Here is a 56335-nt window from a genome sequence, read left to right as displayed (position 1 = left end):
ACGAGTTCGCCTTCACCGCGGGCCAGTACCTGACGCTGCGCCAGGGCGACGAACGCCGCTCGTACTCGATCTGCGCCCCCACCGGCGCCGCCCCGCGCATCGGCGTGCGGCGCGTGGACGGCGGCCAGTTCTCGACGTGGCTGGTCGACCGCGTGGCTCCAGGCGACGTCCTCGAAGTCCTGCCGCCACTCGGCAAGTTCACGCCCACCGGCTCCGGCACCCACCACGGCCTGGTCGTCGCGGGCTCGGGCATCACCCCGGCCCTGTCGATCGCCGCCACGGTCCTCGCGACCGGCGCGCGCGTGACGTTGTTGTACGGCAACCGAAGCACCAACACGGTGATGTTCGCCGACGAGCTAGCCGACCTGAAGGACCGCTACCCGGCGACGTTCCAGCTGATCCACGTCCTGTCCCGCGAACCGCGCGACGTGGAGCTCTTCACCGGCCGCCTGACCGCCACGAAGCTGACGGCCCTGTTCGGCAGCGTCGTGCCGTTCGACGCCATCGACGAGTGGTGGCTGTGCGGCCCCTACGAGATGGTGCAGGACGCCACAGCCGTGCTGCGCGATCGCGGCGTTGCTCCAGACCGCGTGCACCACGAGCTCTTCTACGTCGACGAGCCGCCGCCCCCGCCACGTCGTGCGGAGGCCGTCATCGACGCTGCCGCGTCGGTCACGGTCGTGCTGGACGGCAAGTCGACCACCCTGCCGTTGCCTGCTGGGGAACCGATCCTGGACGCGGCCCAGCGGGTCCGCGCCGATTTGCCGTTCGCTTGCAAGGGCGGGGTGTGCGGTACGTGCCGGGCGCTGGTCACCGACGGTGCCGTCGAGATGCGGCGCAACTACGCGCTGGACGCGTCGGAGGTGGCGGCGGGGTTCGTGCTCACCTGCCAGGCGCTGCCGACCAGTGAGAGCGTGACTGTCGACTTCGACGCCTGAGCGGCTCGCGCTTCGCTGAGATACACAACCCGTGATCTCAGACAACACCACGAACGGCCGATGAACGTGGCACGATCGCAAGCATGGTGGTCGTCCGTTCAGCCCTCTGGGGTGCCCTGATCGGCACCCTGCTCATGGGCGCCCTCACCACGGTCATCGACGTGTCCACGCCGAGCGAGACCCAGTCGTCGGTCTTCATCACCTTCATCGCGATCGGCTTCGTCTCCTTCCTGTTCGGCGGCATCCCGGGGGCCGTCATCGGGACGGTCGTGGGCGTCATCCGCAACTCGGTCCAGCGGCCGCGCCACGTGCCGCCGCCGATGTACCACCCGCCGGTCCCGCAGCAGCCCTTCGACATGTGGTCCGACCTGGCCGAACGGTGCGCCGAGTCGACGCGCCGGGTGGCGGCGGCGGTGCGGACGGTGCCGAACTCGCCCGCCAAGGAGTGGCTGGAGCGGATCAGCGAGAAGCTCGTCACTGAGCTTGACGACGTGCGCGGCATCGCGCAGCTCGGGCGGGCGCTGGGGGCCGTGGACCGGCAGCACCCCGTGTACCAGCGGCTGCTCAAGGCCACGCACGACTTCCACCAGTTCGAGAACGAGGTGGGGCGGGTGGCGTTGCAGATGTTCGACCACCCCGAGCTGGACGAGGCGCGCACGCACCTCGAGGTGCTGGAGAAGCAGCTCCCTCAGCTGTCGACCTGAAGCGCCGACTGCCACCAGCTCAGCACCTCGTCGGCCGCGTCGGGCGCGGCCACCAGGAGTCCGTCCACGGGTAGTTGGGCGCCCTCGCCGCGTCTGTCGAGCACGACCGCACCCGACTCCACGGCCAGTGACACCGCACCGGCGACGTCCCACTCGTGGTAGCCGTGCAGCACGGCGGCGGCCACGTGTCCCAGTGCCACTTGTGCGACGGCCAGGCATTTTGAGCCGAGGACGCGCACGCCCGTGCCTGCTATCGCTGCCGTGGAGATGAACTCGCCCATGCCCGGCCACGGGCCTGTGCGCGTCATCTCGGTGCACACGACCAGAGAGTCGCCTTGTCGTTCGGCCAGGCGGACCGGGGTGCCGTTCGCGCGCATGCCACGGCCTCGGGCGGCGGCGTAGATCTGCGAGCGGTACGGGTCGGCGACCACGCCGACGACCGGGCCCCAGCGGTCCACCAGCGCGAGGCTGTAGGCGCACCACGGCATGCCCGCCGTGTAGTTCGCGGTGCCGTCGACCGGGTCGACGACCCAGCGGAACTCGGAGTCGCCGGTCACGTCGTCGGAGTTCTCGCAGAACACCGGTATCGAGGGGAACTCGGCGGTGAGCACGCGCCGGGTGTGGCGTTCCAGGGTGCGGTCGGTGTCGGTCACCCAGTCGAACGGCGACTCGTCGGAGTCGGGACGCACGCCGCGGCCGGCGGTGGCCATGATGACGTCCGAGGCGTCGTTCGCCAGGCGACCGGCCACTTCCAGCGCGACGGACACCAGTCCGGGGTCAACCGGGTGCGCGGGGCGGGACGACAAGACGGTCATGCTGGCCTAGTTTCACCGCGTCGTGTGTCCGGAAACCGAAGCGCAGGTGACGAATCGACGATCACCTGGCCACGACGTGAGGTGTTCCGTCCACGTCAAATCCCGCGTCACGCGGACTTCATGCGGGCAGCTCAAGGTATGCCTGTGCGAGTAGCGATCGTGACCGAGAGCTTCCTGCCTCAGGTGAACGGCGTCACCAACTCCGTGCTCAGAGTGCTGGAGCACCTGCGCCGGGGCGGCCACCAGGCGCTCGTCGTCGCGCCCGGCGCCGGCGCTGACGAACACCACGGCACGCCCGTCGTCAGAGTCCCCACCGTCGACGTGCCGCTGGTGACGAGCCTCCCCATCGGTGTGCCGGGCCCGAGAGTGCTGCACGCGCTCTCCGACTTCCGGCCCGACGTCGTGCACCTCGCCTCACCGTTCGTGCTCGGCGCCTACGGCCTCAGAGCCGCGCGCAAGCTCGACGTGCCCACGGTCGCGGTCTACCAGACCGACGTCGCCGGGTTCGCGGGCAACTACGGCCTCGGCCTCACCAAGCGCGCCGCGTGGAGGTGGACCAAGCGCCTGCACACGCTCGCCGACCGCACGCTCGCCCCGTCGAGCTCGGCGGTGGAGGCGCTGGAAGAGCACGGCGTGCCCCGCGTGCACCGCTGGGGCCGTGGCGTCGACATCGATCTCTTCCACCCGCGTCCCAGGAGCAACGACGAGCTGACCATCGGCTACGTCGGCCGCCTGGCCCCGGAGAAGCAGGTACAGCGGCTGCGCGAACTGCACGACCTGCCGGGCGTGAAGCTCCGCATCGTCGGCGACGGGCCGGACCGCGAGCAGCTCGAGAAGGACATGCCGGACGCCGAGTTCCTGGGCTTCCGCACCGGCAACGAGCTCGCCGAGGCCTACGCGTCGCTCGACGTCTTCATCCACACCGGCCCGCACGAGACGTTCTGCCAGGCCGTCCAGGAAGCACTGGCGACCGGCCTGCCGGTCCTCGCGCCGAACGCCGGCGGCCCCCGTGACCTGGTCGACCACGGCCGCACCGGGTACCTGTTCGAGGCGGACATCGCCCAGTACGTCGACCTGCTGCGCGACCCGCTGCGGCGCAGGCGCTTCGGCCTGGCCGCCCGCAAGTCGGTGCTCACCCGCACCTGGCCGGCGGTCTGCGACCAGCTGATGGGGCACTACGCGGCAGTCATGGGACTCACCCACCAGGCGGCCGCTTGAGGATCGTCCAGCTCGCCAACTTCTACGGCCCGAAGTCCGGCGGCCTCCGCACGGCACTGCACCACCTCGGCACCGGCTACGCGCAGCTGGGCCACGAGGTGGTGCTGGTCGTGCCGGGTCCTGCCCACGCGGACGAGGAACTGCCCGGCGGCGTCCGGCGCGTCACCCTGCCCGCGCTCAAGATCCCGTACACGGGCGGCTACCGCGTGGTCGACCCGTGGCGGGTGAAGTCGCTGATGGACGACCTGAGGCCAGACCGGCTGGAGGTCTCCGACCGCCTGACCCTGCGGGGCATGGGCGCCTGGGCGAGCGAGCGCGGCATCCCGAACGTGGTCATCTCCCACGAACGCCTGGACCGCCTGCTCCAGTTCGTGCTCCCTCCCGCACCCGCCGAACGAGGCGCGGACTGGGCGAACCGCCGCATGGCCGCCTCCTACGACACGGTCGTCTGCACGACGGGTTTCGCCCGCGAGGAGTTCGACCGGATCGGCGCCACGAACGTCACGCAGGTCCCGCTCGGCGTCGACCTCGCCACGTTCACCCCGAGCAGGCACTCCGCGGATCTCCGCCACGACCTGTTGCGGGGCAAGCAGAACCTGCTGATCCACTGTGGACGCCTGTCGCCGGAGAAGCACGTCGAACGCTCCGTCGACACCCTCGCCGAACTCCACGAGCAGGGCCACTCCGCCCGTCTGGTGATCGCGGGCGACGGCCCCAGGCGGGCGTCCCTGGAGAAGCGCGCGGCAGGCCTGCCGGTGACGTTCCTGGGCTTCGTCAAGTCACGTCTGGACGTGGCATCCCTCCTGGCCTCGGCGGACCTCTCCCTGGCACCGGGCCCGCACGAGACGTTCGGCCTGGCCGCCCTCGAAGCCCTGGCCAGCGGCACCCCGGTCGTGGTCAGCCAGAGCAGCGCGCTGAAGGAGATCGTCCAACCGTCCTGCGGCGCGGCCGTCGACGACCACGCGGAAGCCTTCGCGTCGGCGGCCAGGCACCTCCTGGCGTCGGGCTCCCGGGAGGCCGCACGGGCCCGCGCCGAGGAGTACCCGTGGCACGCGGCGGTGACCGGCATGCTCACGGCCCTGAAGGTGCCCTGAAGAAGATCTCAGCGCACCTGACTTAGTCTCTAGTCATGTCGCGAGCCGGCCTGGACAAGAACCCCCGCGAGGTAGCCGAGATGTTCGACGGCGTGGCCGAGGGCTACGACCGCACGAACTCGGTCATGACGCTGGGCTTCGACCGCCGCTGGCGGGAGTGGAGCCGCCGCGTGCTCGACGCGCGCCCCGGCGAGAAGGTCCTCGACCTGGCCGCGGGCACCGCCGTCTCCACCGTCGAGTACGCCGCCTCTGGCGCCTGGTGCGTGGCGGCGGACTTCTCCGTGGGCATGCTCGCCTCGGGTTCGCACCGCCGGGTCCCGAAGGTCGCGGCGGACGCGCTCCGCCTGCCTTTCAAGGACGACTCGTTCGACGCGGTCACGGTCTCCTTCGGCATCCGCAACTTCAACGACACGGTCGTCGCGCTGCGTGAGATGGCCCGCGTCACGAAGCCGGGCGGCCGCATGGTCATCTGCGAGGTCTCGACCCCGGTCTTCAGGCCGTTCCGCTTCGTCTACATGCGGTACCTGCTCAAGCTCCTGCCCCTCATCGCGAAGTTCGTGTCCTCGAACCCGGTCGCGTACTCCTACCTGGCCGAATCCATGGCGTCGTGGCCGGACCAGCGCACCCTGGGCGAGCTCATCTCGCAGGCGGGCTGGGAGGACGTGGCCTGGTTCAACCTGACCGGCGGCATGGTCGCGCTGCACCGCGCCACCAAGCCGAAGCCGAAGGCCGCCGAGCCCGCCGAGGCCTGAGGCGCCCAAGACCCTCAGCAACGTCCGGTTAGAGTCAGAAACAGAAGCTGCAACCGGTACACGCAGGGAGTCTGGATGAGCAGGCGCGGGATCAACGAGGACGCCGACGTCATCGTCGTGGGCGCTGGACCGGCGGGCTCGACCGCGGCCACCTACCTCGCCAGGGCGGGCCTCGACGTCCTCCTCCTGGAGAAGAGCACCTTCCCGCGGGAGAAGGTCTGCGGCGACGGCCTGACCCCGCGAGGCGTCAAGCAGCTCATCGACCTGGGCATCGACACCCGCGAGAGCAACGGCTGGCTGCACAACAAGGGCCTGCGCGTGGTCGGTGGCGGCGTCACGATGGAGCTCGACTGGCCGGACCTGGCCACGTTCCCGAACTACGGCGTCGTGCGGCCGCGCATGGACTTCGACGAGATGCTCGCGAACGCCGCGAAGGCTGCCGGCGCGCGCATGCACGAGCACACGACGGTCACCAAGGCCATCGTCGAGAACGGCCGCGTGGTCGGCGTCGAGGCCAAGCAGGGGCCGGAGAAGAACCCGGTCACCTACAGGGCCCCGATCGTCGTCGGCTGCGACGGCGTGTCAGCGAGGCTCGCCCTCAGCATCGGCCTGCAGAAGGACGACGCGAAGCCGATGGGCGTGGCGGTCCGCCGCTACTACAACAGCCCGCGCACCAAGGACGACTACCTCGAAAGCCACCTGGAGCTGTGGGCGCCGGACGGCCAGCTCCTGCCGGGCTACGGCTGGATCTTCGGCATGGGCGACGGCAGCGTGAACGTCGGTCTGGGCATCCTCAGCACGTCGAAGGCCTACGGCACCACCGACTACCGCCAGCTCCTGCGCAGCTGGCTGGACGGCACGCCGGAGGAGTGGGGCTTCCGCGAGGAGAACGCGACCAGCCGCATCGGCGGCGCCGCGCTGCCCATGGGCCTCAACCGCAAGCCGCACTACCGCGCGGGCATGGTCCTCGTCGGCGACGCCGGCGGCATGGTCAACCCGTTCAACGGCGAGGGCATCGGCTACGCCATGGAGTCGGCGAAGATCGCGTCCGAGAGCATCGTCCAGGCGCTTGCGCGGACCGGCGTCAACCGTGAACGGGCGCTGCACGGCTACCCCGTCCGGATCGAAGAGGCGCTCGGCAGTTACTACCGGCTCGGGAACGTCTTCTCGAAGCTCATCGGTAACCCGGCGATCATGCGGACCGCAACGAAGTACGGAATGCCGCGCAAACGCCTGATGAAACTCGTGCTCAAGCTGCTCGCGGGCCTCTACGACCCCAAGGACGGCGACGCAATGGACAAGCTGATCGTGGCCGCCACGAAGCTCGCTCCGACCGCGTAAATTACTCCGAATAGGTGACGGCACCGGCTCAATACGAGCCGGTGCCGTTTCGTTTGTGTCCGTCAAGTTAAAGCCCCAGGTCAGACCCTGTGACGTAGGTCATTTACAGGCGTTCTACACTGGCGGACGACCTTGTGAATCACTTCACAACAGTGTGAACAAGCTTGTGAAGTGTTTCACAAGCGTTTGTTAGGTTCGCCTAACAAACGAGTCGGAGAACAACACCCTTAGGGTGCGGTCGACCGCGAGGAAAGGACGACGGAGCGTGCTTGACCCTTACCTCCCCCTCGTATTGATGTTCGCGCTCGCCGGGGCGTTCGCACTGTTCTCGGTGACCGCAGCGCCGTACATCGGACCCCGCCGCTACAACAAGGCGAAGCTCGACGCGTACGAGTGCGGCATCGAGCCGAGCCCGCAGCCGGTGGTCGGTGGTGGGCGCATGCCCGTCGCCTACTACCTGACGGCGATGCTGTTCATCCTGTTCGACATCGAAATGGTCTTCCTCTACCCGTTCGCCGTAGCGGCCGACAAGCTCGGCCTGTTCGGGCTGGTGGAGATCGTCCTGTTCGTCGCCACGGTCGGCTTCGCGTACGTCTACGTGTGGCGTCGCGGCGGCCTCGACTGGAACTGAGGAAGTCATGGGTCTCGAGGAGAAGCTCCCGAACGGCATCCTGCTGGTCAGCGTCGAGAAGCTGGTCAACTGGACCCGCAAGTCCTCGCTCTGGCCTGCCACCTTCGGCCTGGCCTGCTGCGCCATCGAGATGATGACGACGGGTGCGCCGCGCTACGACCTGGCCCGCTTCGGCATGGAGGTCTTCCGGGCCTCACCGCGCCAGGCGGACCTGATGATCGTGGCCGGCCGCGTCACCAACAAGATGGCGCCGGTCCTGCGGCAGATCTACGACCAGATGCCCGAGCCGCGCTGGGTGCTGGCCATGGGCGTGTGCGCCAGCAGTGGCGGCATGTTCAACAACTACGCGGTGGTGCAGGGCGTCGACCACGTCGTGCCCGTCGACATGTACCTGCCGGGCTGCCCGCCGCGGCCGGAGATGCTGATGGACGCGATCCTCAAGATCCACGCCAAGATCATGGACGAGCCGCTCAACGCCGTGCGCGCCAAGGCGCTCGCCGACTCGGGCTACCGCACCGATCTCATCCCGTCGTCCGAGCGTTTTGCGAGGAAGAAGTGACCGAGCCAGGGGGAGAGCACTCCAGCGTCAACCGCGCGGGAGAGGACCTCGAGAAGACCAACCCGACTGAGGCCAGGGCGAAGGCTCCGATCCTCGCGGGCAAGGAGCGCAAGGGCCTGTTCGGCGTCACCGGCTCCGGTGACACGTCCGGCTTCGGTGGCCTGCGCCTGCCCGCCCACGTGGCCGCTCCGTCCGAGCGCCCGTACGGCGGCTGGTTCGACGAGGTCGCGGACGAGCTGTTCGCCGCCATCGGCGACAAGGACCTGCCCGCCGACACGGTGCAGCAGGTGACGGTCGACCGCGGTGAGATCACCTTCTACCTCCGCCCGGACACGCTGCTGGAGGTCGCGCGGATCTTCCGCGACACCCCGTCGCTGCGCTTCGAGCTCTGCAGCTCGGTGTCCGGTGTGGACTACGGCGCCGACGTGCCGCAGCGCCTGCACTCGGTCACCCACCTCACGTCGATGACGTACCGCCGCCGCGTGCGGCTGGAAGTCGCCGTCGACGTCGAGCACCCGCACGTGCCGAGCCTCGTCGAGGTCTACCCGACGGCGGACTGGCAGGAGCGCGAGACCTGGGACATGTTCGGGATCGTCTACGACGGCCACCCCGGACTGACCCGCATCCTCATGCCGGACGACTGGGACGGCCACCCGCAGCGCAAGGACTACCCGCTGGGCGGCATTCCGGTCGAGTACAAGGGCGCGGAGATTCCTCCGCCGGACCAGAGGCGGTCGTACTCATGACCGAGCGGCTTTCGGACGTCACCACCGGGACGAACACCAGCGCGACCGGTAGCGACAGCACGGACGACGTCACCACCCGCACCAGCGTCGACACCGATGTCGCGGAGTCGCGCCGGACGACCGAGGGCACCGTCTACACGGTGACCGGCGGCGACTGGGACGAGGTGCTCGCGGACGCCGTCCACGACGAGCGCATCGTCATGAACCTCGGCCCGCAGCACCCCTCGACGCACGGCGTGCTCCGCCTGGTCCTGGAGCTGGAGGGCGAGACGGTCACGCACGCGCGCAGCGTCATCGGCTACCTGCACACGGGCATCGAGAAGAACCTCGAGTACCGGAACTGGGTCCAGGGCGTCACCTTCATCACGCGCACCGACTACCTCGCGCCGCTGCACCACGAAGCCGCGTACTGCATGAGCGTCGAGAAGCTGCTCGGCATCACGGTGCCGGACAAGGCGCAGGCCGTCCGCGTGCTGCTGATGGAGCTCAACCGGATCAGCTCGCACCTCGTCGCGCTCGCCACCGGCGGCATGGAGCTCGGTGCCCTCACCGGCATGACCGCGGGCTTCCGCGAGCGCGAAGAGGTCCTGCACCTGCTGGAGCACCTCACCGGTCTGCGGATGAACCACGCGTTCATCCGTCCCGGCGGTCTCGCGCAGGACCTGCCGGACGACGCGGTCGAGAAGATCACCTCGTTCGTCAAGATCATGGAAAAGCGGCTGCCGGACTACGACAAGCTGCTCACCGGTCAGCCGATCTGGCGCAACCGCCTCGCGGGCGTGGGCTACCTGCCCGTCGATGCGTGCCTCGCGCTCGGCATCACCGGCCCGATCCTGCGGTCCGCGGGCCTCGCCTGGGACCTGCGCAAGATCGAGCCGTACAGCGGTTACGAGAACTACAACTTCGACGTGCCGACCTCGAACGCGGCGGACTGCTTCGGGCGGTACCTGCTGCGGCTCGAGGAGATCCACCAGTCGCTCAAGATCGTCAAGCAGGTCGTGAAGAGCCTGCCGACCGGTCCGGTGATGGTCGAGGACGCGAAGGTCGCGTGGCCCGCGCAGCTCACGATCGGCAGCGACGGCATGGGCAACTCGCTCGAGCACGTCCGCAAGATCATGGGCCAGTCCATGGAGTCCCTCATCCACCACTTCAAGCTGGTGACCGAGGGCTTCAAGGTTCCGGCGGGCCAGGTGTACGTGCCCGTCGAGTCGCCGCGCGGCGAGCTGGGCTACCACGTCGTCTCCGACGGCGGCACCCGCCCGATGCGCGTGCACCTGCGCGAACCGAGCTTCGTGAACCTCCAGTCGATGCCCGCGATGTGCGAGGGCGGCATGGTCGCCGACGTGATCGCGTCCGTCGCCTCGATCGACCCGGTGATGGGTGGTTGTGACCGATGACCCAGGCTCCAGAACAGACCTTCGACCAGTCCACCGTGGACAGGGCGCAGGCGATCATCGCCCGCTACCCGCAGTCTCGCAGCGCACTGCTGCCGATGCTGCACCTCGTGCAGTCGGTGGAGGGCCACGTCTCACAGGAGGGCATCCGGTTCTGCGCCGGGCAGCTCGACCTGACCGAGGCCGAGGTCAGCGCGGTCGCGACGTTCTACACGATGTACAAGCGCCGCCCGTGCGGTGAGCACCTCGTGAGCGTCTGCACCAACACGCTGTGCGCGGCACTGGGCGGCGACGCCATCTACAAGTCCCTCAAGGACCACCTCGGTGTGGGCCACGAGGAGACCGCGGGCGAGCCGGGCACGCCGGGTTCGATCACGCTGGAGCACGCCGAGTGCCTCGCCGCGTGCGACCTCGGGCCGGTGCTCCAGGTCAACTACGAGTTCTACGACAACCAGACGCCGGAGAAGGCGCTGGGACTCGTGAAGGCGTTGCAGTCGGGGGAGAAGCCCGCCCCGACGCGCGGCGCCCCGCTCACCGACTTCAAGCAGGCCGAGCTCCAGCTCGCCGGGTTCTTCGAGGGTCGCGACGCCGACCTCGACGGCCCGTCGGCGGCGCCGGAGACGCTCGCCGGTGCGCAGATCGCCAAGGACCGAGGCTGGGACGCGCCCGCGATGCCGTCGAACGCCGAATTCCCTGCCCTGCCGGAAAAGAAGTAGGGGACCATGGTTGACCCGCTGACTCCTGTTCTCACCAAGCGCTGGACCGAGCCCAGGTCCTGGACCATCGAGACCTACGAGCGCACCGACGGCTACACCGCCCTGCCCAAGGCGCTGAAGGCCCACCCGGACCAGCTCATCCAGCAGTGCAAGGACTCCGGACTGCGCGGCCGCGGCGGCGCGGGGTTCCCCACCGGCATGAAGTGGGGCTTCATCCCGCAGGGCGACGGCAAGCCGCACTACCTCGTCATCAACGCCGACGAGGGCGAGCCGGGCACCTGCAAGGACATCCCGCTGATGATGGCGGACCCGCACTCGCTGATCGAGGGCGTGATCATCACGTCGTACGCGATCCGCGCGAACTTCGCGGCGATCTACGTCCGCGGTGAGGTCCTGCACTGCATCCGCCGCCTCAACGCGGCGGTGCGCGAGGCGTACGCCAAGGGCTACCTGGGCAAGAACATCCTCGGCAGCGGGTTCGACCTCGACGTCGTGATCCACGCCGGCGCCGGCGCGTACATCTGCGGCGAGGAGACGGCGCTGCTCGACTCGCTGGAGGGCCGTCGCGGCCAGCCGCGGCTCAAGCCCCCGTTCCCCGCGACCTCCGGTCTCTACGCGTCGCCCACCGTGGTGAACAACGTAGAGACCATCGCGTCGGTTCCCTTCATCGTCAACGGTGGCGCTGACTGGTTCCGCGAGATGGGTCGCGACCGGTCGCCCGGTCCGAAGATCTACTCGCTGTCCGGCCACGTCACGAGGCCCGGCCAGTACGAGGCGCCGATGGGCACCACGCTCCGGCAGCTGCTGGAGATGGCCGGCGGCATGAAGGACGGCATCCCGATCAAGTTCTGGACGCCGGGCGGCTCGTCCACCCCGCTGTTCACGGCGGAGCACCTCGACGTGCCGCTGGACTTCGAGGGCGCCGCCGAGGCCGGTTCGATGCTGGGCACCACCGCCCTGCAGATCTTCAACGAGACCGTGTCCGTGCCGTGGGCCGTCATGAAGTGGACGGAGTTCTACAAGCACGAGTCGTGCGGCAAGTGCACGCCGTGCCGCGAGGGCACGTACTGGCTCGTGCAGATCCTGCAGCGGATGGTGGCGGGCAACGGCACGGCGAGCGACATCGACACGTTGCTCGACGTCTGCGACAACATCCTCGGCCGTTCCTTCTGCGCGCTGGGTGACGGTGCCGTCAGCCCGATCACCAGTGGCATCAAGTACTTCAAGGACGAGTTCCTCGCCCTGTGCGACCAGAACTCCAAGGTCCTGGCTGGAGCGAACGCATGACCATCGCGCCTGACAAGCCCACCGAAGCCGAGGTTGTCGTACCCGAGGGTCACGTCAAGCTCGTCATCGACGGCGAAACCGTTGTCGCGCCCAAGGGTGAGCTGCTCATCCGCACGGCGGAGCGCCTCGGCACGGTCATCCCGCGCTTCTGCGACCACCCGCTGCTGGAGCCCGCGGGCGCCTGCCGCCAGTGCCTCGTCGAGGTCGAGATGGGCGGCCGGCCGATGCCGAAGCCGCAGGCCTCCTGCACGATGACGGTCGCGGACGGCATGGTCGTGAAGACCCAGCTGACCTCGCCGGTCGCGGACAAGGCCCAGCAGGGTGTGATGGAGCTGCTGCTCATCAACCACCCGCTGGACTGCCCGATCTGCGACAAGGGCGGTGAGTGCCCGCTGCAGAACCAGGCGATCGCCCACGGCCGCAGCGACTCCCGCTTCCACGAGCACAAGCGGACGTTCCCGAAGCCGATCAACATCTCCACGCAGGTGTTGCTCGACCGCGAGCGTTGCGTGCTCTGCCAGCGCTGCACGCGGTTCTCCGCGCAGATCGCCGGCGACCCGTTCATCGAGCTGCTCGAACGCGGTGCGCACCAGCAGATCGGCATCGCCGAGGAGAAGCCCTTCCAGAGCTACTTCTCCGGCAACACCATCCAGATCTGCCCGGTCGGTGCTCTCACCAGCGCCGCGTACCGCTTCCGCGCCCGGCCGTTCGACCTCGTGTCGGCGCCCGGCGTGTGCGAGCACTGCTCCTCCGGTTGTGCCGAGCGCACCGACTACCGGCGGGGCAAGGTGCAGCGCAAGCTCGCCGGCGACGACCCGCAGGTCAACGAGGAGTGGATCTGCGACAAGGGCCGGTTCGCCTTCCGCTACGCCACGACCGGTGACCGCATCAAGCGGCCTCTGATCCGTGACAAGGAGAGCGGCGAGCTGCGCGAGTCGTCCTGGACCGAGGCGCTGCAGGTCGCGGCGGCCGGTCTGACGGCGGCCCGCGACGCGAAGGGCGTCGGTGTCCTCCCCGGAGGCCGGCTGACCGTCGAGGACGCCTACGCGTACTCGAAGTTCGCCCGGATCGCGTTGCACACCAACGACATCGACTTCCGCGCCCGGCCGCACAGCGCCGAGGAGCTGGAGTTCCTGTCCGGCACCGCGGTGTTCACCAACCCGGACAACGGCGTCACCTTCCAGGGCATCGAGAAGGCACCGGCCGCGCTGCTGGTCGCGTTCGAGCCGGAGGAAGAGGCGCCGATCGTCTTCCTGCGCCTGCGCAAGGCCGCCCGCAAGGGCACGAAGGTCTTCCACCTCGGCCAGTTCACGACCCCGGCCGTGGAGAAGACGTTCGGCACGCTGCTCGCCTGCGTGCCCGGTGCCGAGGCGAACGCCATCAACGCGTTGCCGGAGCACGCCTCCGACGTCGTCGAGCTGCTGTCCAAGCCCGGCGCGGTGATCCTGGTCGGCGAACGTGCCGCCGTGATCCCCGGCGCGTTCACCGCGGTCGCCCGGCTGGCCGAGCGCACGGGTGCCCAGGTCGCGTGGATTCCCCGCCGTGCCGGTGAGCGCGGCGCGCTCGCGGTCGGTGCCACGCCGAACCTGCTGCCCGGCGGTCGCCACGTCGCGAACGCCGCCGCCCGCACCGAGGTCGAGCGCACCTGGGGCGTCGAGGAGGGCTCGCTGCCCGCGACGCCCGGCCGCGACACCACGGGCATCCTCGAAGCCGCCGCGAGCGGTCAGCTGTCCGGCCTGGTGGTCGGTGGCGTCGACCCGTTCGACCTGCCCGACCCGCGGCTCGCGGAGAAGGCGTTGGCGGGGGCCGGTTTCATCGTGAGCCTCGAACTGCGGCCGAGCGGGGTCACCGCGTACGCCGACGTCGTGCTCCCGATCGCCCCCGCGGTCGAGAAGGCAGGCAGCTACCTCAACTGGGAGGGCCGCCACCGCGTGTTCGGCACCACCCTCGAAGGCACGGGCGCGCTGCCGGACTGCCGCGTGCTCGACACCCTCGCGGTGGAGATGGACGCGGACCTGTTCACGCAGACGCCCGCGGCCTCGGCCTCCGACCTGGCCCGCCTCGGCGAAGGCGCACCGAGCGGTTCGTCGCTCAACGTCGCCGCGCCGCTGGTGTCCCCGGCCGGTCCCGGCAAGGCCGTGCTCGCCACGTGGCACCGCCTGATCGGCAACGGCTCGCTGCAGGTCGACGAGCCGAACCTGGCCGGTACGGCCCGCCCGGTCGTCGCGAAGGTCGCCGAGGCCACCGCGCGGCAGTTCGGGCTGACCTCCGGCGGTCAGGTCACCGTGTCCACCGACCGCGGCGCGATCACGCTCCCGGTCGAGACCGACGACCTGCCCGAGGGCGTCATCTGGCTGCCCACCAACTCGGGTGACGTGACCGTGCGCCGCACGCTCGGCGCGGGCCACGGTTCGATCGTCTCCGTCAGCGGAGGGAAGTCATGACCCAGCACGTCCACGCAGCGGAGATCGGCGAGACCGCCAAGCTCCTCGCGGACGACCCGTTCTGGCTGATCCTGGTGAAGGTCGTCGCGATCTTCGCGTTCCTCGTGGTCATGACCCTGTTCATGATCAACTGGGAGCGCAAGGTCGTGGCGCGGATGCAGCAGCGTCCCGGCCCCAACCGCGTCGGCCCGAACGGCTGGCTCCAGTCGCTCGCGGACGGTCTGAAGCTCGCGTTCAAGGAGGACATCCGCCCCGTCCTCGCGGACAAGTGGGTCTTCTTCCTCGCCCCGGTGATCTCCTGCATCCCCGCGTTCCTCGCGTTCTCGGTGATCCCGCTCGCGGGTGAGGTCAACCTGTTCGGCGAGCAGACCGCGCTGCAGCTCGTCGACCTGCCGGTCGGCGTGCTCGTGGTGCTGGCCTGCTCCTCGATCGGCGTCTACGGCATCGTGCTGGCCGGCTGGTCGTCCGGCTCGCCGTACCCGCTGCTCGCCGCGCTGCGCTCGGCCGCGCAGGTGATCTCCTACGAGATCGCGATGGGCCTGTCGATCGTCGCGGTGATCATGTTCACCGGCTCGATGTCGACCGGTGACATCGTCGGAGCGCAGGCGACCACGGTGCTCGGGTTCGCACCCGGCTGGTTCGGCTTCCTGCTGTTCCCCAGCTTCGCGATCTACGTCGTGTCGATGGTCGGTGAGACCAACCGCGCCCCGTTCGACCTCCCCGAGGCCGAGTCGGAGCTCGTCGGTGGTTTCCACACGGAGTACAGCTCGCTGAAGTTCGCGCTGTTCTTCCTCGCCGAGTACGTGAACATGGTGACCGTCTCGGCGCTCGCGACCACGCTCTTCCTCGGCGGCTACCACGCCCCGTGGAGCGGCGAGTTCATGAACACCGGCTGGTGGGGCCTGCTCTGGTTCATCATCAAGACGCTGGGCTTCCTGTTCATCTTCATCTGGCTGCGCGGCACGCTTCCCCGCACGCGCTACGACCAGTTCATGAAGCTGGGCTGGAAGGTGCTGGTCCCGACCAGCCTCGTCTGGATCATGGCCGTCGCGGTCATCCGCACCGGCGCGATCCAGCAGCTCTCCACGGCCCAGCGCCTCATCGCGCTCGGTGTGGTCGTCGGTCTCGTGCTGCTGGTCTCGTTCCTGCTGCCGGACAAGAAGGTCCAGGACACCAAGGGCGTTCCGCTCGCGGGTTCGGGCTTCCCCGTCCCGCCGCTCGACCTCGCGGTCCCCAAGTCAGTGCCCAAGCGCAAGGTCAAGGTCGCCAACATCCCCGCGGACAAGGCAGCCGTCACCACCGGTAAGGAGGCTGAGTAGGGATGTTCGAGTCCCTGAAAGGCTTCGGCGTCACCTTCGGCACCATGTTCAAGAAGGTGGTGACGGAGGAGTACCCCGAGGTCAAGAAGGTGACCGCGCCGCGGTTCCACGGCCGTCACCAGCTGAACCGGCACCCGGACGGCCTGGAGAAGTGCGTCGGCTGCGAGCTGTGCGCGTGGGCCTGCCCCGCGGACGCGATCTTCGTCGAGGGCGGCGACAACACCGACGAGGCGCGTTACTCGCCCGGTGAGCGCTTCGGCGCCGACTACCAGATCAACTACCTGCGCTGCATCGGCTGCGGCCTGTGCATCGAGGCGTGCCCGACCCGTTCGCTCACGATGACGAACGAGTACGAGCTCGCCGACGACAACCGCCAGGACCTGATCTTCACGAAGGAGGACCTGCTCGCCCCGCTGCTGCCCGGCATGGAGCAGCCGCCGCACCCGATGCGGCTGGGCGACAACGAGCAGGACTACTACGTGAACGGCCCGCGCCTGGCCAAGGAGGCTCAGCAGTGAGCCTCCTGACGTTCCTCGCCCAGCAGCAGCCGGAACCGGTGCAGCGCGTGGTCGACACCGTCACCACCGGTGAGGCGATCTCGTTCTGGATCCTCGGCCCGCTGGCACTGGCCGGCGCGCTCGGCATGCTGTTCGCGCGCAACGCCGTGCACTCCGCGCTGTGGCTCGTGCTGACGATGCTCAGCCTCGGTGTGCTGTACATGATCCAGCAAGCGCCGTTCCTCGGCTTCGTGCAGATCATCGTCTACACCGGCGCGATCATGATGCTGTTCCTGTTCGTGCTGATGATGGTCGGCCGCGACAGTTCGGACTCGGTCGTCGAGGTCATCCGCGGCCAGCGACTCGCGGCCGCGCTGCTCGGCATCGGGTTCGCCGTGCTGCTGGTCGGTTCGGTCGGCCGCGCGCTGACCGGCGTCGACGCCCGCGGCCTCGCCGAGGTGAACACCACCAACGGCGGCAACGTCGGCAACATCGGCTCGAAGCTCTTCACGGAGTACCTGTTCGCGTTCGAGCTCACGTCGGCCCTGCTGATCACCGCCGCCCTCGGCGCGATGATCCTGGCCTTCGTCGGCCGCGACGGGAAGCCCGCCAAGAAGACGCAGAAGGAACTCGTCGAGGAGCGCTTCCAGGACGGCAAGCGGGTCGGCTCGCTGCCCGGCCCCGGCGTCTTCGCCACCGCCAACTCGGTGGCCACCCCCGCACTGCTGCCCGACGGCACGGTCGCGGAGGAGTCGCTGTTCGACGTCATCGAGGCGACCGACAGGTCCAAGCTCTCGGACGACGTCGCCGAGGTGGCCGGCACCGCGCACGAGCCCGACGCGCACGCGCTCAAGGGAAGTGAGTCGTGACCCCCACGTACTACCTGTTGCTGTCGGCACTGCTGTTCAGCATCGGCGCCGTCGGCGTCCTGGTGCGCCGCAACGCCATCGTGGTCTTCATGTGCGTCGAGCTCATGCTCAACGCGGTCAACCTGAGCCTCGTGACGTTCGCGCGGATCAACGGCTCGCTCGACGGTCAGGTGATGGCGTTCTTCGTGATGGTCGTCGCCGCGGCGGAGGTCGTCGTCGGCCTCGCGATCATCATGTCCATCTTCCGGACGCGTCGCTCGGCCTCGGTCGACGACTCGAACCTGCTGAAGTACTGAGGGGTCACCGGTGACGGAACCTGTTGTCGCCAGCGGGGTCGCGAGCTTCGCCTGGTTGTTGCTCGCGCTGCCCGCTCTCGGTGCGGCGGTGCTGTTGGTCAGCGGCAAGCGCGCCGACAAGTGGGGCCACCTGCTCGGCAGCGCCACCCTGCTGGCGTCGTTCGCGTACGCGCTCGCGCTGTTCTTCTCCACGCTCGGTGTCTCGAACCCCGAGGAGCGGGTGCAGAACCTGCACCTGTGGGACTGGATCGACGTCAACGCGCTGACCGTCGAGTTCGGACTGCGGCTCGACCCGCTGTCGCTGACGTTCGTGCTGCTGATCACCGGTGTGGGCTCGCTGATCCACATCTACTCGATCGGCTACATGGCGCACGAGGAAGGCAGGCGGAAGTTCTTCGCCTACCTGAACCTCTTCGTCTCGGCGATGCTCCTGCTGGTGCTGGGCAACGGTTTCGTGACCCTGTACTTCGGCTGGGAGGGCGTCGGTCTCGCCTCGTACCTGCTGATCGGCTGGTACCAGTACAAGCCGGAAGCGGCGTCGGCGGCCAAGAAGGCCTTCCTGATGAACCGCGTCGGTGACCTGGGCCTCGCCATCGCGATCTTCCTGATGTTCAACAAGCTCGGGACGACGCAGTACACCGAGGTCTTCAGCCGCGTCGGCGAGTTCTCCTCTGCCGAGGTCCTCGCGATCACGCTGCTGCTGCTCCTGGGCGCCTGCGGCAAGTCGGGTCAGTTCCCGCTCCAGGCCTGGTTGCCGGACGCGATGGCAGGCCCGACCCCCGTCTCGGCCCTGATCCACGCGGCGACGATGGTCACCGCGGGCGTGTACCTCATCGCCCGCTCGAACCCGCTCTACAACCTGAGCGAGGACGGCCGCCTGGTCGTCATGATCATCGGTGGCGTCACGCTGCTGATCGGTTGCATCATCGGTTGCGCCTACGACGACTTCAAGAAGGTCCTGGCGTACTCGACGGTCTCGCAGATCGGTTACATGATCCTCGCCGTGGGCCTCGGCCCGATCGGTTACGCGCTCGGCATCATGCACCTGCTGACGCACGGCTTCTTCAAGGCCGGTCTCTTCCTCGGTGCCGGTTCGGTCATGCACGGCATGAACGACGAGGGCAACATCCGCCGGATGGGCGGGCTCTACAAGTTCCTGCCGATCACCTTCGTCACGTGGACGCTCGGCTACCTCGCGCTGATCGGCATCCCGCCGTTCGCCGGCTACTTCTCGAAGGACGCCATCATCGCGGCGGCGTTCGGCGCGGAGGGCTGGCGCGGGTACGTCTTCGGCGGTGTCGCACTGCTCGGTGCCGCGCTGACCGCGTTCTACATGACGCGCCTGCTGATCCTGGTCTTCCTGGGCAAGCCCCGCTGGAAGGAACTGAAGGCGGACAACGGCAAGGACTACCACCCGCACGAGTCCCCGCTGACGATGACCGTTCCGATGATCATCCTGGCGGTCGGTTCCGTGGCGGGCGGCTGGTTCCTCTCCTCCGGTGGACGTCTGGCCGGCTGGCTGGAGCCGTCGCTCGGTGAGCTGCAGGAGTCGCACGGCGTCATCTCGCACGGCATGGTCGGGATCCTGACCGTCGCGCTGTCGCTGCTCGGCGTCGGCCTCGCGTGCCTGCTCTTCCTGCGCGGCAAGCAGCCGGTCGAGCGTCCGGAGCGCGTGTCGTTCCCGGTGCGCGCGGCCCGTGCGGACCTCTACGGCAACGCACTGAACGAGGCCCTCTTCGCGCGGCCGGGCACCTGGCTCACCCGCGCGCTGGTGTTCCTCGACCTGAAGGGCGTCGACGGTCTGGTCAACGGCACCGCGGCGCTGCTCGGCGGTAGCTCGGGCCGGTTGCGCAGGCTGCAGACCGGGTTCGTCCGCTCCTACGCACTGTCCATGCTGCTGGGCTCGATCTTCGTGCTCGGGGCGCTCCTGGTGGTGAGGTTCTCGTGACCTGGGTTCTGATCGCACTGCTGGTGGTGCCGCTGGTCGGCGCGCTGGTGGTGGCGTTCCTGCGCAAGGACGACAAGAAGGCCAAGCTCGTCGCGCTGGCGTTCTCGCTCGTCGAGCTCGTGCTCGCCGTTCTGCTGTGGGCCGCCTACGACCCGGACGGCGACCGCATCCAGCTCGCCACCGGCGTGGACTGGATCCCGGCGTTCGGCGTGCGGCTGCAGTTCGGCATCGACGGCATCGCGCTGGTGATGATCGCGGTCATCGCGCTGCTGATCCCGCTGGTGATCGGTGCCGGCTGGACGGAGAAGCTGCCCGCCGGCCGTTCGCAGGGCGGGTACCTCTCGCTGATCCTGATCCAGGAGGCCGTGACGGTCGCGGTGTTCGCCGCCACCGACGTCTTCCTGTTCTACGTCCTCTTCGAGGTCATGCTGATCCCGATGTACTTCCTGATCGGCGGCTACGGCGGCGCGCGCAGGCAGTACGCGGCGGTCAAGTTCTTCCTGTACTCGTTCCTCGGCGGCCTGATCATGCTGGCCTCCGCGATCGGCGCCTACGCGATGGCGTCGGACGAGCTGGGCAAGGGCACGTTCGACTGGGCCACGCTCGTGAAGGTGGTCAGCGACGCCGACTCGACGACGCAGACCTGGCTGTTCCTCGGCTTCTTCCTGGCGTTCGCGATCAAGGCACCGCTCGTGCCGTTCCACACCTGGCTGCCCGACGCAGCGGCCGAGGCGCCCATCGGCGTCACGGTGATCGTCGTCGGCATCCTGGACAAGGTCGGCACGTTCGGCATGCTGCGCTACCTGCTGCCGATGTTCCCCGAGGCGTCGAAGAACCTGGCGCCGTTCGTGCTCGTGCTCGCGGTCGCCGGTGTCCTTTACGGATCGCTGCTCGCCACGGGCCAGCGGGACATGAAGCGGTTCCTCGCGTACGTCTCGATCGCGCACTTCGGCTTCATCGCGCTCGGCATCTTCTCGTTCACGTCGCAGGCCGGCGTGGGCTCGGTGTCGTACATGCTCAACCACTCGATCTCGACCGGCATGCTGATCCTCGTGGTCGGCATGGTGATCGCGCGCGGTGGTTCGTCGCTGATCTCCGACTACGGCGGCATGTCGAAGGTGGCTCCGCTGCTCGCGGGCATGCTGCTGCTGGCGGGTCTCACCACGCTGTCGCTGCCGGGCACGAACTCGTTCGTCTCGGAGTTCCTCGTGCTGATCGGCTCGTTCCCGACGCAGCCGGTGTTCACGATCATCGCGACGGTCGGCATGGTGCTCGCGGCGCTCTACGTGCTGTGGCTCTACCAGCGGGTCATGACCGGCCCGCTGCGCGGCGACGCCCTCCTCGGTGCGGCCGCGGGTCCCGGTGCCGTCGGCGACCCGGAGAAGAAGACCACGATCGGCGACCTCGACAAGCGCGAGATCGCGATCCTGGCACCGCTCGTTGTCATCGTGCTGGCACTCGGGTTCTACCCGCAGCCGGTGCTCGACGTCATCACCCCGACCGTTGGGGCGACGCTGACCGAGGTCGGCGTGACCGACCCGGTCACCGTGCAGGAAGGCAAGTGACGTGAACCTTCTCGTCGCTCAGGCGCAGACGATCGAGGCGCCGGAGATCGATTACGGCGCCATCGCGCCGCTGCTGATCGTGCTCGGCGCGGCGTGCGTCAGCGTGCTGCTGGAAGCGTTGCTGCCCAAGCACCAGCGGTGGGCCGTGCAGCTCGTGCTCACGCTCGTGACGCTGGTCGGAGCCGTCGGCTCGCTGATCCTCTACGCGACGTCGGAGCGCCCGGAGCAGGGTGTGTCGACGCTGTCGGGGGCGATCGCGGTCGACTCGCCGTCGCTCTTCCTGTGGGCCACGTTGCTGGTGCTGGGCTTCGGCTCGGTGCTGCTGATCGCCGACCGCTCGGTGGAGCCCGGCGGCGCGTTCGTGGCCCAGGCCGCGATCCGCCCGGGCACTATTCAGGACCGCGCGCAGGCGACGAAGACCGGCATGCAGACCGAGGTCTTCCCGCTCACGCTGTTCGCGCTCGGCGGCATGATGACGTTCGTCGCGGCGAACGACCTGCTGACGATGTTCATCGCGCTGGAAGTCCTGTCGCTGCCGCTGTACCTGCTGTGCGGCCTGGCTCGCCGCCGTCGCCTGCTCTCGCAGGAAGCGGCCGTGAAGTACTTCCTGCTCGGCGCGTTCGCCTCCGCGTTCTTCCTGTACGGCGTGGCTCTGCTGTACGGCTACGCGGGTTCGGTGAAGCTCTCGGCCATCGCGACCGCCGCGGGCGGCACCGACCGTTCCGACACGCTGCTGTTCGCGGGCTTCGGCCTGCTGGTGGTGGGCCTGCTGTTCAAGGCCGCCGTCGGCCCGTTCCACGCCTGGACCCCGGACGTGTACCAGGGCGCGCCGACGCCGGTGACGGCGTTCATGGCGGCGTGCACCAAGGTCGCCGCGTTCGGCGGCATCCTGCGCGTGCTCACGGTGGCGTTCGAGAACACGCAGTGGGAATGGCGCGGCGTGCTCTACGGCGTCGCGGTCGTGTCGATGGTGATCGGCGCGATCCTGGGCCTCACCCAGACCGACGTGAAGCGCATGATCGCGTACTCCTCGGTGGCGCACGCGGGCTTCCTGCTGATCGGCTCGATCGCGCTGACGCCGGAGGGCGACGCCCCCGGTGTGAGCGCGACCATGTTCTACCTGCTGGCGTACGGCTTCACCACGATCGCCGCGTTCGGCATCGTGTCGCTGGTCCGCAACTCGGACGGCGAGGCGACGCACCTGTCGCAGTGGGCGGGCCTCGCGAAGCGGTCGCCGATCGTGGCGGCCACCTTCACGTTCCTGCTGCTGGCCCTGGCCGGCATCCCGCTGACGTCCGGCTTCATCGGCAAGTTCGTCGTGTTCAGCGCGGCGATCGACGCCGGCCTCACGCCGCTCGTGGTGATCGCTCTCGTGGCCTCGGCCGTGGCGGCGTTCTTCTACCTGCGGGTGATCGTGCTGATGTACTTCAGCGACCCGGCCCCGGACGGCCCGACCGTCACGGTGCCCGGCGCGTTCACCACGATCGCGATCACGTTGGGTGCCGTCGTGACCCTGGTGCTCGGTTTGTGGCCCACCTTCGTGCTCGATTGGGCGGGTACCGGCACCTTCCTCAGCTAGGTGTACGTACGCTGCTGGTGTGACCAGTAGCGAGCAGTTGGGGCCGGGGTTCGCGATGGTGGACCCCGTGCTCACCGAGCTAGTCCAGGACGGCCTGGCCGAGGTGGAGCGCGCTCTGCACGATGTCGTGCAGAGCGAGTTCGCCCCGGTGACGGAGACCTCGCTCCACCTCGTGGAGGCGGGCGGGAAGCGGATCCGCCCGCTCTTCACACTGCTCGCGTCGCAGTTCGGCACAGACTGGGACCGCGAGAAGGTCGTCAAGGCGGCCACTGTGGTCGAGCTCACCCACCTCGCGACGCTCTACCACGACGACGTCATGGACGAGGCGACCATGCGGCGCGGAGCGGTCTCCGCGAACGTCAAGTGGGACAACAGCATCGCGATCCTGACGGGCGACTTCCTGTTCGCCCACGCGTCCCGGCTCACGGCCGACCTGGGCACCGACGCGGCGCGGATCATCGCGGAGACCTTCTCGGTCCTGGTGACCGGTCAGATGCGCGAGACCGTCGGCCCGCAGCCCGGCGAGGACGCGATCTCCCACTACCTCAAGGTGATCGAGGAGAAGACCGGCGTCCTGATCGCCACCGCGGCGAGGTTCGGCGGCATGTTCTCCGACGCGACCGACGAGCAGATCGACGCGCTGCGCCGGTACGCCGACGTGATCGGTGCCGCGTTCCAGATCTCCGACGACGTCATCGACATCGCCTCGCCGTCCGTGGAGTCGGGCAAGACCCCCGGCACCGACCTGCGTGAAGGCGTGAAGACGCTGCCGATGCTCTACGCGCTCGCGGACCCGTCCGAGACGCGGCTCGCCGAGCTGCTGGCCGGTCCGATCACCGATGACGAGCTGGTGGAGGAGGCGCTGCTCCTGCTGCGCAAGTCCTCCGGCATGGACCGTTCACGCGAGGTCCTCGACGACTACGCGGACCGGGCCCGCACGGAGCTGGGCAAGCTGCCGCCGTGCGCCGCGCGGGACGCGTTGGAGGAGCTGGCCACGTACGTGGTGGAGCGCTCTCGCTGAGTTCTAACTGACCGGCGCGAGCGCCTGCTTGCGCCGGTTCCTCAGCGCGTCGAACGTGAAGATCGCCAGTGCCAGCCACACCAGGCTGAACCCGATCCACCGGCTGGCCGGCATCGACTCGTGCACGACGAACACGCCCCACGCGAACTGCAGGATCGGCGCGATGTACTGCAGCATTCCCATGGTGCTCAGCGGGATCAGGCGAGCACCCGCGCCGAACAGCAGCAAAGGGATCACCGTCACAATCCCGGTGCTGAGGAGCAGCAGGACGTGGCCGGCGCCGGCCGCGCCGAAGGTGTTCGCGCCGCCCAGCGTGAACAGGTAGACCAACGCGATCGGCGCGATGACGGCGTTCTCGGCGGTGAGGCTGGAGATCGCGTCCAGCGGCACCTTCTTCTTCAGCAACCCGTAGACGCCGAACGAACAGGCCAGGATCAGCGAGATCACCGGCAGGCGTCCGTAGTCGAGGGTGAGCACGATCACAGCGACCACGGCGACGCAGATGGCGGCCACCTGGGTGATGCGCAATCGTTCCTTGAGGAAGATCATGCCTAGTGCCACGCTCACCAACGGGTTGATGAAGTACCCGAGGGCGGCCTCGACGACATGATGGCTGTTCACGGCGTAGATGTAGGTGCCCCAGTTGACCGTGATCAGGACGGCCGCTGCGGTAACGATCAGCCAGCCCTTCCCCGACAGTTCGAGGAAGGGCCGCCACCGCCGGAGGACACCGACGACGACGGCGAGGGTGACGAACGACCAGACGATCCGGTGTGCGAGCACCTCGACCGGCTGGGCGGGTACGAGGAGTGGCCAGTACGCCGGGAACAAGCCCCAAAGGACGTAGGCGAGTGCGCCGTAGGTGATCCCTCGCCCCTGGGTGTGAACTTCTGGCGAAGTGATGGCCGAGGTAGTCAGAGGGGGCACAAAATCCCACTCTACGCTGGGCTTTCGACCCGTTATTTGCGCTGAACGGCGTAGTGACGGAGCATCATCAAAGGCACTGTAGTTTGGCCATGCTCACCCGTCTGAGTGAGTGGGGTCGGAGTGTGGTCGTAGAAGGGGCTTACCCGTGAACATCTTCGGGCAGGTCTGGCTGTGGAGCCTGCTGTCCTTCGTTGCGGGAGCGCTGATCACCTGGTTGGTGTATGTGCGCCCCGCACGCAAGCAGATCGCCGACCTCGATGATCAACTTCTCGAAGCGCGCAGGACGGCGACGCCGACACCGGCGCCCGTCCCGGTCGACGACTTCGTGGTCGACGACTGGGACAACACGCCGCCGAGGTCGCTGAGCGACGACGTGCTGACACCGCCGGCACCCGTCGCGGCGCTGCCGCCGGCGCCGTACGTCGAGCCGCCCGCCTACTTCGGCGAGCCGGTGCAGGCCCCGGTCCCGCCGGCGCCGGTCGTCGAGGAGCCCGCTCCTCACGAGCCCGCGCCCTACGAGACCGCGGTCCTCGAAGCCAGGCCCGAGATCGACGAGCAGCCGTCCGCGCCGGTCCGCCAGTACCTGGAGCCGGAAGAGGCCCAGCGCCGCTTCGAGGAGCAGCTGGCGGAGCAGAAGGCACTGGCCGACGCCGAGGACGACCGCCCGCGGTCGCTGTTCGAGCGCCTGGCGCCGGACGAGGTCCCGCCGGAGACCCCGGCGGAGCAGACGACGGTCCTGTCGCAGTCGGGCCTCGGAGCCGCGGACTTCGACGACGACCCGGAGCTCCCGGCCGAGCAGACGTCGTACGTGCCGACGGTCGAGCCGGTCGCCGAGCCCGGCGTGCCGACGCCGCGGCCGACCGCCGGTCCCGAGGTCGACGGGCATCCCGACGACTTCATCTACCAGCCGCGCGAGGTGTGGGCCCAGGACGAGCCCGAGTCGTACATCGACGAGGCCGCCGAGCAGGAGGACGAGCCGGCGGGCACCCGCTCCGAGCAGACGACGTTCATCGCCGTCGAGGAGAGCAGCTGGCCGGACAACGACCTCACCGGCGAGTACCCCGCCCTGCGCGACGAGCTCTCCGGCCAGCTGGACGGCTTCACCGAGCCGGACCACGAGGTCGAGCCGGAGTCCCCAGCCGAGCAGACCGGCCTGATCGAGCCGATCACCGACGAGCCCGCCGACCTGGACGCGCCGAGCGTCCGCAACGGCGTCTTCGAGTCGACGCTGGCCGAGGAGCAGGAACCGGAGCACGAGGAGCCGGAGTCCGCGCACGCGTGGGACGAGGAGCCGGAGCCGACGCACTCGTTGCGTGACGAGCCGGAGCCCACGCACGCGCTGCGTGACGAGCCGGAGACGCGCGACGAGCCGGTCTACGAGGAGTTCGTCGAGCCCGAGTACACGGGGCTCTTCACCCAGCCGTTCTCAACGCCGGGAGCCCCGCCCCCAGCACCGTTCTCGGCCTTCGAGCCGCGAGTGGAGAGCGAGGAGCCCCCGGAGCGCACACCGCGCGCCGTCGGCGCCGCCTTCTCCCACGGCACGGAAACCCCGCCCGCCCCGCCCGCGCCCGTGGCCGAACGGCCGCGCTCGCTGTTCGAGCCGCTGCTCGACGCCGACGAGCCGCTGCCCGCACTGGGCCAGACCCGCACGCTCCCGGACACGTCGAACGACCAGCCGTTCGTCCCGAAGTTCGTGCCGAGCGACGAACCCCTGCTGGCCGCACCGCCGGAGCCCGAACCGGAGCCGGTCCCGTTCGAACAGCGGCACACCGAGGCGGGCCTGCCGATCCGCGAGGCCCGGCGCTCCACCACCCAGCAACGCCAGCAGAGCTTCCCGGCGTTCGCGGCCTTCGAGTCCCCGAAGCCGGATGCCCCGGCCGCACCCGCGGCACTACCGCAACGCCCACGCCCGGTCGGCTTCTCGCCGTCCACCGGCGGCCGCCCGAACGGCACCCCCTCGGGTGCGCCCGCCAGGTTCCAGCAGCCGGAGGGCTTCAACCCGCGCTCGCCGTTCGGCCCGGGCTCGGTGCTGCCGAAGTCGGACGGCCACGCGCCGGCCGCGGACTTCGCGGTGAAGGCCACGCTGACCGGCCGCCGCTACTACAGCGAGGGGTCGGCGAACTTCGGCGACACCCGCGCCGACGTGTGGTTCCGCACGGAGGCGGACGCGGAGAAGGCGGGCTTCCGCCCGGCTCCCTGACCGCAGAAGCACTGAAAAGGGCCCCCACCGAACGCGGTGGGGGCCCTTTCGTGTTCCGTGGTCAGCCGACCACGGTCCAGGTGTCCTTGCCGTGCAACAGCTTGCTCAGGTCCGCCGCCTTCGAAGCCTTGGCCTCGCTGACCTGCGCGCGCACGCCGTCGTCGTACGTCGCGCGATCCGCACGCCGGAAAACGCCCGTGACGGTGTGCGTGAGGTCCTGCGTCGACAGCCGCGAGAGCGCGAACGACAGGTTCAGGTCCGACGCGTCGTGCACCACGATGTCCGAGGCGTCCACGTCCGCCGACTTGGCGACCGCGAGCCCGAAGCCCTCGCGCACCACGCAGTACTCGCCCTCACGGCCGAACCGGATCGGCTCGCCGTCGACGACGTTGATGATCCGCCGCTCTGCCTCGTCCGCGTCCTTCAGCACGTCGAACGCGCCGTCGTTGAAGATGGGGCAGTTCTGGTAGATCTCCACGAGCGCCGAACCGCGGTGTTCCGCGGCCTGGCGCAGCACCGAGGTGAGACCGGCCTTGTCCGAGTCCATCGCGCGACCGACGAACGAGGCCTCCGCGCCCAGCGCCAGCGACACCGGGTTGAACGGGTGGTCGACCGAGCCGATCGGCGTCGACTTGGTGACCTTGCCCGGCTCCGAGGTCGGCGAGTACTGGCCCTTGGTGAGGCCGTAGATCCTGTTGTTGAACAGCAGGATCTTGAGGTTCACGTTGCGCCGCAACGTGTGGATCAGGTGGTTGCCGCCGATGGACAGCGCGTCGCCGTCACCGGTCACCACCCACACGCTCAGGTCCGGACGCGCCACGGCGAGACCCGTGGCGATGGCCGGCGCACGGCCGTGGATGGAGTGCATGCCGTACGTGTTCATGTAGTACGGGAAGCGGGAGGAGCACCCGATGCCCGAGACGAACACGATGTTCTCGCGCTTGAGACCCAGCGTCGGCAGGAACGACTGCATCGTGTTAAGCACGATGTAGTCGCCACAGCCGGGGCACCAGCGCACTTCCTGGTCCGACTTGTAGTCCCTGGCCGACTGCTTCTCGTCGGTGGTCGGGACTCCGGTCAAGCCGGGGAGTCCGATGTCGATAGCGGTCACGCCGACACCCCCTTGATCACGTCAGCGAGCACGTCCTGGAGCTCTTCCGCCTTGAACGGAAGACCCTGCACCTTGGTGTACGACACGGCGTCCACCAGGTACTTAGCCCTGAGCAGCATCGCCAGCTGCCCCAGGTTCATTTCCGGCACGATGACCTTCTCGTACGACTTCAGCACGTCACCCAGGTTCTTGGGGAACGGGTTGAGGTGCCGCAGGTGCGCGTGCGCGACCGGGAGGCCGAGCTTGCGGACCCGGCGTGCCGCCGCGCCGATCGGGCCGTACGACGAACCCCAGCCGACGACCAGGACCTTCGCGGTGCCGTCCGGGTCCTCGACCACGACGTCCGGCACCTCGATGCCGTCGATCTTCGCCTGGCGCAGGCGGACCATCTTGTCGTGGTTCTCGGGGTCGTACGAGATGTTGCCGGTGATGTCCTGCTTCTCCAGGCCGCCGATGCGGTGCTGCAGACCAGGCGTGCCCGGCACGGCCCACGGACGGGCCAGCGTCTCCGGATCACGGGAGTACGGCTGGAAGTTCTCCGGGTCCGTCGCGAACTCGACCGTGAGGTCCGGCAGCGTCTCGACGTCCGGGATCATCCACGGCTCGGAGCCGTTCGCGATCGCGCCGTCCGACAGGAACAGCACGGGCGTGCGGTACTTGAGCGCGATCCTGGTCGCGTCGACCACGGCGTCGAAGCAGTCCGAGGGGGACTGCGGCGCCACGATCGGCACGGGCGACTCGCCGTTGCGGCCGAACATCGCCTGCAGCAGGTCGGCCTGCTCGGTCTTCGTCGGCAGACCGGTGGACGGGCCACCGCGCTGCACGTCGATCACGAGCAGCGGCAGCTCGGTCATCACGCCGAGGCCGATGGTCTCCGACTTCAGCGCGATGCCGGGACCCGACGTCGACGTCACGCCGATCGCACCGCCGTAGGACGCGCCGAGGGCGATGCCGATGCCCGCGATCTCGTCCTCGGCCTGCACCGTGGTGATGTCGAAGTTCTTGTGCTTGCTCAGTTCGTGCAGGATGTCCGACGCCGGCGTGATCGGGTACGTGCCGAGCACAACGGGCAGCTTCGACAGCTGCGCGGCCGCGACGATGCCGTACGCCGTCGCCGTGTTGCCGGTGATCTGGCGGTACGTGCCGACGTTCAGCTTCGCGGGCGCCACCTCGTAGGTGACGGCGAAGGCCTCGGTCGTCTCGCCGTAGTTCCAGCCGGCGCGGAACGCCAGGACGTTGGCCTCGGCGATGTCGGGCTTCTTCGCGAACTTCTCGCGCAGGAACCGTTCCGTGCCTTCGGTGGGCCGGTGGTACATCCACGACAGCAGACCGAGCGCGAACATGTTCTTCGCGCGCTCGGCGTCCTTCTTGCCGAGGCCGGTCTCCTCCAGGGCGCCGATGGTCAGCGTCGCCATGGCGATCTTGTGGACCTGGAACTTCTCGAGCGAGTCGTCCTCCAGCGGGTTCGAGGCGTAGCCGACCTTGGTCAGGTTCCGCTTCGAGAACTCGTCGGTGTTGACGATGAGGATGCCGCCGTCCGGCAGTTCGCCGACGTTCGCCTTGAGCGCGGCGGGGTTCATCGCGACGAGGACGTCGGGACGGTCGCCGGGCGTCAGGATGTCGTAGTCGGCGAAGTGCAGCTGGAACGACGACACACCGGGCAGCGTGCCCTGTGGTGCGCGGATCTCGGCGGGGAAGTTGGGCTGCGTGGCGAGGTCGTTGCCGAACGCCGCCGCTTCCGACGTGAACCGGTCTCCGGTGAGCTGCATGCCGTCACCGGAGTCGCCGGCGAAGCGGATCACAACGCGATCCAGCTTGCGGGTCTCAGTGCTCATTCCTACGCCGATACCTCTCTCCAAGGGTGGCCGTGCCCCACCACGAGGGTAGTCGCCAGGACCGCCCGCGAGACGGGCCGTGTACCACCAGGCGAGACGAACTGTCCCATCTGCCGCAACGGGTCCTTAACTCAACGGTAAGCACAGCACTACCAGCGAATACCCGAATGCGGCAGACGTCACCCTCGTTACCTGTTACCCAAGGTAACACCTACCGCCCGCTGATCCGAGCCTTCATCGCGGCAAGCCTCGCAGCGAACTCTGGAGTGTCGATCGAAACGACCTGTGGGCGCAGCTCGGTCTCGACCGCCTCCGCGTGGTCGTGCATTGCATCGGTCAGCCGCATGGTCGCCTTGATGGTCCGGACGAGTTCCGCCGGAGCCTCGGCGGACGCCCTCGCCAGCTCTTTCGCCACTGCCAGTGGGTCGTCGGCCTTCGCGTAGGCGAGCCCGAGGCGCACGGCCTCGTCCGCGTCGAGGATCTGACCAAGCAAGGTCATCGCCGTGGCCGTCTGGGGGTTCGTGAGGCGCTGCAACATCCACGTCATGCCGCCACCGGGGTGGATCCCGAGCTGCAGGAACCGCGCGTCGAACCGCGCCTTCGGCCCGGCGATCCGCACGTCTGCGGCCAGCGCGAGGTTGAGCCCGGCGCCGACCGCGGCACCGTTGACCGCGGCGATCGTCGGGATGGTGGCGTTCGCCACGGCGAGGAAGCCCTTGTAGATGTTCTTGAGCCCCTCGTCCTTGGAGCTGCCGAGCTGGGTGAGGTCCGCGCCGGCGCAGAACGCGGGCGGGGCGCCCGTGACGATCAGCGCGTTGGCACTGCTCTCCGCCTCCGCGACCTTGTCCGCGAGCTGCTGGGACAGGTCGATCGTCAGTGCGTTGCGCCGGTCCGGATCGTTGATCGTGATGACGGCGACGGAGTCGTTGTGCTCCAGCAGAACCTCAGCCATGCCCCGCACCCTAGGGCGCGATCGGCCGGTCCAGGAGCCGGGACAGCACGACCGTGGACACGGTCCGGTCGATGATCTCGACGGCCCGCAACCGCTCCAGCGCCGTCTCGAGGTGGTGGATGTCCGCGGCCCGCAGGTGCACGATCGCGTCCGCCGCCCCCGACACCGTGTAGGCAGCGCTCACCTCGGCCATCGGCTCAAGCCGGTGCTGGATGTCGTGCGGCGCGACGTTCCCCCTGCAGTGCACCTCGACGAACGCCTCGGTGCCCCACCCGAGCGCCTCGGGGTCCACCACCGCCGTGAACCCCCTCAACACCCCCGTGTCCAGCAGTTTGTCGACCCGCCGCTTCACCGCGGGAGCACTCAGCCCGACCTCCTTGCCGATCTCCGCGTAGCTGGAACGGGCGTTGGCCATCAGGCACGAAATGATTCGCTGGTCGATGCTGTCCACACGCAACATTCTGCCCTAATCAACGCAATGTCGCGGCGTTGTTCGATGGTCCAACCGCCCTTTACATTTCGATCCATGACCGTCTCCATCTCCGGGCCCGGCGAGCCGATCACGCTCGACATCGCGCAGCCCCTCACGCCGACGCGCGTGCCGACCTCCCGTCGGTACCTGATGTGCCCGCCGACGTACTTCACGGTGGAGTACGCCATCAACCCGTGGATGGACCCGACCCAGCCCACCAGCACGTCGCTGGCCGTGGAGCAGTGGACGGCCCTTCGCGAGACCTACGAGCGCCTGGGTCATCAGGTGGAGGTCATCGAGCCGATCCCGGGCCTGCCGGACATGGTCTTCTCGGCCAACAGCGGGACCGTCATCGACGGCAGGGTCCTGGGCTCCCGCTTCCGCGCCTCCCAGCGCTCAGCCGAGGCGGACCACTTCCGCCGCTGGTTCCTGGGCTCGGGCTACAAGTCGGTCGTCATGCCCACCGCCGTGAACGAGGCAGAGGGCGACTTCACGTGGACCGGCTCCCTGCTGCTGGCCGGCACGGGCTTCCGCACGGATCCTCTTGCGCACTCCGAGGCGCAGGAGGTGCTGGGCGTCCCCGTGGTGTCGCTGCAGCTCGTCGACCCGCGCTTCTACCACCTCGACGTCGCCCTCTTCATGCTCGACGACCAGTCTTCTTCGCCTCTGGTCGCTTACTACCCGGAGGCCTTCTCTCCTGGGTCGCAGCAGGTGCTCCGGCGCCTGTTCCCGGACGCCGTGATCGCCAATGACGACGACGCCGTGTGTCTCGGTTTGAACGCCGTGTCGGACGGCAAGCATGTCGTCATGCCCGTCGAGGCCGTGCACCTTGCCGAGCAGGTGGCTCGTCGTGGGTTCGAGCCCGTGTTCGTGGACATCTCGGAGTTGCGCAAGTCGGGCGGCGGCCCGAAGTGCTGCACGATGGAACTGCGCGGCTAGACCTCGCGCCGCGCAGTCGCTTGAAGGCCCCCGTCAACGAAGCCGGGGGCCTTCGTCCTGTCGGGGCTTCCAGTATCCTGGCGTTGAAGGGTTCTGCGTCTGCGGACGCACGAGCAGCAGAAGGGGAGGGATGATCGATGAGACGAACAGGTCTCACCGTCCTGAACCTTTTTATTACGAACACCCTTACTGGCTGAGGCTGCCCAAAAACCGGGAGAAGCCCTCCGGATCGGACTCCAACTCGCCTTCCTGCTTGGGCCGTCGGCGCTCGTCATTTCGTTGAGCATTGCTTTTGCGATCCGTGTGGCTCGTCGTCGTGCGCCTGCGGAGACCGAGGTGTTCAACGGGGTCGCGGGTGGCGTTTCCGGGACGCTCACCCAGGCACACACGGTCAACATCTACAACGTCCACCACGCTGGCGATTCCGTTGACTGTGCCGAATGTTCAGGCCTTCGTGCCCACCCTCACGCCACGGACACGACTGCGCCTGGCGCGTCTGATCGTGGAACAGTGCGGGCTGTCGAAGACGGCGACGTTCGCGCGTCCAGATCCGCGTAGGGATCGACGAGCCAATCTTGTCTGCGGGCTCGATCTAGTTCAACAGCTCGGCCGACGTCCGGGTGTCATCGAGGGCGAGCGACCGTCATGTGAGCGACGTGTCCCGCACCTGTCCCTCCGATTTCGATGGAAGCCTCAAGCGCATGGATGCTCGCGCCATCACCGAGGAAGCCCTCGGCCGCGATCCGGGCCCGCTGACGCCGGTGCACAGCCGTTCGCACGAGGTGCACGTCGGCGCCGACGTCGTGGTGAAGCTCATCGCCGCAGACGGTCACACGCGGCTGGACCGGGAGATCGCACTCGCACCGCACCTGCCGCCGGGCATCACGGCTCCACTGCTGGCGAGCGGACGCCGACACGACATTCGCTACGCCTGCTACTCCCGCGTCACCGGCTCTCCACCGCGGATGGATCTCCACACTGAACGGGAAGCGCTTGGCCTGGCGCGGCAGGCGATCGAGCGGCTGAACGCACTGCACTCCTGGACGCCCCCGGAACCCGCGCGGCAGGTCCTGGCCGAGGTCCTGGACCACGGCGGCTTCACCGGCAGGGACGCGCTCGTCAAAGCGATCGAGAACACGGCGGGCCACATCCCGCAGAGGGTGTTGGACGGACTGCAAGAAATAGCGTCACGCGCTCCACTGCACGCGCGGTCCACCGTCCCCGTCCACGCGGACTGCTACTGGGACAACTGGCTCGCGAACGGCACCGAGCTCACGGGCCTGCTGGACTTCGAGTGGGCCCGCTTCGGCGACCCGCTCGACGACTGGTTCTTCCTGGCCAGGTTCAGCGGCCCGCACATGCACGCCGTGCTTGCTCTCATCGCCGATGAGACGAAGATGCCCCTCCGGACGCTCCAAGCCGAGTGCGAGGTGCGCGAGGCGTCGCACCTGATCGCAGACCTCCCCTTCGACACGCCGAGGGTCCTGGACCTCCTCGAACGCCTCGTCGCCGGCCTCTGGCACGAGCAGTAGCGTCACGAGATGACCGACGTCCTCGTGATCGGCTTCGACCCGCACACCATCCCCGGCTTCGACCCCGAACCGGTCGCCGCCGCCATCGAGCAGGGCAGCAGGCGGTTCGCCGAGCTCGGTCTCGCCGAGGACCTCTTCCTCATCGACTTCGACGAACTGGACGGCCGCGCCCAGGCCAAGCTCGCCGAGAAGCTCACCACCAAGCAGTACGACGTGGTCGTGGTCGGCGGTGGTATCCGAAAGGGGCCTGGGCTCTTGGAGCTCTTCCAAGCTGTCGTCAACGAGGTGCACTGGCATCAGCCGGGGACGGCGATCGCCTTCAACGACAGCGCCGGCGACAGCCCCGACTGGGTGCTCAAGGCGCTCGCGCAGAAGCGGCCCCGAGATCAGTAACTCGTTCGCGATCGCCCGCGATGTGAGCGACGCTGGTTCTTGTTCGCGATCCAAGGCGGTGTCACTTGCAGGCGTGGTCGTTTCTCGTTGCTCACGACAAGCGGAGCTTCCAAGGCAACGACGGGTACGCCGACGTCGTTGAGGAGTACTACCTGTACGACTCCGGTGTGCCCAACCACCGCCATGTCCGAGAAGGCGATCTCGTCGTGCTGCGAACTGGCAAGGGCGCGCTGGGCGTAGCAGTCGTGGAGGAAGTCGAGAGGACGGAGAACGTTCTCAAGACTCGGCGCAGGTGTCCTCACTGCAAGAAGACGAGGTTCAACTACCGCCAGAACGACGTCCCTCACTACATGTGCGGCCGTGATGAGTGCGGCAAGGGGTTTGACGAGCCGCTGGTGGTTCAGGAGCCGGTCACCGGTTTCAAGGCGATCTACAAAGGCACTTGGCGAGCCATTGGCGATGTCATCAGCGTTGCTGAGATGGAGCGGGTGACGAACAACAGCGCTAGGCAGAACGCCATCAGGCCACTCGACCTCGCCGCTGTTCAGGAGTTGCTGAACGCCGCTGAAGTGCCGGATCCGCCTGTCTCAGGCGCGACGAGCAACGCGCCCGCGAAGCCCATCGCCGCAGGTAAGACCAAGCAACTGGTGACAGTGCGCAAGGGACAGGACCAGTTCCGCAAGGCGTTGTTCGAGCGGTACGGCCTGGTCTGCCTGATCACCGGTCCCAATCCGCAGGAGGCCCTGCACGCTGCGCATCTGAGGGCCTTTGCCAAGCACGGTCGCCATGTGGCGGAAGAAGGCGCGCTCCTTCGTGCTGACATCCACCAGTTGTTCGACGCCGGCATGATCGCTGTGGATCCGGAGACCCTCACCGTCGTGGTCGACCCCAGGCTGCGCGTCTACCGGGCGTACGCCGCCCTGGCCGGACGGCCGCTGCAGGTTCCCGAGGACAAGACGCCGTTGCGCGACGCGCTGAGCGACCACTTCGTCCAGGCGACATCGATGTGGATCAAGACTGACGTGTTCTGGCGACCTGCTGGGGCACCGGTCGTCGTGGATGGCCTGATTCGCCATCCGTAGAGCCCGGATCGTCTCGAAGTGATCACCCAATCGATTTTCACTCCTCCGGTGAACCGAAGAGGCGTTCTCTCCGTACCCCTCTGCAGACCCCAGAAACACGCTGTCCAGCTATCAAGTCCCCGCAGGTCAGCGCTCCCACACCCCGAAACCAGCACGAAGCGTGATCGGATCACTCGATCGCGTGGTCGTGGACGTAACCCATAACGAGAGCCGGACTAGCAGCGAACTAACAGACAGCTCCGTCAGTTCGTCAGGAGGCAACGATGAGCTTACGAAAAGCGAACACGCCTCACTGACTGTCTGTCAGCACGCGATAGCCCGACTCATCGGAAACGTGACGAGAGTCACCCAATGGGCGCCCAGGCTTGCCTGCGCTCGTGACGCGAGGTTACGTTCTCGCCCGCCGATAACGGTTTGGTCACCGGCAGGACACAGGAGCTGTAGCCAGTAGGGCCCTTTGTCCGCCCAGAGTCCCCCGCCTGGGTTTGCCGGAGACCAAGCTCCCCGACGCAGGAGGCTCCCCCTTGGCCCGGCACAGCAAGGCCGATGGCCGAACCGTGTACACGGTCGTGCCCAGACAAGAAGTCAAGCCCGGCGCTCACCGCGTCGAGGACGACAAGGTTCCGCTTGCTCACCGCGTGAGCGCGATCGTCGTCGCAGCAGGTGTCGCCGCCGGCACCGCGGCCATCGCCAACGCCGCCACCAGCGGCCCGGCGACCGAGCTCGCGGCGGGTGCGGCCGAGTTGGGTGCGATTCCCGACCAGCAGGTCCAGAACATCCAGACGGTGCACAACGTCAATCCGGGCACCAAGGTCAGCCAGATCCTGCAGATGCAGCAGATGTACGCGCAGCAGACCTTCGAGCAGGCCTCGAAGCTCGCCGCGGACTCGCACGCCCAGCGCGAGGCGGCCGCCAAGGCCGAGGCCGAGCGTCAGATCGAGATGCGCAAGCCCGCGAAGCAGCGCGAGATCGAGGGCTGGATCAAGGACGCCATCAAGATCCTGCAGGCCAACGGCACCAACATCGACAACAGCAGCGTCGACGAGATCTACACGATCATCATCAAGGAGTCGAACGGCAACCCCAACGCCGTCAACAACTGGGACTCCAACGCGATGCGGGGCACGCCGTCCAAGGGCCTCATGCAGTGCATCGACCCGACGTTCCGCGCCTACAAGCTGGCCGGCTACGACAACATCCTCGCGCCGGTCGACAACATCATCGCGGGCGTTCGCTACACCTACGCGCGCTACGGCGGCTTCCACAACCACCCGGGTCTGGTCAACATGAACCTGGGCGGCGGGTACCTGGGGTACTAGAAGTGCCTCGTCGGGGTGCGGGAAGCCCAACGACAGGCGATGCTGTCAATCAGGTTCACCCACAAGCATGGCGGCCCTAGCGGGCACACGCCCGGTAGTGCTCCCATCGAACGCGATCCCCGAACGCAGGGAGTGGCCGATGAACGAGCAACAGGCACGCGACGACGAGCTGGCGAAGGTCCGCTCTGAGGCGACGAGTTGGCTGGCCAAGATGGCCAAAGCCCAGCATCGTCCCAAAGTCGAGCAACGCACGCCTGAGCACGACGCCATGACACCCGCGAAGAAGTAGAAGCACCAAGCACCAGCGCCTCGGCTACGGCCGGGGCGCTTCTGCTTGGAAGGCCGACCACAGCAGGTTGAGCGGGTGATCGGCCGGATGCTTCGACAGCTCGTCCGTTCGGGCGAAAACGCCCACAAGCCGCTCCAGTGAGTCATCTGCGAGCTCGACGACCCGGAGGCCGCCTCCCTCCCGGAGCTCGTTGTTCGACGCCACCACGCCCAAACCAGACGTCACGATCATGGCTCCCTGGACGAGGTTCGAGCGCAGCAGCGAGATGCCGTACTGGATCTCGTCGATCTCCGCCGCGATGTCGAGCCCCTGGCGGTAGTCGGCCCCGAACCAGCCCCGCAGGAACTCGGCGATCAGGCCCGCCCCCGGCACGACCAACGGGACCGATCTCAACTGAGGTACCCGCACGCGGTCGCCCACAATCGTCTCGGGCAGGTTCGTCAGCAACGCGAGCCCGCCGCGCCGCCACTCGATGACGTCGAACTCGGGCCGCTCCCAGCCGGCGCCGGACTTGGTCACGACGCTGCCGCACACGACGTCGACCTCCTGCGTCTCCAGCTTCGTCCAGATGTCCTTGGTGCGGATGTGCACGACCTTGAGGTCCACGTCGCGCTCGCGGAACTCGTCCGCGACGTGGTGCCACGCCTTCGCGAGCGTGTCCAGCATGTATCGCGTCGTGCCCACGGTGACGGTCGTGCCGAGCTTGCGGCGGCACTCGTGAATTCCGTCGAGCCACTCCGCGAGCGTCTCCCTCGCCAATTCGACGATCGACTCACCAGTAGGCGTGAACAGCACGTCTTTTCCGCGCCCCTGCTTCACCACGAGCGCTTCGCCGCACAGTTCCAGGAAGTTCCTGTTCAACGTGTCTAGCTGCTTCTGCACGCTCGACTGCTCTCGTCCCAACGCGCGCGCGGCTCGTAGGGCCGAACGGGTCTCGTGAACGGTCAACAGGGTCCTGAGCTGGTCCATCGTGGTATCCAGTAGTGCACCGGGCATGTTCAGCAGGCGGTGCAGCGAGGTGCTGGTGGGAAGCACCAACTGGGACGAGCCGGACATCGGAACCCTCTCTGATGTTCTACCGATCAGTTGAACTGAACTTGACCGCATTTCACCGACAAATTATCTGCAGATCCTGTCGGCAAATCCCTGGACACTTATCGCGGGGTGTACAAAGCTATCTCCGGCGACCACGCGTGGGAGCCGATTCCGGGGGGAATCATTGGGGGGTGGGGGTCCGCCGGGCGCAAGCCCGCGGGCCCCCAAGTATTACCCTCAGCCGTTGTGACGGCTTCCGCTCGCCTGGACTGGGGCACCACCTACCAGGTCACCGTGCTCGAACTCGGACTCGCCTGCTGCGGAGTCGAAGTGATGGCAGCTCTCGACCGCCTTCCCGACCTCGGCGTCACGCCGGTCGACGGCGCGGGCGAGGCGCACGTTCTCGTCGTCTCCGGCACCGTCACGGACGTCATGTTGCCTGCTGTCCTCCGCAGTTACGAGGCCATGCCCGAACCCCGTTACGTGATCTCCGTGGGCGCCTGCAGCAACACCGGCGGCCCGTACTGGGATTCCTACAGCGTCACCAAGGGGATCGACCAGGCCCTGCCGGTCCACGTCGCCGTTCCCGGCTGTCCGCCGCGGCCGGAAGCGCTGCTCGAAGGCCTCAAGGCGCTGCACGGGCTGGTGAACGCGTGACCACCCCGAAGACGGCGTTCGGCCAGACGATCCACCACGTGGAGCTCGCCGACTGGGTCACGACCGCCGCGGGTCGGCACGCCGACGGCTTCGTCATGTTCGACTGGCTCGGCGTCGAGGACGCGGGCCGTCCGGGCGCAGCAGGTCAGCGTCACGCCGTCTTCCTGCACGTGATCGACCCGCGGACGCGCGAGGGCGTGATGCTGCGGACGGAGATCGGGTCCGGGGAAGCGCTGCCGAGCGTCGCGCACCTGTGGAAGGGCGCCGGCTGGCACGAGCGCGAGGCCGCCGAGATGTTCGGCGTCACCGTGGACAGCGAGACCGAGCACCTGCTGCTGCCCGACAGCTTCCAGGGCCACCCGCTGCGCAAGGACTTCGTGCTCGCCGCACGCGTCGTGCGTCCGTGGCCGGGCCGTCTGGAACCGGGCGAGGACAACACGAGCTCCCCGAGCCGCCGCCGCACCGCACCACCCGGAGTGCCGGACCCGTCGTGGGGCCCGCGCCGTGAAGAGGAGCCGCAGTCGTGACGAACCTTCCCCCGCGCACGAGGGGCGTCATCGCGCTGTTGGAGGCGAACTGCACGGTCTGCATGATCTGCGCGCGCGAGTGCCCCGACTGGTGCATCCACATCACGTCGCACACCGAGGTCGAAGAACAGCCCGGCAGCGCCCGCCCGCGCAGCCGCAACGTGCTCGACCGGTTCGCGATCGACTACGGCCAGTGTCTCTACTGCGGGATCTGCGTCGAGGTCTGCCCGTTCGACGCACTGCACTGGGCGCCGGAGTTCGGCTATCCGGGCACGGGTTCGATCGACGGCGAGGGCGCTGTGGCGGAGCTCGTCCACGAACGGGACGTGCTGTCCACGTGGGTCGAGAAGGTGCCGCCGCCACCGGCGCTCGACCCGGCCGCGGAGGCCGCGCCCGAAACCGCCACCGGAACCGGACGGCGGCCTGGTTCGTTGAGGGGTAGGACGTAAAACCCGGAGGCGGAACCGTGCACAAGCACTTCAACGGGTTGAAGACGGCCGTGCTGCTCGGCGGGATGAGCGGGCTGATCGTGCTGGTCAGCAGCCTGTTCGGTCGCACGGCACTGGTCATCGGCCTGATGTTGGCCTTGGGCGTGAACGCCTACGCGTACTTCAACTCGGACAAGCTCGCGCTGCGGGCGATGCGGGCGATGCCCGTGTCGCAAGTGGAGCAACCCGTGCTCTACGCGATAGTGCGCGAGCTGTCGCAGAAGGCGCGCCAGCCCATGCCCAGGCTCTTCCTGAGCCCGACGGCGGCACCCAACGCGTTCGCGACGGGCCGCAACCCGCGCAACGCCGCCGTGTGCTGCACCACGGGCATCCTGGACCTGCTCGACGAACGCGAGCTGCGCGCCGTGCTCGGCCACGAGCTCGCGCACGTCTACAACCGCGACATCCTGATCAGCTGCGTGGCCGGCGCGCTGGCCGGTGTGATCACGATGCTGGCCAACCTGGCCATGTTCGCGAGCATCTTCGGTGGCGGCGACTCGGACGACGAGGGCCCAGGACCGCTGGGGCTGCTGCTGATCGCGCTGCTCGGCCCGGTGGCGGCCACCGTCGTGCGCCTGGCCGTGAGCCGCTCGCGCGAGTTCCAGGCGGACCAGTCCGGCTCCGAGCTCACCGGCGACCCGCTGGCGCTGGCCTCGGCACTGCGCAAGATCGAGCTGGGGACGCGGGCGGCGCCGCTCGCGCCGGAACCGGAGGTGGTGTCGCAGAGCCACCTGATGATCGCGAACCCGTTCCGCTCGGGGGAACAGTTCGCCAAGTGGTTCTCGACCCACCCGCCGATCGCCGACCGCATCCGCAGGCTCGAAGAGATGGCCCGGCGCTAACGACCTGCCGTCGCCACGGCCATGAGGTACTCGCCGTACCCGGACTTGCCGAGCTTCTCGCCGAGCGCGTAGCACTCCTGCGCGGAGATGAAGCCCATGCGCAGCGCGATCTCCTCGGGACACGCGATGCGCACGCCCGTCCGGTGCTCCAGCACCTGCACGAACTGCCCGGCTTCGAGCAGCGAGTCGTGCGTGCCGGTGTCGAGCCACGCGAACCCGCGGCTCAGGTCCACGAGCTGCGCCCGCCCGTCGCGCAGGTAGTGCAGGTTGACGTCGGTGATCTCCAGCTCGCCGCGGGGCGACGGCTTGAGGTTCCGCGCGATGTCGACCACACCGTTGTCGTAGAAGTAGAGCCCGGTGATGGCCCTGTTCGACTTCGGCTTCGCGGGCTTCTCCTCGATGGACAGCAGCCTGCCCGTCGCGTCGACCTCGCCCACGCCGTACCGCTCGGGGTCCTTCACCTGGTAGCCGAACAGCACGCAGCCGTCCAAAGTGGACGCGTGGTGCTGCAGCGTGGTGGAGAAGCCCTGGCCGTAGAAGATGTTGTCGCCCAGCACCAGCGCCACGTCGTCGTCACCGACGAAGTCAGCCCCGATGACGAACGCCTCCGCGAGCCCGTTCGGGGCGGCCTGCTCGGCGTACTCGAACGACATGCCCCACTGCGACCCGTCGCCGAGCAGCCGCCGGAACAGCGGTAAGTCGGTCGGGGTGCTGATGATCAGCACTTCCCGGATGCCGGCCAGCATGAGCACCGACAGCGGGTAGTAGATCATCGGCTTGTCGTACACCGGCAGCAGCTGCTTGGAGACGGCCTGCGTGATCGGGTGCAGGCGCGTCCCGCTGCCACCGGCGAGGACGATGCCCTTCACCGGTAGTTGGTGAACTGGAGGGCGATGCCGAAGTCGGAGCCCTTCAGCAGTGAGATGACGTCCTGCAGGTGGTCCTTCTTCTTGCCGGACACCCGCAACTGGTCACCCTGGATCTGCGCCTGAACGCCCTTGGGGGCCTCGTCGCGGATCTTCTTGGCGATCTCCTTGGCCTTCTCCGAAGTGATGCCCTGCACGAGATTTCCCGTGACCTTGAACACCTTCCCGGAGATCGCGGGTTCACCCACCTCGAACGCCTTCATCGAGATGTTGCGCTTGACCAGCTTCTCCTGGAAGACGTCGATCGCCGCCTTGCAGCGCTCCTCGGTCTCGGAGGTGAAGGTGATCGCCTCCTCGCCGGCCCAGGCCACGGTGGTGTTGGTACCGCGGAAGTCGAAGCGCGTGCTCAGCTCCTTGGAGGCCTGGTTGAGCGCGTTGTCGACCTCCTGCCGGTCCACCTTGCTCACCACGTCGAACGACGGGTCCGCCACGACTTCACTCCTCAACGATCTCGGGGTCACAGCCAGCGTCGATGCTACTGGGGTACCCCGATTTGGGGCGCCCCGAAGGGGTTATGTATCGTTCTGCCCGCACCGTTACGACGGTGTGGGGCGGGTTGCCCGAGCGGCCAATGGGAGCGGACTGTAAATCCGTCGCGAAAGCTACAGAGGTTCGAATCCTCTACCCGCCACATAGCCAGAAAGGTCCCTGTGACCAGCGCGAGCTGATCACAGGGACCTTTCTGTTGTGCCCGGTCGATTCCGGCGTTTCCGGCGGCTTCAGCCGACGCGGAAGACCGGCCAGCCGATCTCGGTGCGCCACGCGGCAGGATCGCTCGAGTCACGGGGTCCGGCGAGGTAGACCTCCCGCACCGGCCCGGCCACCGACATCGCGTTCTCCACCACCCAAGTTCCGAGTGCGCCGTACGTGACCTCGACGCTGTTGTGCTCGCCGACGTGGGTCGTGACGGCCAGTTCTGCGGCTGGGAGAACCACGGGGTGCACGCGTCCGGTGCGAGGTGGCGCGGCGGTCGGCAGGTAGACGAGCGCGTGACCCCTCTCCTGTTCGAAAAGAGCGTTGTCGTAGTTGCCACCCAGGGGGCCGGTCGCGGCGGCGCCGACGGCCGCCTCCAGCTCGGCCACCGCTCCCGCGAACCACGCCTCTACGTCGCCGTGCTCGACCACGGCCTCCACTGCCGCGACCGTCCTGGCGGGTTCCGCACGCAACTCGACGTCGATGGGTGCGGGGTCGGGCCGGAGCAGGCGCCGCAGCGACACGACCGCGGCCCTGGTGCGGTCGAGCACGTCTTCGAGGCGTTGCAGGTGGTCCGCGACCAGGGCCGCGCGGACGTCGGGGTCGGGGGTCCGCAGGATTCGCTGCACGTCGCTCAGGGGGACGTCGAGCTCGCGGAGTCGGTGGATGACCTGTGCGGTCGGGATCTGGTCGACGCCGTAGTAGCGGTAGCCGGTGAACTCGTCCACCACGGCGGGTTCCAGCAGGGCCGCCTCGTGATAGCGACGAAGAGTTCGCACGCTCAAGTGGGTCAGGCGCGAGAACTCCCCGATGGTCAGCACCTGTTCATTGTGGAGTCTCCCCCTGGGGGAGAGTCCAAGGCTTGACCCTCCCGCGCCGTGAGGTCACACGGTGGGCTCATGACACAGCACACCGATCTGATCCCGGCCACCGTGCGCGAGTTCTTCGCCGCCCACGTCGTTCGCGACGCCGACACCGCTTCGTCGTTCCTCACCGAGGACGTGGTGGTCGTCGACCAGGACGAGACCTTCCGCGGCCGCGAGGAGGTCCACGCGTTCCTGCGGGACGCCGCGTCCGAGTTCGAGTACACGACCGAACAGATCGGCGCTCGCCGCGTCGACGACGCCCACTGGGTGGTGACCGTGCGGCTGGAGGGCAACTTTCCGGGAGGCGTCGCAGAACTCGACTACCGGTTCGCGTTGCGGGACGACCTCGTCGCCGAACTCGTCATCGCCAACCACGCCGGCTGACTGGTTGATAGCGTTCGCGCGCAGCCTTGTGAGGCCGGACGAGGGGGATCTCAGTGCGTACGCAGATGGCCACGGAGGCCGGTAGGACGACGGCGCCGAGCGAGGACCGCGCGTTGGTCGGGCCGAACCTCCTGGCGGTGCTCGACGGCGTCACGGCCAAGCCCGAGAACGGGTGCGCGCACGGCGTCGGGTGGTTCGCCGACCAGTTGGCCGCGGAGATCCTGCGGGCCGCTCACCTGGATCCTGCGGATGCGCTCAAGACGGCCGTCGAACAGGCCGCCGAGTTGCACGCGGGCACCTGCGACCTCGATCATCCCGACTCGCCGTCGGTGGCGATCGCGGTGGTGCAGATCAAGGACGACGTGCTGCGGTATCTGGTTCTCGGGGACGCCACGGTGGTGGTGGACACCAAACAGGAGTTGCGCGTCGTGAGTGACACGAAGACGCAGCGGACGGCCGGGGCGAAGGCCGAGGACGTCGAGCACGCGCTGACCGGTGAAGTGGCGCTTCAGGACGTGCGCCGGGTGGCCGTCCTGTCTGACGGGGCGGCGCGGGCGGTTGACCTGTTCAACCTCTTCGACTGGCGACAGGCGTTGGAACTGATGGCCGCCAACGGGCCGGACGACCTCATTCGCAGGATGCGGGCCGTGGAGAAGGAAGACGCCAAGGCCGTGGACTGGCCGCGGAAGAAGATCTCGGACGACGCCACCGTCGTCTACCTCGACCGGTGACGACCGACGTCAGAGCGCTCGATGCCGTCGTCAGCACGGCGTCGAGCGTGCGGATCTCGGAAGTCGAGTGGTACCGCGAGGTCGTCGTCGATCTGACGATTCCCGCGACGCTCGACGGGTTGCGGGCGGCACTTGAGATCAGCTCGTTGCCCGGCTACGTGTGTGCGTGCATCGGGCAGGTGTGGTTCGAGTTCCTGGACGGGCAGGGCGAGCGGATCACCACCTTCAGGCTGCACCACGGGGTTTCGCTCGCCTGGCAGTGGGACAGCGGGCACGGGGAGCTCAAGGACGGCGCGGAGTTGTTGCGCTGGCTCGCCGACAACGGGCTGCCGGGGGCGTTGCTGGGCAGTCACGAACGGCCTGAGCGGCTTGCGTGGATCGCTGCCATGCCGCCGGCGTTGGCCGAGCACACCGGGGATCTGGTCGGGCACTGGCCGACGCCGGTCGACTCCAAGCGGATCGTCGAGGCGCGCAAGCGGGTGGACGGCCTGGAGGGTGTGTTGCAGGTGTTGCGGTGGTGTGCGGCCGGCATGGGCAACGCGACCAAGACGCCGCCGTACGAGGACGTTCCGGGGCTGATCCTGCGGGAGACGCCGATCGCGGAGATCGTCCAGGCGCTCGAAAGCCCGGAGGCCGACGAACGGCACGACGCCGGGGCGGCGCGGATCCTGCTCGTCGAGAAGTCGCGCGTCAAGCAGCGCATGGACGTGGCCAGGCTGCCCAAGCCGATCAGGGCGCGGATCAGGCAGGCGGCGCAGGCGAAAGGCTACGAAGTGCCGCAGTGGGCGGAACGCCTGCTGCTCAATGCCTAGGAGCCGGCTCCACGCCACGGCGGCGGGCGATGGCGGTCATGTTGTCCTCGCCCCAGTCGCCCAACGGCAGCAGCGCCTCGTTCAGCCGCACCCCCAGCGGTGTCAGCGAGTACTCGACGCGGGGCGGCACCTCGTGGAACACCTCGCGGTGCACGATCTCGTCCGCCTCCATCTCCCGCAGCACCTGGATCAGCATCTTCTCGCTGATGCCGGAGACGGACCGGCGCAGTTCGCCCGTGCGCACCGGGCCCTCGTGCAGCGCCCACAGGATCAGGGCCTTCCAGCGGCCGCCGATCACGTCGATCGCCGCGTCGAGGCCGCAGACGTAATTACGTGGCTTCATCAGGATCCTTACCAAAAGGTGGGTACCTGACAAAATAGTAGGTACTTGTCGAGAAGTCAGCACCCCAACAACCATTTGGGCCATGGGGAACAAGAAGACCGTGAGCGTGCTCGGCCTCGGCCGGATGGGCAGCGCGCTCGCGAACGCCCTCGTGCAAGAGGGCTACGAAGTGACCGTGTGGAACCGCACGTCGAAAACCATAGAAAACACCAGAAGCGTTGCCACGCCACAAGAAGCGTTCAAGAGCGACGTCGTCGTCACCTGCCTGTCCACGTACGACGTCCAACAACCGTTGCTCACCAACGAGATCAGGACGCTCGTCAACCTGACGTCCGGCACGCCCGAAGAGGCGCGCAGGACCGCGCGGTGGGCCAAGGACAACGGGGTCGAGTACGTCGACGGCGTCATCATGGCTGTGCCACAACAGATCGGCACGCCACAATCGAAAATCCTCTTCAGCGGCAACGAGAACCACCACGTGCTGCACGCGTTCGGCGAGCCGGTGCACGTCGGGGAGGACGCGGGGCTCGCCGCGCTGTACGACCTCGCGCTGCTCGGCATCATGTGGGCCACGTTCGGCGGCTACCTCCAGGCGGTCGCGCTGGTGGGCAGCGAGGGCATCACGCCGGAGAAGTTCACGCCCATGGCCACGAGCTGGTTGAACGAGATGAGCACCCTCCTGCCCGAGATGGGCGAGGAGACGCACACGCGCAAGTACGAGACCGACGTGTCCGCGCTGGACATCAACGTCTCCGGCCTGCGCCTGCTCGCCGAGGCCAACAGGGAACAGGGCCTCGACACCACCATTCCGCGGGCCCTGCACGACCTGTTCGAACGCGCCCAGCGCAACGGCCACGGCAACCACAGCATCGCGAGCGTCATCGAGGAGATCCGGAAGTGAAGTACCTGGGGAAGAAGGCCGTCGTCACGGGCGGCACGCACGGCATGGGGCGCGCCACGGTCGACAAGCTGATCGAGCAGGGCGCCGAGGTGTTGCTCACGGGGCGCACGACGGAGAAGGCCGAGGGCATCAAGGCGCACGCCGTGGCGTCCGACGCGGCGAACCTCGGCGACGTCGTTGAGCTTGAGCGGGAGGTGCGCGAACGTCTGGGCGCCATCGACCTGCTCTTCATCAACGTCGGTTACGCGACGCTGGCAGAGATCGGGGACGTCACCGCCGACGACTACGACCGCACGTTCGCCGTGAACACCAGGGGAGCGTTCTTCACCGCGCAGAAGCTGGCGCCGCTGATCAACGAGGGCGGGTCGATCGTCTTCACGACGTCGGTCGCGCAGACCGGCGGAGCGGTGGGCATGAGCGTCTACTCCGGGGCCAAGGCCGCGGTGCGGTCGTTCGGCAGGTCGTTCGCGGCCGAGTTGGCGCCGCGGAACGTGCGGGTCAACGTCGTGAGTCCCGGCTTCATCGACACGCCGTCGATGGGCGTGACCGGGCTGCCGGACGAGGTCCTCCAGCAGTTCAAGGAGGAGGGTGACCGAACGACGCCGCTCAAGCGCCACGGCACCATGGACGAGGTCGCCGACGCGGTGCTCTTCCTCGCGTTCGAGGCCACCTTCACCACCGGGGCCGACCTGCCCGTGGACGGTGGTCTCGGATAAATCTTCGGCGAACCTGTCACACCTTCGTCGCCCGCCGGGTCGAGTGGGAAACGGACGAAGGAGAACGAAGATGAGGATCGCCAACCCGATGATGTCGGTGCCCGGCGCGATGCAGGCGCTGCTGGGGCTGTCCGAGGCCGCGGAGAAGACCGGGCTGGACAAGAACTTCCTGGAGCTGGTCTACCTCAGGGTCAGCCTGATCAACAGCTGCGGTGTCTGCATCGACTACCACAGCAAGCTGCTGCGCAAGGCGAACGAGACCGACGAGCGCGTGCACTCCGTGGCCGGCTGGCGGGACGTGCCGTACTACACGGACGCGGAGAAGGCGGCGTTCGCGCTCGCCGAGGAGATGACGCACGTGCACGTCAGCGACGCCGTGTGGAGCGAGGCCGCGAAGCACTGGGGCGAGGAGCAGCTCGCCGGGCTCACGATCGCGATCTCCGCGATCAACGTCTGGAACCGCCTCAACGTGGCCACGGGGCAGAAGGTCGCCTGAACGAGGTTGAAGCCGGCGCGCAAGAGCTTCCTCTCTCTTGCGTGCCGGCTTCAGCGCGCAGCCTACCCCATGTCGAACAAATGTTCGATCATCGGTCGATCGGCGCGCCGGTCAACTGGCGGCGAGTGCCGCCCGGCCGTCATCGGTCAGTTCAGCGCAGACGCGAAGGCCGAAGCTCGTCGGCTGCGAGGGGCGCAGCAGTCCCGCGTGCACGAGGTCGTGCGTCGCCGTGCGGTCGCAGCAGGGCAGTCCGTCGACGTACAGGTCGGGCTCCGCGCCCCCTGTCACCTCGGCACGTCCCGCGGCGACAGCCCGCAGCATCGATCTCGCTCTTCCGCTGAGTTCCATCTCGACCCCCCAGGAGTGGTGTCCGAATCACTTACCCCTTTGTCGAAATAGAGGCCGGATTCGTTCCACAAGTACGGGTTCGTTCGGGTTCTTCGCTTGTGTGAACGGGTAGATCATGTCCCACTAGGCCGATCGGGTTGCGAAGACACGCCGGGGGACGAGCGCAACGCGGGGCGGCGGACCCACAGCGTCCAGCGCGGCCGGTAGCCGTTCGAGTACCAGAACGGCGTCGAGCGCGGGTTCGGCAAGGCGTGGTGGAGCAGCGTCGACGCGACCCCGGCCTCGTCCAGCACCGAGTGCGCGTGTGCGACGAGAGCGGTGCCTGCGCCCGTGCCGCGTACATCGGGCCGTACGCCGAGATGGCCGAGATACGCGAACGGACGCGCGGTGGCGAACCGCTCCATCCACCCCGCGTCCTGCGGCATGTCGACGTAGATCATGCCGACGGGCGTGTCGCCGTCGACCGCGAGCCACATCGCCTCGTGGTCGCGGTCGAGCACCTCGGCCAACGCCGACCGCAGGTGCTCCGCGGTGTTCGGGCGTTCGGTGACCATGCCGAACCCGCTGTCGTACCGAACCGTGTGCATGTTCAGTTCGACGGCGACGTCCAGGTCGGCACGGGTCGCGGTCCGCACGCTCACGGTGGACGGCCTCGGCGCGGGCGAACGGCCGGCGAGGCGCTCGGCGACCACGGTGAGGGGTGCGAAGCCGCGGTGGATCAACGGCAGCACGTCGGCGTGGCTCGGCAACGTCACCATCGCCGCGGTGTCGGGGTCGTCGGGGTGGGTGAGCCTGGGCTCCCACTCGTCGAGCAACGCGGGCAGGTCGCAGCCGGGTTGCCAGGCCAGCCGGTGCAGGCGCAGCGCTCCCCAGGTCGCCCCCAGCGAATCCGGATCCGTCTCGGTGAAGGAAAAGATCTCGGCCACGCCCCATCCGACCATGGCAGGGTCGGCGTTGTGGAGATCTACGTCGTGGATTCGTTCACCGACCGGCCCTTCGCGGGCAACCCCGCCGGGGTCGTGCTGCTCACCGAACCGCGTGAAGACGCCTGGATGCAGGCCGTCGCGGCCGAGATGAAGCACGCCGAGACGGCCTTCGTCACCCCTGACAACCACCTCCGCTGGTTCACGCCGGAGGTCGAGGTGGACCTCTGCGGGCACGCCACGCTCGCCACCGCCCACGTGCTGGGCGGCGAGCAGGCGTTCACCACGCGTAGTGGCGTGCTCACATGCGCAAATGACGATGGATGGGTTCGGATGGACTTCCCAGCGGACCCTCCAGAGTTGATTGACCCGCCAATCGGTCTAGCGGAAGCGCTGCCACATGCGACGATCAAGTCCGTGTCGCGTGGGCGCTTCGACTTCCTGATCGAGTTGGGGAGTGCCGCGGAGGTCCGTTCCGTGCGCCCTGATGTCCAAGGACTGACACAATTTCCGTCACGCGGAGTAATCGTGACGGCCGTCGGCGACGGTGATGCGGACATCGTCAGCCGGTGCTTCTACCCGGCGGTCGGCATCCCGGAGGACCCCGTCACCGGATCGGCCCACTGCACCCTTGCGTCCTATTGGGTGCCTCGGCTCCAGCGCGCTGACCTGCTCGCGGAGCAGGCGTCGCCGCGCGGCGGGTTCGTCAGGGCCACCCTCGCCCAAGATCGCGTGCTGCTCTCCGGGCGGGCCGTGACGGTGCTCCGGGGACGGCTCAACGTCTAACCACGTCTGGGTGAATCGACGTCACCAAACGTGCTCGACCTGCCATTTCGTCCCCCGAGCGGGGTACATTGGTGCCCCTGGAGGGGTCCTGATCGCCAAGTGCGGGACCCCTCAGTCACGCCTAGAGGTTCCCTCACCCAGGCCGACGAGGAGGCTGGATGTCCGACCGAGCGTCGGCCCCCGTGTCGGACTCGGCCGCCTGGTCGGCCAAGTCGACCAACCGCGCGTTCAGCGCGTTCGCCGTCACCCTCCTGGTGGCAGGCGTCGTCTGCGCGGGCATGGTCGCGGCATGGCTTCCGGAGAGGGAGACGACCTCCCTCTTCTGGATCGGCCCCCTTCTCGTCGTCGGCTTCCTGCTGGCGGAACAGCTCGCGATCAACGTCGACGTCCGCAGCGGCGTCGCGTGGACGATCTCCTTCACCGAGATCCCGCTGGTGCTGGGCCTGCTCGTGGCCCCGTTCGAGATCGTGCTCGCCGCGCACGTGGTCGCCGGCGTGGGCACGTTGCTCGGCAGGCGGATCCTCGACCGCGCCGTCTACAACGCGGGCCTCATGTTCATGGAGATCTCCGTGGCGTTCGCCGCCGCGGAGGCCGTGAACCGCATGATCGGCGCGGGCGGTCCGTTCTGGGCGGGCGCGTTCGTCGGCACGATCACCGTCCCCATGCTCGCGAGCGTGCTGGGCCTGTGCGCGCTGCGCCTCATGGGCAAGTCGATGCGCGTCGGCAACAGCCTTCGTCTCGTGCTGCAGACGCTCGTCGTGGCGCTGCTGAACACGTCGATCGGCCTCGTCGCCTACCAGATCGTCGCCACCACCGAGTGGGGCGGCGTCCTGATCATCCTGGTGCTCGCGGGCATCGTCGCCACCTACCTCGCCTACTCCGGACTGCTGCGCGAACAGCGCGACCTGGAGGCGTTGAGCGAGGTCAGCCTGCGCGTCGCGAGGTCGGGACAGCACGGCACCGGCCCGCGTCAGCCCGACGACGACCTCACCACGGGCGTCGAAGAGGACGAGTGGCAGCTCATCGCGGAACGCATCCGCGAGCAGCTCAACGCGAACAGGGTCGTGCTGCGCCTGCGCACCGACCCGCAGGAAGCCATGATCACCCTCGTCGCCGGCGAACCGCTGCCCGAGGAGATGACCGCGACGGACCCGCGGGCCGTGCGCGAAGACCCCGTTCTCCAGCTGCCCGGCACGCACGTCCGCTACTACCGCGTGGCCGACGCGACCGAGGACGTCACCGAGGCCCTGCTGCGCCGCGACGCCCAGGAGGCGCTCGTCGTCCCGTTGCGCGGCGCGACCCAGCTGCTCGGCGCCGTCGAGGCCCACGACCGGCTGTCGCGCTGGCGCGGTTTCGGCAAGGCGGACATCCAGCTGCTGCGCACGCTGGCCTCGCACCTCGCGACGGCCGTCGACAACCGCCGCCTGCTGGCGCGGCTGCGGCACGACGCCTACCACGACCCGCTGACCGGGCTGCTGAACCGCGCGGGCCTCCGCGAGACGTGCGCCGACCAGCTCCGCGAGTCCACGAGGGGCGTGGTGCTGCGCATCGACCTCGACATCCTGTCGACGGTCTCCGACGCGCTGGGCCAGGCCTGGGGCAACCGCATGGTCGTCGCCGCCGGACGCCGCCTGCGCGACGCGCTTGGTCCCGACGTTCCGCTCGCACGACTTGAGGGTGGCGCGTTCGCCGCGTACCTCGACGACGAACGCGCTGCGACCGCCCACGAGACCGCGGAACGCCTGCGCGCCGGGCTTTCCGTGCCGTACCCGGTCGACCGCCTGACCGTCGAGGCCTCCGCGGTCGTGGGTTACGCGTCCAAAGCGGACTCCGAGACCGAGGACCCGGACCCGGACGTGTTGCTGCAGCGGGCGGACGTCGCCGTGCGCGCGACGTCCGAGGGCACACCGGTGAAGGCCTACGCGCCGTCGATGGGCCACCTGTTCCTGCGCCGCTTCCAGCTCGTGACGCAGTTCCGCCAGGCCGTCGAGACGGGCCAGATCTCGGTGCACTACCAGCCGAAGGTCGCCCTGCCGTCACGTCAGGTCGTGGGCGCGGAGGCGTTGGTGCGCTGGACGCATCCGGAGTTCGGCCGCGTCGACCCGGACGAGTTCGTGCCGGCCGTCGAGGCCACCGGGCTCGTGGACGTGCTCACGGACTTCGTGATGGACCGCGCTCTCGAACGCGTGCGCCGCTGGCTCGACCGCGGCCTGCGGATGTCCATCGCGGTCAACCTGTCGGTGCGGACGCTCGGCGACGAGGACTTCCCGAACCGCGTGGAAGCCGCGCTGGAACGCCACGACGTGCCCTCGGGTCTGCTCACCTTCGAGCTCACCGAGTCGGGCGTCATGGCCGACCCCGAACGCGCTCTGCCGGTGCTGCGGCGCCTGCACGCGATCGGTGTCGTGCTGGCGGTCGACGACTTCGGCACCGGGTACTCGTCGCTGGCGTACCTGCGCCAGCTGCCGGTCGACGAGGTGAAGATCGACAAGTCGTTCGTGCTCGGGATGGGCACGGATCTCGGCGACATGGCCGTGGTCCGGTCGATCGTGGAGCTCGGGCACTCGCTCGGTCTCGTGGTCGTGGCCGAGGGCGTGGAGGACGACGCCGCGCGCGACCAGTTGGTCGGCATGGGCTGCGATGTCGCGCAGGGATACTTGATCTCCCGGCCGCTGTCCGAAGATCGCTTCGAGGCGTGGCTGCGGGCGCGAACCGTGCAGGTCAGGGGTGCTCGCGATGAGACGGTGCTCACGCTCGTGCACTGAGGGGACCCCCGGATTTCGTTCTTGGTTGAGGCGTGTTGTAGAGTTCTACGTGTCAGCAGGAACGAAGAGCTGGCCCCTTTAGCTCAGTCGGCAGAGCGTCTCCATGGTAAGGAGAAGGTCTACGGTTCGATTCCGTAAAGGGGCTCTACAACTGGCCGCAGTGCTGAGCGCTGCGGCTTGAGTTGTGTAAAGCGGTGTAGCTCAGTTGGTAGAGCAAGCGGCTCATAATCGCTGTGTCGCCGGTTCAAGTCCGGCCACCGCTACGCGAGTGGGTGGGGTGTGTCGGCGGAAAGCGCCGACCTTCCTCGCTCCGCATGATTTTGGGGGCCAAGCCCCCACACCCCCGGGCAGCAACCCTCGTTGCCCACCCCGCCAGACGGTAAGCCCGGACTGGGTTTCTCGGGGTCTCGTGTGCTCTCAGGAAGGCAAGGACCGTGGCTGCAACCGACGTACGCCCGAAGATCACCCTCGCGTGCGAGGAGTGCAAGCACCGGAACTACATCACCAGGAAGAACCGGCGCAACGACCCGGACCGCCTGGAGATCAAGAAGTTCTGCCCGAACTGCAAGACGCACCGCGCGCACAAGGAAACCCGCTGAGCGCGTAGCGGCTTTCGACCGAGGCCCGTCCCACACGTGGGGCGGGCCTCGTCGCATATAGGCTCTTCAAGTGCCTCTTGACCCCGCCTTCATCGGACGCAGTTATCCGCCGTCGCAGCCGTACGACGTGAGCCGCGAGAAGATCCGCGAGTTCGCCGAGGCGATCGGCGCCACCAGCCCGGCCTACTTCGACGCCGAGGCCGCGAAGGCGTTGGGGCACAGGGACGTCATCGCGCCCCCGACGTTCGCGATCGTCGTGTCGATGAAGACGAACGAGACGGTCATGTTCGACCCCGAGCTGAAGTTCGACTACAGCCGCGTCGTGCACGGCGACCAGAACTTCACGCACCACCGCCCCGTGACCGCGGGCGACCAGCTCGTCTGCGTGGCGCACATCGACGCCATCACGTCCCGCATGGGCAACGACATGGTGACCGTGCGGACCGAGATCAGCACGGTGGACGGCGAGCTCGTCACCACCGCCAAGTCGATGCTCGTCGTGAGGGGAGAAGACGCGTGACGAACACGGCCGTGGGTACCGAACTGCCGGCGCTGTCCGTGCGCCTCAAGCGCGCCGACCTGGTGCGCTACGCGGGCGCCTCGCTGGACTTCAACCCCATCCACTGGAACGAGAGGACGGCCAAGGACGTCGGCCTGCCGGACGTGATCGCGCACGGCATGCTGACCATGGCCGTGGCCTCGCGGATCGTCGCGGAGTGGATCGGGGATCCCGGTGCGATCGTCGAGTACGGCTGCCGGTTCGGGCGGCCCGTCGTGGTGCCCGACGACGACGAGGGCGCGCTCGTCGAGGTGTCCGCGAAGGTCACCAAGGACTTCGAGGACGGAACTGTGAAGGTCAACATCAACGCGGCTTTTGACGGCAAGTCGGTGTTGACAGGCGCTTTCGCCCGCGTGCGCGTCGGCTGATCTTGTGATCAAGAACACCACCGGACGACACGGTCCGGTGGTGTTTGCGGTGCTCACGCGAGATTCGGGTCCGGTTCGCGGTTCGGTAGAAGGACCCTGATTCGTGTTCTCGGCCTGCCTATGGGTAGGCTGTGCGACAGGCCGCTCGGCAAGTGCTTGAGCGGTCTGGTTGGAATGGACGGGACAGGCTCCCGTACACTTCCTGCTTGGCCAGGGGGTCCCCATCCGGGATCTCAAAGGGGTGTAGCTCAACTGGCAGAGCAGCGGTCTCCAAAACCGCAGGTTGCAGGTTCAAGTCCTGTCGCCCCTGCTGTCGAAGCGCGTCATGGGTGGAGTGGAGGCACGGCATGAGCGAGGGCCGCGAGCAGGACCAGCCGGAGGAGCGCGAAGGCGCTGTCCGGCCGTCCAACGCTGCGGCGCGGCGTGAACGTCGTGCCTCCTCTCGCCCGGCCGCCCGCAAGGACGGCAGCAGCGCTGAGTCGAAGAAGAGCGTCGCCAAGTCCGACGAGTCGGACGAGGACGTGAAGAAGGGTCGCCCGACCAAGACTCGTGAGGGGCAGGAGAAGCGCCCTTCGCTGATCGGGCGTGGCTTCCGCTACATCCGCGAGGTCGTCAGCGAACTCCGCAAGGTGATCTGGCCGACGCGCAAGCAGCTCATCACGTACACCGGCGTGGTCATGGTGTTCGTGGTCTTCATGGTTGCGCTGGTGTGGGCTCTCGACCTCGGCTTCGGCGCGGCTGTTTTCGAGTTGTTCGGCTGAGCCGGACAGCTGCCGCTGCAATAAGGAAGCGAGATCCACAGTGAGCTCCGACAACGGCGTTGACGCCCAGGAGAAGACCGACCTCATCGACGACGAGGTGTCCGAGGACACCGCGGCCGACGAGACGGTCGAGTCGGAGGCTGTGGACGCCGACGAGGCTGACGAGGCCGACGCCGACGTGGACGTTCTCGCGATCGACGAGACCCCGATCGACGAAGAGATCGCCGACCCCGCCGAAGAGCTGCGACAGGCCCTGCGCCACGCGCCCGGCGACTGGTACGTCGTGCACTCGTACGCCGGTTACGAGAACAAGGTCAAGGCGAACCTCGAGACTCGTATCCACACGCTCGACATGGAGGACTACATCTTCCAGGTCGAGGTGCCGACCGAAGAGGTCACCGAGATCAAGAACGGCCAGCGCAAGCTGGTGCAGCGCAAGGTGCTGCCCGGCTACATCCTGGTCCGCATGGAGCTCACCGACGCGTCCTGGAGCGCCGTCCGCAACACGCCGGGCGTGACCGGGTTCGTCGGAGCCACCTCGAAGCCCTCGCCCCTCACGATCGACGAGGTGCTGAAGTTCCTGCTCCCGCAGCAGGAGCAGAAGCCGGCCGAGGGCAAGAAGGCCGCTTCCACCACCGTGTCGAAGCCGACGATCGAGGTCGACTTCGAGGTCGGCGAGTCGGTCACCGTCATGGACGGCCCGTTCGCGACGTTGCCCGCCACGATCAGCGAGGTCAACGCGGACGGCCAGAAGCTGAAGGTCCTGGTGTCGATCTTCGGCCGGGAGACGCCGGTCGAGCTGTCGTTCAGCCAGGTCTCCAAGATCTGAGCGGTTTTCCCTCACCGGAAGACCGATCGGCCACGCTGCGGCTGGCAGAGCCGCGCGCGGACACTGCAATAACAGGAAGTACGGACAATGCCTCCCAAGAAGAAGAAGCTGTCAGCGATCATCAAGCTGCAGATCAAGGCTGGTGCCGCCAACCCGGCGCCGCCCGTTGGTCCCGCGCTGGGTCAGCACGGCGTCAACATCATGGAGTTCTGCAAGGCCTACAACGCCGCGACCGAGTCGCAGCGCGGTCAGGTCGTGCCGGTTGAGATCTCCGTGTACGAAGACCGTTCGTTCGACTTCAAGCTCAAGACCCCGCCGGCCGCGCGACTCATCCTCGCCGCCGCTGGTGTGGACAAGGGCAGCGGCGAGCCGCACCGCGTCAAGGTCGCCAAGGTGACCATGGAGCAGGTCCGCAGCATCGCCCAGGTCAAGATGGTCGACCTGAACGCGAACGACATCGACCAGGCCGCGAAGATCATCGCCGGCACCGCCCGTTCCATGGGCATCACGGTCGAAGGCTGATCGCACCCCCTTAGAAAGCGTGGGAGAGCCGAGCGCGGCTCACGAACCACGAACTGATCTCTGAATTAAGGACAGTCGTAATGAAGCGCAGCAAGGCCTACAAGGCCTCCGCAGAGCTGGTGGACCGGGAGCGGCTGTACTCGCCGCTGGAGGCCGCCAAGCTCGCCAAGGAAACGTCCAAGGTGAAGCTCGACGCCACCGTCGAGGTCGCGATTCGCCTCGGCGTCGACCCTCGCAAGGCCGACCAGATGGTCCGCGGCACCGTGAATCTGCCGCACGGTACGGGCAAGACCGCCCGCGTGATCGTCTTCGCAACCGGTGACAAGGCCGCTGAGGCCGAGGCCGCCGGTGCGGACGCCGTTGGCTCCGAGGACCTGATCGAGCGCATCCAGGGTGGCTGGCTCGACTTCGACGCCGCGATCGCGACCCCCGACCAGATGGCGAAGGTCGGCCGCATCGCCCGCATCCTGGGCCCGCGTGGCCTGATGCCGAACCCGAAGACCGGCACCGTGACCCCCGAGGTCTCGAAGGCGGTCAACGACATCAAGGGCGGAAAGATCAACTTCCGCGTTGACAAGCAGGCCAACCTGCACTTCGTCATCGGCAAGGTGTCGTTCGACCACGAGAAGCTGGTCGAGAACTACGCGGCCGCGCTGGACGAGATCCTCCGCGCC

The 56335-nt window shown here is 68.1% G+C and carries 59 protein-coding genes, 4 tRNA genes and 1 pseudogene (2 of these 64 cut by a window edge); 51 read left to right on the top strand and 13 right to left on the bottom strand.

The window, feature by feature from the left end; translation table 11 throughout:
• Both paaE and ACFWN2_RS36485 read left to right on the top strand, forming a co-directional pair.
• Positions 1-938, top strand: partial view of a 1,2-phenylacetyl-CoA epoxidase subunit PaaE gene (gene paaE, locus ACFWN2_RS36490; RefSeq protein WP_382435120.1) — the 3' portion only. It extends 103 nt beyond the left edge of the window; the window shows 938 of its 1041 coding nt (coding positions 104-1041); its start codon lies off the left edge, out of view; it ends in the stop codon at positions 936-938.
• 83 nt (positions 939-1021) lie between these two features.
• A complete protein-coding gene (locus ACFWN2_RS36485; RefSeq protein ID WP_382435119.1) occupies positions 1022-1642 on the top strand; it encodes a hypothetical protein in 621 nt (206 codons plus the stop codon).
• On the opposite strand, the gene ACFWN2_RS36480 is transcribed toward ACFWN2_RS36485, so the two are convergent.
• Positions 1627-2457 (bottom strand): inositol monophosphatase family protein, encoded by an 831-nt coding sequence (locus ACFWN2_RS36480; protein WP_382435118.1) that lies wholly within the window; start codon positions 2455-2457, stop codon positions 1627-1629. The two genes, ACFWN2_RS36485 and ACFWN2_RS36480, sit on opposite strands and share 16 nt — an antisense overlap.
• Before the next feature lie 144 nt (positions 2458-2601).
• On the opposite strand from ACFWN2_RS36480, the gene ACFWN2_RS36475 reads away from it, so the two are divergent.
• From ACFWN2_RS36475 to ACFWN2_RS36385, 19 genes are all read left to right on the top strand, one after another.
• The gene (locus tag ACFWN2_RS36475; protein ID WP_382435117.1) at positions 2602-3675 is read left to right on the top strand and encodes a glycosyltransferase family 4 protein; all 1074 of its coding nucleotides are present in this window, start codon (positions 2602-2604) and stop codon (positions 3673-3675) included.
• Entirely contained in the window at positions 3672-4769 is a 1098-nt protein-coding gene (locus ACFWN2_RS36470) for a glycosyltransferase family 4 protein (RefSeq protein WP_382435116.1), read from the top strand. Before ACFWN2_RS36475 ends, ACFWN2_RS36470 begins: the two co-directional genes overlap by 4 nt.
• 35 nt (positions 4770-4804) lie before the next feature.
• Complete coding sequence (locus ACFWN2_RS36465; protein ID WP_382435115.1) at positions 4805-5521, top strand: demethylmenaquinone methyltransferase; 717 nt, start codon at positions 4805-4807, stop codon at positions 5519-5521.
• Positions 5522-5596: 75 nt separating this feature from the next.
• A complete protein-coding gene (locus tag ACFWN2_RS36460) occupies positions 5597-6862 on the top strand; it encodes a geranylgeranyl reductase family protein (protein ID WP_382435114.1) in 1266 nt (421 codons plus the stop codon).
• A 265-nt stretch (positions 6863-7127) separates the two neighbouring features.
• Positions 7128-7493, top strand: a complete 366-nt coding sequence (locus tag ACFWN2_RS36455) for an NADH-quinone oxidoreductase subunit A (protein WP_030478224.1) — start codon at positions 7128-7130, stop codon at positions 7491-7493.
• Positions 7494-7500: 7 nt separating this feature from the next.
• Entirely contained in the window at positions 7501-8052 is a 552-nt protein-coding gene (locus ACFWN2_RS36450; protein ID WP_382435113.1) for a NuoB/complex I 20 kDa subunit family protein, read from the top strand.
• The gene (locus ACFWN2_RS36445) at positions 8049-8798 is read left to right on the top strand and encodes an NADH-quinone oxidoreductase subunit C (RefSeq protein WP_382435112.1); all 750 of its coding nucleotides are present in this window, start codon (positions 8049-8051) and stop codon (positions 8796-8798) included. The genes ACFWN2_RS36450 and ACFWN2_RS36445 overlap by 4 nt, the downstream gene beginning before the upstream one ends.
• A complete protein-coding gene (locus ACFWN2_RS36440; RefSeq protein ID WP_382435111.1) occupies positions 8795-10195 on the top strand; it encodes an NADH-quinone oxidoreductase subunit D in 1401 nt (466 codons plus the stop codon). Before ACFWN2_RS36445 ends, ACFWN2_RS36440 begins: the two co-directional genes overlap by 4 nt.
• On the top strand, positions 10192-10908 hold the full coding sequence (nuoE, locus tag ACFWN2_RS36435; protein ID WP_382435110.1) for an NADH-quinone oxidoreductase subunit NuoE: 717 nt from the start codon (positions 10192-10194) through the stop codon (positions 10906-10908). Before ACFWN2_RS36440 ends, nuoE begins: the two co-directional genes overlap by 4 nt.
• Before the next feature lie 6 nt (positions 10909-10914).
• Entirely contained in the window at positions 10915-12195 is a 1281-nt protein-coding gene (nuoF, locus tag ACFWN2_RS36430) for an NADH-quinone oxidoreductase subunit NuoF (RefSeq protein WP_382435109.1), read from the top strand.
• A complete protein-coding gene (locus tag ACFWN2_RS36425) occupies positions 12192-14639 on the top strand; it encodes an NADH-quinone oxidoreductase subunit G (protein ID WP_382435108.1) in 2448 nt (815 codons plus the stop codon). The genes nuoF and ACFWN2_RS36425 overlap by 4 nt, the downstream gene beginning before the upstream one ends.
• A 23-nt stretch (positions 14640-14662) precedes the next feature.
• Positions 14663-15958, top strand: coding sequence for an NADH-quinone oxidoreductase subunit NuoH (gene nuoH / locus ACFWN2_RS36420; protein ID WP_382435153.1), 1296 nt, complete (start codon positions 14663-14665; stop codon positions 15956-15958).
• 2 nt (positions 15959-15960) lie between these two features.
• A complete protein-coding gene (nuoI, locus tag ACFWN2_RS36415; protein ID WP_382435107.1) occupies positions 15961-16476 on the top strand; it encodes an NADH-quinone oxidoreductase subunit NuoI in 516 nt (171 codons plus the stop codon).
• A 5-nt stretch (positions 16477-16481) separates the two neighbouring features.
• Positions 16482-17324: an NADH-quinone oxidoreductase subunit J gene (locus tag ACFWN2_RS36410; protein ID WP_382435152.1), complete on the top strand. Its 843-nt coding sequence runs from the start codon at positions 16482-16484 to the stop codon at positions 17322-17324.
• Entirely contained in the window at positions 17321-17620 is a 300-nt protein-coding gene (nuoK, locus tag ACFWN2_RS36405; protein WP_030473209.1) for an NADH-quinone oxidoreductase subunit NuoK, read from the top strand. The genes ACFWN2_RS36410 and nuoK overlap by 4 nt, the downstream gene beginning before the upstream one ends.
• A 10-nt stretch (positions 17621-17630) precedes the next feature.
• A complete protein-coding gene (gene nuoL / locus ACFWN2_RS36400; RefSeq protein ID WP_382435106.1) occupies positions 17631-19568 on the top strand; it encodes an NADH-quinone oxidoreductase subunit L in 1938 nt (645 codons plus the stop codon).
• Positions 19565-21133: an NADH-quinone oxidoreductase subunit M gene (locus ACFWN2_RS36395; protein WP_382435105.1), complete on the top strand. Its 1569-nt coding sequence runs from the start codon at positions 19565-19567 to the stop codon at positions 21131-21133. The genes nuoL and ACFWN2_RS36395 overlap by 4 nt, the downstream gene beginning before the upstream one ends.
• A 1-nt stretch (position 21134) precedes the next feature.
• Positions 21135-22712: an NADH-quinone oxidoreductase subunit NuoN gene (gene nuoN, locus ACFWN2_RS36390; protein ID WP_382435104.1), complete on the top strand. Its 1578-nt coding sequence runs from the start codon at positions 21135-21137 to the stop codon at positions 22710-22712.
• A gap of 55 nt (positions 22713-22767) precedes the next feature.
• Positions 22768-23733, top strand: coding sequence for a polyprenyl synthetase family protein (locus ACFWN2_RS36385; protein WP_382435151.1), 966 nt, complete (start codon positions 22768-22770; stop codon positions 23731-23733).
• Between the two features lie 3 nt (positions 23734-23736).
• On the opposite strand, the gene rarD is transcribed toward ACFWN2_RS36385, so the two are convergent.
• On the bottom strand, positions 23737-24660 hold the full coding sequence (gene rarD, locus ACFWN2_RS36380; RefSeq protein ID WP_382435103.1) for an EamA family transporter RarD: 924 nt from the start codon (positions 24658-24660) through the stop codon (positions 23737-23739).
• A gap of 145 nt (positions 24661-24805) precedes the next feature.
• Between rarD and ACFWN2_RS36375 the strand changes: the two genes are divergently transcribed.
• A complete protein-coding gene (locus tag ACFWN2_RS36375) occupies positions 24806-26860 on the top strand; it encodes a hypothetical protein (protein WP_382435102.1) in 2055 nt (684 codons plus the stop codon).
• 61 nt (positions 26861-26921) lie between these two features.
• On the opposite strand, the gene ACFWN2_RS36370 is transcribed toward ACFWN2_RS36375, so the two are convergent.
• From ACFWN2_RS36370 to ACFWN2_RS36355, 4 genes are all read right to left on the bottom strand, one after another.
• On the bottom strand, positions 26922-27971 hold the full coding sequence (locus tag ACFWN2_RS36370) for a 2-oxoacid:ferredoxin oxidoreductase subunit beta (protein ID WP_382435101.1): 1050 nt from the start codon (positions 27969-27971) through the stop codon (positions 26922-26924).
• The gene (locus ACFWN2_RS36365; protein ID WP_382435100.1) at positions 27968-29806 is read right to left on the bottom strand and encodes a 2-oxoacid:acceptor oxidoreductase subunit alpha; all 1839 of its coding nucleotides are present in this window, start codon (positions 29804-29806) and stop codon (positions 27968-27970) included. The genes ACFWN2_RS36370 and ACFWN2_RS36365 overlap by 4 nt, the downstream gene beginning before the upstream one ends.
• A gap of 211 nt (positions 29807-30017) precedes the next feature.
• Positions 30018-30758, bottom strand: a complete 741-nt coding sequence (locus ACFWN2_RS36360; protein WP_382435099.1) for an enoyl-CoA hydratase — start codon at positions 30756-30758, stop codon at positions 30018-30020.
• A gap of 10 nt (positions 30759-30768) precedes the next feature.
• Positions 30769-31209, bottom strand: coding sequence for an Lrp/AsnC family transcriptional regulator (locus ACFWN2_RS36355; protein ID WP_382435098.1), 441 nt, complete (start codon positions 31207-31209; stop codon positions 30769-30771).
• Between the two features lie 75 nt (positions 31210-31284).
• Here ACFWN2_RS36355 and ddaH point away from each other — a divergent pair, with 75 nt between their 5' ends.
• The 6 genes and pseudogenes from ddaH to ACFWN2_RS36325 all read left to right on the top strand — a co-directional run bounded on the left by ddaH (position 31285) and on the right by ACFWN2_RS36325 (position 36784).
• Positions 31285-32169, top strand: coding sequence for a dimethylargininase (ddaH, locus tag ACFWN2_RS36350; protein ID WP_382435097.1), 885 nt, complete (start codon positions 31285-31287; stop codon positions 32167-32169).
• 701 nt (positions 32170-32870) lie between these two features.
• Positions 32871-33701 carry a phosphotransferase family protein gene (locus ACFWN2_RS36345; protein WP_382435096.1) on the top strand — a complete coding sequence of 277 codons (831 nt, stop codon included), beginning with the start codon at positions 32871-32873 and terminating at the stop codon, positions 33699-33701.
• Between the two features lie 9 nt (positions 33702-33710).
• A complete protein-coding gene (locus tag ACFWN2_RS36340) occupies positions 33711-34094 on the top strand; it encodes a hypothetical protein (RefSeq protein ID WP_382435095.1) in 384 nt (127 codons plus the stop codon).
• A gap of 65 nt (positions 34095-34159) precedes the next feature.
• Entirely contained in the window at positions 34160-35176 is a 1017-nt protein-coding gene (locus tag ACFWN2_RS36335) for an HNH endonuclease (protein ID WP_382435094.1), read from the top strand.
• A gap of 968 nt (positions 35177-36144) precedes the next feature.
• A pseudogene (locus tag ACFWN2_RS36330) lies at positions 36145-36495 on the top strand (transglycosylase SLT domain-containing protein); the annotation flags it as partial.
• A 139-nt stretch (positions 36496-36634) separates the two neighbouring features.
• Positions 36635-36784 (top strand): hypothetical protein, encoded by a 150-nt coding sequence (locus ACFWN2_RS36325; protein WP_382435093.1) that lies wholly within the window; start codon positions 36635-36637, stop codon positions 36782-36784.
• 24 nt (positions 36785-36808) lie between these two features.
• Here ACFWN2_RS36325 and ACFWN2_RS36320 read toward each other — a convergent pair whose 3' ends face one another.
• Complete coding sequence (locus ACFWN2_RS36320) at positions 36809-37840, bottom strand: LysR family transcriptional regulator (protein ID WP_382435092.1); 1032 nt, start codon at positions 37838-37840, stop codon at positions 36809-36811.
• 225 nt (positions 37841-38065) lie between these two features.
• Between ACFWN2_RS36320 and ACFWN2_RS36315 the strand changes: the two genes are divergently transcribed.
• From ACFWN2_RS36315 to htpX, 4 genes are read left to right on the top strand one after another with little or no spacing between them, the layout of a single operon-like run.
• A complete protein-coding gene (locus ACFWN2_RS36315) occupies positions 38066-38476 on the top strand; it encodes an NADH-quinone oxidoreductase subunit B (protein WP_191298138.1) in 411 nt (136 codons plus the stop codon).
• On the top strand, positions 38473-39003 hold the full coding sequence (locus ACFWN2_RS36310) for an NADH-quinone oxidoreductase subunit C (protein ID WP_382435091.1): 531 nt from the start codon (positions 38473-38475) through the stop codon (positions 39001-39003). The genes ACFWN2_RS36315 and ACFWN2_RS36310 overlap by 4 nt, the downstream gene beginning before the upstream one ends.
• Positions 39000-39452: a 4Fe-4S binding protein gene (locus ACFWN2_RS36305; protein ID WP_089915449.1), complete on the top strand. Its 453-nt coding sequence runs from the start codon at positions 39000-39002 to the stop codon at positions 39450-39452. Before ACFWN2_RS36310 ends, ACFWN2_RS36305 begins: the two co-directional genes overlap by 4 nt.
• A gap of 17 nt (positions 39453-39469) precedes the next feature.
• Positions 39470-40333, top strand: coding sequence for a zinc metalloprotease HtpX (htpX, locus tag ACFWN2_RS36300; protein ID WP_382435090.1), 864 nt, complete (start codon positions 39470-39472; stop codon positions 40331-40333).
• On the opposite strand, the gene rfbA is transcribed toward htpX, so the two are convergent.
• Entirely contained in the window at positions 40330-41202 is an 873-nt protein-coding gene (gene rfbA, locus ACFWN2_RS36295) for a glucose-1-phosphate thymidylyltransferase RfbA (protein WP_382435089.1), read from the bottom strand. The genes htpX and rfbA overlap by 4 nt on opposite strands.
• Entirely contained in the window at positions 41199-41690 is a 492-nt protein-coding gene (locus ACFWN2_RS36290) for a YajQ family cyclic di-GMP-binding protein (protein ID WP_189160100.1), read from the bottom strand. The genes rfbA and ACFWN2_RS36290 overlap by 4 nt, the downstream gene beginning before the upstream one ends.
• Before the next feature lie 119 nt (positions 41691-41809).
• On the opposite strand from ACFWN2_RS36290, the gene ACFWN2_RS36285 reads away from it, so the two are divergent.
• Positions 41810-41890: transfer RNA gene (locus tag ACFWN2_RS36285), tRNA-Tyr, on the top strand.
• 88 nt (positions 41891-41978) lie between these two features.
• On the opposite strand, the gene ACFWN2_RS36280 is transcribed toward ACFWN2_RS36285, so the two are convergent.
• Positions 41979-42773 (bottom strand): MerR family transcriptional regulator, encoded by a 795-nt coding sequence (locus ACFWN2_RS36280; RefSeq protein ID WP_382435088.1) that lies wholly within the window; start codon positions 42771-42773, stop codon positions 41979-41981.
• A 78-nt stretch (positions 42774-42851) separates the two neighbouring features.
• Between ACFWN2_RS36280 and ACFWN2_RS36275 the strand changes: the two genes are divergently transcribed.
• The 3 genes from ACFWN2_RS36275 to ACFWN2_RS36265 are packed head-to-tail and all read left to right on the top strand — an operon-like array spanning position 42852 to position 44745.
• On the top strand, positions 42852-43202 hold the full coding sequence (locus ACFWN2_RS36275; RefSeq protein WP_382435087.1) for a nuclear transport factor 2 family protein: 351 nt from the start codon (positions 42852-42854) through the stop codon (positions 43200-43202).
• Positions 43203-43255: 53 nt separating this feature from the next.
• Entirely contained in the window at positions 43256-43933 is a 678-nt protein-coding gene (locus ACFWN2_RS36270) for a protein phosphatase 2C domain-containing protein (RefSeq protein WP_382435086.1), read from the top strand.
• On the top strand, positions 43930-44745 hold the full coding sequence (locus ACFWN2_RS36265; RefSeq protein ID WP_382435085.1) for a hypothetical protein: 816 nt from the start codon (positions 43930-43932) through the stop codon (positions 44743-44745). The genes ACFWN2_RS36270 and ACFWN2_RS36265 overlap by 4 nt, the downstream gene beginning before the upstream one ends.
• On the opposite strand, the gene ACFWN2_RS36260 is transcribed toward ACFWN2_RS36265, so the two are convergent.
• Positions 44735-45088 (bottom strand): winged helix-turn-helix transcriptional regulator, encoded by a 354-nt coding sequence (locus ACFWN2_RS36260; RefSeq protein ID WP_382435084.1) that lies wholly within the window; start codon positions 45086-45088, stop codon positions 44735-44737. The two genes, ACFWN2_RS36265 and ACFWN2_RS36260, sit on opposite strands and share 11 nt — an antisense overlap.
• Before the next feature lie 82 nt (positions 45089-45170).
• On the opposite strand from ACFWN2_RS36260, the gene ACFWN2_RS36255 reads away from it, so the two are divergent.
• The 3 genes from ACFWN2_RS36255 to ACFWN2_RS36245 all read left to right on the top strand — a co-directional run bounded on the left by ACFWN2_RS36255 (position 45171) and on the right by ACFWN2_RS36245 (position 47201).
• Entirely contained in the window at positions 45171-45989 is an 819-nt protein-coding gene (locus tag ACFWN2_RS36255; RefSeq protein ID WP_382435083.1) for an NAD(P)-dependent oxidoreductase, read from the top strand.
• Positions 45986-46705, top strand: coding sequence for an SDR family NAD(P)-dependent oxidoreductase (locus tag ACFWN2_RS36250; protein ID WP_382435082.1), 720 nt, complete (start codon positions 45986-45988; stop codon positions 46703-46705). Before ACFWN2_RS36255 ends, ACFWN2_RS36250 begins: the two co-directional genes overlap by 4 nt.
• 70 nt (positions 46706-46775) lie before the next feature.
• Positions 46776-47201, top strand: coding sequence for a carboxymuconolactone decarboxylase family protein (locus ACFWN2_RS36245; RefSeq protein ID WP_382435081.1), 426 nt, complete (start codon positions 46776-46778; stop codon positions 47199-47201).
• A 111-nt stretch (positions 47202-47312) separates the two neighbouring features.
• Here the strand turns inward: ACFWN2_RS36245 and ACFWN2_RS36240 are convergent, their stop codons facing one another.
• Both ACFWN2_RS36240 and ACFWN2_RS36235 read right to left on the bottom strand, forming a co-directional pair.
• On the bottom strand, positions 47313-47522 hold the full coding sequence (locus tag ACFWN2_RS36240; RefSeq protein ID WP_382435080.1) for a hypothetical protein: 210 nt from the start codon (positions 47520-47522) through the stop codon (positions 47313-47315).
• A gap of 140 nt (positions 47523-47662) precedes the next feature.
• A complete protein-coding gene (locus ACFWN2_RS36235) occupies positions 47663-48475 on the bottom strand; it encodes a GNAT family N-acetyltransferase (protein WP_382435079.1) in 813 nt (270 codons plus the stop codon).
• Between the two features lie 30 nt (positions 48476-48505).
• Here ACFWN2_RS36235 and ACFWN2_RS36230 point away from each other — a divergent pair, with 30 nt between their 5' ends.
• The 12 genes from ACFWN2_RS36230 to rplA all read left to right on the top strand — a co-directional run.
• Positions 48506-49258, top strand: a complete 753-nt coding sequence (locus ACFWN2_RS36230; RefSeq protein ID WP_382435078.1) for a PhzF family phenazine biosynthesis protein — start codon at positions 48506-48508, stop codon at positions 49256-49258.
• A 158-nt stretch (positions 49259-49416) separates the two neighbouring features.
• Positions 49417-52023, top strand: a complete 2607-nt coding sequence (locus ACFWN2_RS36225) for a putative bifunctional diguanylate cyclase/phosphodiesterase (protein ID WP_382435077.1) — start codon at positions 49417-49419, stop codon at positions 52021-52023.
• Positions 52024-52095: 72 nt separating this feature from the next.
• Positions 52096-52168, top strand: a tRNA-Thr gene (locus ACFWN2_RS36220).
• 45 nt (positions 52169-52213) lie between these two features.
• Positions 52214-52286, top strand: a tRNA-Met gene (locus tag ACFWN2_RS36215).
• A 171-nt stretch (positions 52287-52457) separates the two neighbouring features.
• Positions 52458-52622: a 50S ribosomal protein L33 gene (gene rpmG, locus ACFWN2_RS36210; RefSeq protein WP_015105301.1), complete on the top strand. Its 165-nt coding sequence runs from the start codon at positions 52458-52460 to the stop codon at positions 52620-52622.
• 70 nt (positions 52623-52692) lie between these two features.
• Entirely contained in the window at positions 52693-53142 is a 450-nt protein-coding gene (locus ACFWN2_RS36205; RefSeq protein ID WP_382435076.1) for a MaoC family dehydratase N-terminal domain-containing protein, read from the top strand.
• Positions 53139-53549: a MaoC/PaaZ C-terminal domain-containing protein gene (locus ACFWN2_RS36200; protein WP_382435075.1), complete on the top strand. Its 411-nt coding sequence runs from the start codon at positions 53139-53141 to the stop codon at positions 53547-53549. Before ACFWN2_RS36205 ends, ACFWN2_RS36200 begins: the two co-directional genes overlap by 4 nt.
• Before the next feature lie 237 nt (positions 53550-53786).
• A tRNA-Trp gene (locus ACFWN2_RS36195) sits at positions 53787-53859 on the top strand.
• Between the two features lie 37 nt (positions 53860-53896).
• Positions 53897-54310 (top strand): preprotein translocase subunit SecE, encoded by a 414-nt coding sequence (gene secE, locus ACFWN2_RS36190; RefSeq protein ID WP_382435074.1) that lies wholly within the window; start codon positions 53897-53899, stop codon positions 54308-54310.
• Positions 54311-54350: 40 nt separating this feature from the next.
• Positions 54351-55139: a transcription termination/antitermination protein NusG gene (gene nusG, locus ACFWN2_RS36185; protein WP_382435073.1), complete on the top strand. Its 789-nt coding sequence runs from the start codon at positions 54351-54353 to the stop codon at positions 55137-55139.
• An 87-nt stretch (positions 55140-55226) separates the two neighbouring features.
• Entirely contained in the window at positions 55227-55661 is a 435-nt protein-coding gene (gene rplK / locus ACFWN2_RS36180) for a 50S ribosomal protein L11 (RefSeq protein WP_030478269.1), read from the top strand.
• Between the two features lie 80 nt (positions 55662-55741).
• A protein-coding gene (rplA, locus tag ACFWN2_RS36175) for a 50S ribosomal protein L1 (RefSeq protein ID WP_382435072.1) crosses the window boundary here: on the top strand, positions 55742-56335 show its 5' portion. The gene runs 117 nt beyond the window's last position; only the first 594 of its 711 coding nucleotides appear in the window; the start codon lies at positions 55742-55744; its stop codon lies off the right edge, out of view.

This window comes from Lentzea sp. NPDC058436, assembly GCF_042721515.1.
Classification (GTDB): Bacteria; Actinomycetota; Actinomycetes; order Mycobacteriales; family Pseudonocardiaceae; genus Lentzea.
This window is presented reverse-complemented; position numbering and strand designations above follow the sequence as displayed.

Coding starts and splice junctions, on each gene's coding strand:
- secE (WP_382435074.1), top strand. CDS start 53,897: ATGAGCGAGGGCCGCGAGCAGGACCAGCCGGAGGAGCGCGAAGGCGCT.
- ACFWN2_RS36360 (WP_382435099.1), bottom strand. CDS start 30,758: ATGGCTGAGGTTCTGCTGGAGCACAACGACTCCGTCGCCGTCATCACG.
- ACFWN2_RS36245 (WP_382435081.1), top strand. CDS start 46,776: ATGAGGATCGCCAACCCGATGATGTCGGTGCCCGGCGCGATGCAGGCG.
- nuoF (WP_382435109.1), top strand. CDS start 10,915: ATGGTTGACCCGCTGACTCCTGTTCTCACCAAGCGCTGGACCGAGCCC.
- ACFWN2_RS36425 (WP_382435108.1), top strand. CDS start 12,192: ATGACCATCGCGCCTGACAAGCCCACCGAAGCCGAGGTTGTCGTACCC.
- ACFWN2_RS36460 (WP_382435114.1), top strand. CDS start 5,597: ATGAGCAGGCGCGGGATCAACGAGGACGCCGACGTCATCGTCGTGGGC.
- ACFWN2_RS36225 (WP_382435077.1), top strand. CDS start 49,417: ATGTCCGACCGAGCGTCGGCCCCCGTGTCGGACTCGGCCGCCTGGTCG.
- ACFWN2_RS36465 (WP_382435115.1), top strand. CDS start 4,805: ATGTCGCGAGCCGGCCTGGACAAGAACCCCCGCGAGGTAGCCGAGATG.
- ACFWN2_RS36340 (WP_382435095.1), top strand. CDS start 33,711: ATGACCGACGTCCTCGTGATCGGCTTCGACCCGCACACCATCCCCGGC.
- ACFWN2_RS36450 (WP_382435113.1), top strand. CDS start 7,501: ATGGGTCTCGAGGAGAAGCTCCCGAACGGCATCCTGCTGGTCAGCGTC.
- ACFWN2_RS36365 (WP_382435100.1), bottom strand. CDS start 29,806: ATGAGCACTGAGACCCGCAAGCTGGATCGCGTTGTGATCCGCTTCGCC.
- ACFWN2_RS36480 (WP_382435118.1), bottom strand. CDS start 2,457: ATGACCGTCTTGTCGTCCCGCCCCGCGCACCCGGTTGACCCCGGACTG.
- ACFWN2_RS36485 (WP_382435119.1), top strand. CDS start 1,022: ATGGTGGTCGTCCGTTCAGCCCTCTGGGGTGCCCTGATCGGCACCCTG.
- ACFWN2_RS36275 (WP_382435087.1), top strand. CDS start 42,852: ATGACACAGCACACCGATCTGATCCCGGCCACCGTGCGCGAGTTCTTC.
- ACFWN2_RS36325 (WP_382435093.1), top strand. CDS start 36,635: ATGAACGAGCAACAGGCACGCGACGACGAGCTGGCGAAGGTCCGCTCT.
- ACFWN2_RS36255 (WP_382435083.1), top strand. CDS start 45,171: ATGGGGAACAAGAAGACCGTGAGCGTGCTCGGCCTCGGCCGGATGGGC.
- ddaH (WP_382435097.1), top strand. CDS start 31,285: ATGACCGTCTCCATCTCCGGGCCCGGCGAGCCGATCACGCTCGACATC.
- ACFWN2_RS36260 (WP_382435084.1), bottom strand. CDS start 45,088: ATGAAGCCACGTAATTACGTCTGCGGCCTCGACGCGGCGATCGACGTG.
- ACFWN2_RS36320 (WP_382435092.1), bottom strand. CDS start 37,840: ATGTCCGGCTCGTCCCAGTTGGTGCTTCCCACCAGCACCTCGCTGCAC.
- ACFWN2_RS36240 (WP_382435080.1), bottom strand. CDS start 47,522: ATGCTGCGGGCTGTCGCCGCGGGACGTGCCGAGGTGACAGGGGGCGCG.
- nuoE (WP_382435110.1), top strand. CDS start 10,192: ATGACCCAGGCTCCAGAACAGACCTTCGACCAGTCCACCGTGGACAGG.
- ACFWN2_RS36385 (WP_382435151.1), top strand. CDS start 22,768: ATGGTGGACCCCGTGCTCACCGAGCTAGTCCAGGACGGCCTGGCCGAG.
- nuoI (WP_382435107.1), top strand. CDS start 15,961: ATGTTCGAGTCCCTGAAAGGCTTCGGCGTCACCTTCGGCACCATGTTC.
- rplK (WP_030478269.1), top strand. CDS start 55,227: ATGCCTCCCAAGAAGAAGAAGCTGTCAGCGATCATCAAGCTGCAGATC.
- ACFWN2_RS36440 (WP_382435111.1), top strand. CDS start 8,795: ATGACCGAGCGGCTTTCGGACGTCACCACCGGGACGAACACCAGCGCG.
- ACFWN2_RS36345 (WP_382435096.1), top strand. CDS start 32,871: ATGGATGCTCGCGCCATCACCGAGGAAGCCCTCGGCCGCGATCCGGGC.